Source organism: Rhodococcus ruber (assembly GCF_016804345.1).
Classification (GTDB): Bacteria; Actinomycetota; Actinomycetes; order Mycobacteriales; family Mycobacteriaceae; genus Rhodococcus; species Rhodococcus ruber.
This window is the reverse complement of record NZ_CP044211.1, coordinates 2118012-2175682: the sequence shown is the minus strand read 5'-3', so window position 1 is coordinate 2175682 and position 57671 is coordinate 2118012. Positions and strand designations below refer to the sequence as shown.

Below are 57671 nucleotides of genomic sequence, written 5' to 3'. Positions count from 1 at the left end.
CCGGCACCCCCGCCGACGCGAACACTCCCACCGAGGCCGAGACGGATCCCCGCCGGCACGGACCGCACGACTACTCCGGGCTCTTCTCGGCTCCGAACTGACCGGCATATCCCCGCTGCGGGGGGAACATGATCGAATCCGGCGCAGGACCCCGGCGCAGACGTCACACTGAAATCCGGAGAAATCCCCCGAACTCTGGAGACGCCATGCGCCGGCTGTCGATCCTTGCGATGACCACCTTCGTTCTGGCGGCCGCCGCCTGCGGCTCCGACAGCGGCACCGAGGACTCCGCGACGACGACCACCCGCGCGCCCGACTCGGCCCAGGCCGAGCAGTTCCAGGCCGCGCTCGACGACGTGCGCGACGACTTCAAGTTCCCCGGCGTCGTCGCGCGGGTGATCACGGCCGACTACGAGTGGACCGGCAGCTCCGGGACCGCCGGCCGGGACTCGACCGAGCCCCCGACCGCCTCCGACCACACGCGCATCGGCAGCATCACCAAGACGTTCACCGTCACCGCGATCCTCCAGCTGATGCAGGACGGCAAGCTCTCCCTCGACGATCCCATCGGCAAGTACGTGCCGGGTCTGCCCAACGGCGACACCGCCACCCTGCGCCAGCTCGCCGACATGACCAGCGGCATCCCCAGCTACACCTTCGACGAGAACTTCCAGAACCAGCTGTTCGGCGACCCCACCAAGCCCTGGACTCCCGAGCAGCTGCTCGACATCGTGCGTGGTGACCCGCCGAACTTCGCGCCCGGGGAGAAGTGGGAGTACTCGAACTCGAACCTCATCGCCCTCGGCCTGGTCGTCGAGCAGGTCAGCGGGCAGAGCCTGGGCGACTACATCACTGAGCGGATCACCGAGCCCATCGGCATGAGCGAGACGTCGTTCCCCGACGGCACCGACATCCCCTCCCCCCATCTCGACGGCGTCACCGAACAGGGACAGCCGGAGGGGCAGACCACCGACGCCACCAACTGGGATCCGTCGTGGGCGTGGGCGGCCGGGGCGATGATCTCCACCCTCGACGACCTGCAGATCTGGGCGAAGGCCATCGGCACCGGCGAGGGACTCTACGACCAGCAGACCCAGGACGTGCGGATGTCGTCGTTCCTGTACGGGCTGCCGCCGAACACCGCGACCGCGGCGTACGGGCTCGGGCTCGGCGACGCCGACGGCTGGCTCAGCCACACCGGCGAACTGCCCGGCTTCAACACCTACTTCGGCTACAACCAGGACACCCGCGACATCATCCTCGTCGCGGTCAACAGCGACATCCCGAACGCCCAGAACCAGAACCCGGCACCCACCGTGGTGCAGAAACTGCAGGCCGCGCTCGCCGGATCCTGACCGCACGACGGCCGTGGCGGCCCTCACGTCGGCCGGATCCGGCGTGATCGGTCGTTATGGTGGATCAGGTGACTGCCGCACTCCTCGCTGCCATACCGGCCGACGCCGGCGCCCCCACCGAAGGCCTCGCCGGCTGGGCGCTGTCCCTCATGGACCGGCTCGGCGGCGTCGGAGCGGGGATCGCGATCGCGCTGGAGAACTTCTTCCCGCCGCTGCCCAGCGAGGTCATCCTGCCGCTCGCCGGGTTCGCCGCAAGCCTCGGCAGCTTCACTCTCTTCGGCGCCCTGTTCTGGACCACCCTCGGCTCGCTCGTCGGCGCCCTCGGTCTCTACGCGGCCGGACGCGGCATCGGTCCAGACCGGATCCGGCGGATCGTCGACCGGCTTCCCCTCGTCGACGTCGCAGACCTCGACCGCACCACCGCCTGGTTCGAACGACACGGCGGCAAGGCCGTGTTCTTCGGCCGCATGGTCCCGCTCTTCCGCAGCCTGATCTCCATCCCCGCGGGCGTCACCCGCATGCCCGCGTGGCGATTCGTCCTCTTCACGACCGCGGGCAGCCTCATCTGGAACAGCATCTTCGTCTTCGCCGGCTACGGCCTGGGCGCGAACTGGTCCCGCGTCGAGCCGTACGCGTCGATGTTCCAGAACGTCGTGATCGGTGGCGTCGTGCTCTTCGCCGGGTACGCCGTGGTCAAGCGGGTGCGCAAGCGCCGCGCGCAGACCGACGCGAACTAGCCGACCTTGCACCCGTTCCTGTCGGCTTGCATCCGTTCCGGCGCGACGAAACGGGTGCAAGCACGCAGAAACGGGCGCAGGCTCGGATTCAGAACATGACGCCCGCGAACGGCGCCGAGGCCGTCGCGAACAACTGCTCGACCACCGGCAGCGCGTCCGCGTCGTGCACCTGCACGAGCCCGGCGACCTCGAGCTGATGCCAGCGGGTCCCGCCGAGCAGCGTCGCGGCGAGCGTGGACGCGTCCACCTCCAGCTGTGCCGGCTCGTCCACGCGTTCCGCGCCCGACGCCGAGATCCGGTAGGTGCCGGAGTTCTCCGGCAGCCGGTCGTCGACCACCGCCAACCGCACCTCACCGGGGCCGGCGAACGTCCGCTCCCGCAACGCGGCGGGCACGTCCACGATCCGCAGCCACGTCTCGTCGCCGGCGCGGCGCAGCTGCACCGCGCGCGAGTCCGTCAACAACCACGGCAACGGGTCGTCCTGCGGCATCGCGGCGAAGACGAACGTGTCGACGAGATCGAGGTTCAGCAGGAACCGCAGCAGGCCCAGGTAGGCGGTGCGGGTCGGCGCGAAGAAGTCCTCGACGACGACCGTGCGCTCCCGGCTGCCGAACCAGGTGTCGGTGCCGATCGGGCGGTAGCGGGCGAAGCCCGTCTCCGCTCCCGGCTCGCCGTGCACCGCGACGTACCGGGGTTCGCGGTCCCCGACGATCCGGTGCTCCTGCGACCGCCACCAAGGCGGGATGCGGTCGATGCTCCCGGGCCGCGACGACGGATTGTCGTCGGCGATGCGCGAGAGCAGGTCCCACGCGTCGTGCGGGTCGACGAGCCGCACCGGCCCGCCCTCCCCCACCGACGGACGCAGGACAGCCCGCCGCACGTCCAGTTCGACGGTGTGCGTCGTGGTCGCGATGCCGTACCCGAAACGGCCGTAGATCGTCGCCTCGGAGGCTCGCAGCGACGTGACCACCTCACCCCGGTCGCGGGCGTCGCCGAGCTGGTGCCGCATCAACGCCGACAGCACGCCCCGACGCGTGTGCGTGGGCAGCACCCCGACGTGCGTGACGGCGGCGTGCGGGACGCGGCGCCCGCCCGGCAGGATCATCCCGCTCGACGCCGACTCCACGGTGCCCACCAACTGCCCGTCGACGAACGCGCCGAGCGTGCGGCCCTGCTCGCGCTGGGTCAGGATCTGGCCCGGCTGGAGCGGATTCGGGGCGGGCATCCCGATCATCGCGGTACGGAACAGTTTCGCCGCCGACAGCAGCTCTGATTCGGTCTCGAGGACCCGGATCTCCGGCATTACCGCAGCATACGGGGATCGCGGCGACGGGACCGCCCGGACGTGCCCTCCGCCCTGGGCTGCCGTTCATCGAAGTGCCGCCGCCGCCCCACCGAACAACAGAACACCGACCAGCAGCGACGGGACCGCGACGCTGGAGATGGCCAACCCCATGCCGAATCGACGGACCGGCCCGCGGAACGCCGTCAGCAATCCCCCACCGACGAGGGGACCGAGGTACGGCCACGCGGCGTCGCCGCCGGCAATGCCGAGTGGGACCGACGCCACGCACACCAGGCCGCACAGCGCCCCGGCGAAGCTTTCCGGGCCGAACCAATCGATGCGATCGGTCCACCACGACTCACGGCTCGTCACGACAACGACCACACGACACAGAGAACTACCGCGGCCCCACCGACTCCGAGCGCAATGCCGCGGCGACGTTCGACGCGTGAGCGCGCCAGCACAGCAGCGATGGCAGCCATGACCGCGGCGACGACAGCGAGGATCCACCCTTCCGGCGGGTTCGCCCGATAATCGATCGTGCCGATCGCGGCAACGATCCCGACGAACAACGACGCTCCGCCGCCTGCGGCGAGCGGCAGGGACCACGTGGCGGCCTCCCAGAAGCCGATCCGATCGAGCCGTTGCGAGATTCCCGACGGAAGGACCGGCCGAATCATCGGACGACCACCACGCGAGGTGGATCCTCCGTACCACCGAGCCTCGTGGGCTGGTGCGGATCCGCATCCGGACGTGTCCCAGCCCCGTAAGGCGGCAACTGAGCATATGCAGACCTGAAACGCTCGAACGCTTCCGTTCCGACCCCGATCGAATGATGGAACGGAAGGTTGATGAACGGTCCGTATTCGCTGCCGCTGTCGGCAGGGTCGATCGTGACAGTTTCCGTACCGCCCATGGGCGTGTCCCGATAGACCTCGAGCGCCGGGTAATCCGTGATCACACCGTCGACAGCAATTCCGTCCGCCCGCGGCGATACGACGATGTCACCGTTGACGGTATGCGTTGGCGTCGACACATCCGGAGCGAGAGGGTTTCTCGCGTGGTACTGGATCCGAACGGCACCGTCGGCCGCCTGCTGGACGTCTACGGTCGGCACACCGGCCCGTACGTCACCGTCGACCGACACCGAAGGATTCTGACGGGCGACCACCATGCCGTTCTCGTAGTCGACGTAGATCGCGACTCGTGTGTCCTCGACGTCGAACCGGGGATCCTCGGACCGATGGTCACCCAGATCCTGCGGCAGGTTCACCACCGTTTCGGACGGGATGTAGAGCCCGATCCGCACTACGCCCTGACCCGGCACGGGTTCGATCCGACCCGCGACGACCTCTGGCCCGACCCCCGCGTACTTCTCGGCGAAGCTGCTCGCAACAAGGATGTGGGCCGTCGTCCAGTCAACCGGGTCGAGCGGAAGCCGACCTGTGAGTCGTTCGAATGCATCGGCGGCATCCGCCCGCCGCTCGTCGCCGGAGTCTGCCCCCGGGGCAGGTGCGGGTCCTGCGAGCACCACGTCCGCCGGAAACCGAACCTCGTCCGATTGCATCGCGGAGAGCGACTCGAGCGCTCTCCGCATCGCCGCTGCAACCCGCGCGTCTTCGTCGCCCAGTACGGTCAACGCGCGGACAATCTCCGTCTCGTGTCGGCTCGCGACTTCTTTCGAGGCTCCGGCCACATCGACCGCCGAGACACGCCCATCGTTCGCAACCCGAAACCCCTCACATTCCGCCGACGCGACGGCATGCAATACGTACGATCGCGCGGCCTCGATGCTCGAGGCTCCGCGGTGAGCAACATCGACACAACGTTCGAGACCTCCTGCCGCGCGATTCGCCGCATCCACGAATCGCTGCATCCTGGTGCGTTCGTGATCGCCGGCTGCTCCTAGCCAGAACCGGTGCGAGTCGTCGAAGTCGCGCTCCACGTCGCGCTTACGCCGGTCGATCTCGTCACAGAGTTCTTCCCACGCAGCTGCGATCACGACCAGCGAAGCGGTGTCCCAGCGTTGGGCCTGCTCTCTCGTCGCCGGACTCACACTCTGCCCCGCAGGTCGCGCAATGCGTCGGCCGACGCACGATCCACCTCCGAATACGAATTCGCAGCAGCATCAGCCCTCATCGCCACGTCGCGCAGACGAGCGGCCAACTGGGACGTCGATGCGACCACGGCTGCCCACACCTCTTCACATGCCACCGCGGTGCACGATCCGGAAAGCAGATCCCCGACCTCCGACCTGTCGGTGCATTTCTCCAGTGCGGCACCGGCATCGGCAGCCCTTGCTGCAAGCAACCGGAGTTCTTCCGGCACGACGAAAACGCTCTCCCCCATGTAGATGCCCCCTGTGTCCCCAACCTGCCCGATGCACCTTACACAGAAGGACCGCCCCTACTTGCGACTGTCGGATGACCCGACGCCGAAAATTTGACGGCTTCCGCGGCAACGCTCACCGAGTCGGCAGACACCCGGTCGTCCCGCTCATCAGTCGCCAGTGCCTCGCGTTCGAGCGGCGGCGTTCCCATGCCGTCGGCGCGCTACAGTACCCGGGCCGATGGACATCACGGGGGGGATTTCATGGCCGAAGGACTTCGTCTGGATCCGCAGGCGATCGACGAGATCGTCGCACTCTGCGACACCATGCTCGAGACTTTGCGAGAAGCGGCGCTGAACGCAAGACGCCTCACCGATGCGCCGAGCTTTGGGGGCTTCAGATCGGCAGAGGATCTACGCGCCGGTTTCGTGCGCAAGGCTCACGGCACGCCCGAGTCGCTCGATGAACGGCTCGAACAGTTCCACGCGGTGCTCAGCGGTATGCGCGAGACGTTCGCCGCCGGCGGGGACGGCTTCCTGACCGCCGAGTACGACTGGACCGAGCGCCTGCACCGTGCAAGCCAGGACGAGCTGTGACCGGACGCCGCACCGCGATCGCAGCCGGTGCGCTTCTGGCACTCGTCGTGCTCACCGGTTGCGCCGCGCCCACGCCTACCGAGGTCACCGTAGGCGCATCCCCGCACGCGCCGACCACCACGACCCGAGTGCCACGCCTGGTCGACGAATCCGATCGGCCTCTCGTCGCCTTCGACCCGTGCCTGGACATCCCCGCCCACGTGCTCACCACCGCCGGCTACGACCCGGAAACCGAAGACGAAGCGGACTTCGCCGCCACGCATTACACCATGCTGGGCTGCTCCTACAAGGGCACCCTCCGCATACCCGGAGTCCTGGCCCGCTACGGACTGACGGTGATGTCGGCCAACTTCACCTTCGAGGAAGAGTGGCAGAAGGCCACCGGCAACGGTGACGACATCGTACCCACCGAAATCGTCGGTCGACGTGCGCTGCTGAAGTCCAATTCGTCTCTGCCCTACAGCTGCGGGATGAGCGTCGAAAGTTCCTACGGGGTGCTCATTTTCGCCCGCATCCACTTCCGCGACAGCAGCGCTCCCCTACCGGAATCCCAGTGGTGCGTCGGCCTGGAGGACACCGTCGGTCGGATCGTCGCGGTTCTCGACGACTTCGAATCGGCATCGCGCTGAACGACATCCGCAGGATTCAGGCAGAGAGCACCGCTCTTGTGTCGGTGCCGCGCGCTACGGTTGATCGCACTGGAGGAAACCACAGAGGAGGCGGCCAGTGAACGACAGCACGGACGTCCCGGAGATCAACACCTGGGACGGAATGATCGACTGGCTCGTCGACTCGTTCACCGACAAGCCGACGGGTCTCGTCATCGACCTGGGACCGAGCGGCTACGTCGCTCCGCTCGACCAGGACGAGGACGAGGACGAGGACGAGGACGAGGATCTGGTGGTGTGCGCGCAGGTACACGTGCTGGCAGACGGTGTGCTGATGGTCCGCCGCTCCCGGACCGTACTCGGCCGGCTGCGGCTGGACACTCACGCTGTGGACGGGCTCGAGCTCGACCGATGGTTCTTCGACGGCCACTTCGACGACTGCACCGACGGCTACCTCTTCACCCGCGACGTCACCTTGGCTGCCGACGCATGTGTTTCGTGGTTCCGCGACAACCCGGACGCGCCCCCGCTCGACGAACTGGGATGCGAGTACGAGTTCCCCGACACGCTTCCGATCGGCACGTAGCCCCCAGCGTGACCCCTGCGGCTCGTTTCGGTCAGTGCCGCTGTCCGAGCAGACGTTCGAGGCCCGTCTGCCCGATGATCGAGATCCTCTGCCCGAGCCGCAGGCGTTCCCGCACCGCGTACAGCTTGCGTCCCTCGGACTCGTTCAGTCCGTTGCGGACGTCCCCTCGCACGAGCAGCGTGGTCGAGTCGCCGACGGCATCCTGCACGTGTCCGCCGGCGCGCCGGACGAGCTCCGCGGCCTCGCTCCGAGTCCATCTCTGGAGCTTGCCGGATCGAAGACACCGTCGCGCGTATCGTCGCCGCACTAGGCGAGTTCGAGTCACGCAGCCGCTGAGTGACATTCACAGCCGCTCCACCGTCAGTCATCCGCCCCCACAATTGAACGTGCGGATGACTGCGCGACGCGCGGATACCGTTCTGCGCCTCAGCCTTCCGCCGCGGGCAGCAGGTGCCCCATCCGCCGCCGCTTCGTCTCCAGGTACCGCACGTTCGCCGGGGCACTGCCCACGTGCAGCGGCACCCGCCCCGACACGACGATGCCGTTGGCCTCGAGCCCGGAGATCTTGGCCGGGTTATTGGTGAGCAGCCGCACCGACTGCACACCGAGGTCGTGCAGGATCGCGGCGGCGCCGCCGTATTCGCGGCCGTCGGCGGGTTCGTCGAGTTCGAGGTTGGCCTGCACGGTGTCCAGGCCGCCGTCCTGCAGCCGGTAGGCGGCGAGCTTCTTGAGCAGACCGATGCCACGGCCCTCGTGCCCGCGCAGGTACACCAGCACCCCGCCCTCGTAGGCGAGACGCTCGAGCGCGGCGTCGAGCTGGGGGCCGCACTCGCAGCGCTGGGAGGCGAACGACTCCCCGGTCAGGCATTCGGAGTGCACCCGCACCAGCGCGCCGTCGCCCGGCTCGCCGGCGAGCAGCGCCAGATGCTCGGCGCCTGTGAGCCGATCCTGGTAGCCGACGGCGCGGAAGGTGCCGAACCGGGTCGGCATCACCGTCTCGGCGGCGCGGAGCACCCGTCCCGTCGGCGCGACGGGTGCGGGCAGCGCGTGCGCGGCACGGTAGTTGATCAGCTCCGCGACGGTGAGGACGGGCAGGTCGTGCCGGGCGCCGAGGTCCTCGATGCCGGGCAGGCGCATCATGGATCCGTCGTCGGCGACGAGCTCGGCGATCACCCCGACCTGCGGCAGGCCGGCGAGCGCGCACAGGTCGACGGCGGCCTCGGTGTGGCCGGGACGTTCGAGCACACCACCGGGCCGGGCGCGCAGCGGCAAGATGTGCCCGGGCCGGATCAGGTCCCGGGCGGTGGCGGTGGGGTCGGCGAGTACCCGCAGCGTGGTGGCACGGTCGGCAGCGCTGATGCCGGTGCTCACCCCGCGCGCCGCGTCGACTGTGATCGTGTACGCGGTCTGCTTCGGGTCCTGGTTGTCGGTCACCATCGCCGGCAGGTCCAGGGCGTCGGCGCGGGCGCCGGTCATCGGCGCGCACAGCAGGCCCGAGGTGTGCCGCACGGTCCACGCGATCCACTCCGGACTCGCGTGGTGGGCGGCGAGGATCACGTCGCCCTCGTTCTCGCGGTCGGCGTCGTCGGCGACGAGGACGGGACGCCCCGCGCGCAGTGCGGCGAGCGCCGCCTCCATCCGGCTCACGACGCCACCAGCCTGCGGAAGGCGCTGCGGTGGAACACGATCGGCTCTGTGCCGGAGTCGTCGCAGTGCAGTTCGTGGACCCGCAACACTACGATGGCGTGGTCGCCAGCGGGGACCTGCTGCTCGATCGACACGTCCATCCGGACGCTACAGCCGGCGACGAACAGCGCTCCCCCGTCCCGGGTTTCGGTGTCGAGGCCGGCGAACCGGTCGCCGTCCTTGGCCGCGAGCCCCCGGGCGGCACCGTCGGAGTTCAGGACGCTGATGCCCAGTCGCGGCCGTGCCGCGAGCTTCGGCCACGTGGTGGAGGTGTTCTGCACGCAGAACGCCACCAGCGGCGGATCCAACGACACCGGCACGAACGTGCTCGCGGCCACGCCGAGGCGTTCGGTGCCGGTGTCGGCGCAGATCGCGACGACCCCGGACGGGACGTGGGCGAAGGCGCGGCGCAGCGCGGCGCCGTCGAGGGTCAGGGTGGTCATCGGGTCTCCGTCCGGAGAGTGGAACGCAGGACCGGCGCCCAGCGCTCGGCGTAGTCCGCGATCCGGGTGTCGGTGGTGTAGGTGGAGTCGAGCAGGTACAGCCCCGGCGCCGGGGTGGTGGCGCCGAGTTCGACGAGCACCGGCTTGAGCAGCAGGTCGGGGGCCATGGCGTGGGCCGGGCCGGCGCCGAGCATGAGCGGCACGGCGGTGACGTCGCGCAGGCCGTCGCCGGTGGCGAACTGGTCGAGGAACAGCTTGAGGATGCCGGTGTAGGTGGCCTTGAACGTGGGGCTGGCGAAGACCACGAGGTCCGAGGCGGCGACGGTGTCCACCGCCGCCTTGACGGCGTCGTCGCCCCAGCCGAGCAGGCCGGGTCCGAGGGTGATCACGTCGACGACGTGGTCGGGGGCGGAGCCGGTGAGTTCGGTGGCCAGGAGGGTGGCGGCGTCGAGGGTGCGGGAGCCGGGCTTGGGGTTGCCGGCGACGACGGTGGTCTTCATGACGGGTGTCCTTCGGTCGGGCGCTCAGCGCGCGGATCGGGAGGCGGTGCGGCGACGGACCGCACCGGAGAGGGCGACGGCGACGACGAGGGCGCCGCCGTAGAACAGTTGCTGGACGAAGCTGGCGACGCCGAGCATCTGCAGGCCGACGACCCCGGCGACGAGGAAGTACACCGCGACGAGGGTGCCGAAGGCGTTGAAGCGGCCGGGCACGATCGCGGTGGCGCCGAGGAACGCGGCGGCGAACGCCGGGAGCATGAACGACTGGCCGGACGACGGGTCGGCGCCGCCGAGCATGCCGGCGTAGACGATGCCGGCCAGGGCCGCGACGAGCGCGGAGGTGACGAGTGCGCCGCCGCGGATGCGGTCGACGTGCAGGCCGCTCAGCCGCGCGACCTGCGGTCCGCGCCCGACGAACAGCAGCCGCCGACCGATCGGGGTGTACTGGAAGATCACCGCGGTGAGCACGACGAGGGCGAGGGCGTAGTAGAACTGCAGCGACACCCCGAATAGGCGGGTGCCGATGGTCGCGTCGACGAGTCCGGCGTCGATGCCGGTGACCGAGGTGGAGTCGGAGATCCACTGCACCACGCCGAGGACGACGGTGCCGCTGCCGAGCGTCGCGATGAACGAGTCGATGTGCAGCCGCACGACGAGCACGGCGTTGACGACGCCGACGACCAGCGCGACGAGCACGGCGACGGCGATGGCCGGCAGCAGCGACCAGCCTTGCTGGACGTTGAGCACCGCGATGGTCATCGCGGCGAGGGACATGGTGGACACGGCCGAGAGGTCGAACTCGCCGGCGGTGAGCGGCACGATCAGCCCGAGGGCGAGGATGAGCAGCACGGCCTGGGAGCCGAGGATGTTCTGCACGTTGTTCGCGGTCGGGTAGATCTCGGGGCGCAGCGCGCTGAAGACGAGCACGACGGCGACGAGGGCCAGCACGAGCGCGTACTTCTCGACCAGCGGGCCGAGCACGACGCGCGGCCGGGTCGAATCTGCAGCAGGGGCAGGCATTTTCGTGGTGGTGGTCTTGTCGAGGGTGACGGACATCAGGCTTTCACTTCCTGTCGGGTCAGTCCGAGGACGCTGTCCGAGATGTGGTGCTTGGAAAGTCGGTCGCCGGTGAGTTCGGCGATGATGTGGCCGCGGGAGAAGACGAGGACGCGGTCGCACAGCACCGACAGCTGCTCGTAGTCGGAGCTGGCGACGACGATGCCCGCTCCCCCGCGCGCCGTCTCGCGGAGCATCTCGAAGATGCGGGCGCGGGCACCGATGTCCACGCCCTGGGTGGGTTCGGCGAGCAGCACCAGCGCCGGGTCGGTCTGGAGCCACTTGCCGAGCAGGGCCTTCTGCTGGTTGCCGCCGGAGAGGGAACCGTAGACGGCCTGCGGGTCGCGGGGCCGCACGTCGCAGCGGTCGGCGAGGGACGCGGCGACGGCCCTGAGCGCGCCCGGTTTGACCCAGCCCGCGCCGAGGATCGGCAGGGTGATGTTCTCGGCGACGGTCAGCTCCGGTGCGCTGCCCTCCAACTTGCGGTCCGGCGGCACGTACACGACCTTGCGGTCGAGCGCGTCGATCGGGGTGATCGTCTGCAGCGCCACGGTGTTGGGTCCGATCGTCAACCGTCCTCCGCGGGCCGGACGGGCCCCGTAGAGGGCGGGCAGCACGTCGTCGTAGCCGGAGCCGGCGATGCCGGTGAGTCCGACGATCTCGCCGGGGCACACGTCGAAGCCGATGCCGTCGACGGTCGCGGTCTCGAGTTCCTCGACCCGGGCGAGCGGGGGCGCGTCGTCGAAGTCGCGGACGGGCCCGGCGACGCGGGGGTCGGCGGAGTCGAGGCTGCGGCCGACGATGAGGTCGATCAGCGAGGCGGCGGTGAGATCGCGGGTGCGGTGGGTGCCCTGGGAGACGCCGTCGCGCAGGACGGTGACACGGTCGGTGTGGTCGAGCACCTCGTCGAGGTCGTGCGAGACGAACAGGACCGCGGCCTTCTTGTCGGCGACGATCTCGCGGACAACGGAGAACAGCAGGTCGGTCCCCTCACGGGGCAGGAACACGGTCGGCTCGTCGAGGACGAGGAGGGTGCGGCGGTCGCCGAGCTCCTCCACGGCCCGCAAGATCGCGACGAGCGCGCGGTCGGTCTCGCCGAGGCTCGACACCGGCGCGTCGGGGTCGACGTCGAGCCCGAAGCGGTCGAACAGCGCTCGTGCGGTCGACTTCTCGCGCCGCCAGGAGATCCACGGCCTCGAGCCGGCGACGACGGGCCCGACGCGCAGGTTCTCCACCACCGACAGGTCGGGCACGAGGGCGAGGTCCTGGTGGACGAAGCTGATGCCGAGTTCGCGGAACCCGCCGGCCGGGACGGGCAGGGGCACGTCGCGGCCGCGGACCTGCAGGGCGGCGCCGGGGTCGGGGGCGTGGAACCCGGCGAGGACCTTGATGAGGGTGGACTTGCCGGAGCCGTTCTCACCGAGCAGGCCGTGCACCTCGCCGGCGTGGATCGTCAGGCCGACGTCCTTCAGGACGGTGTGGCTGCCGAAGGTCTTGGACAGGCCGACGATGTTGACGATCGGGTCAGGGCTGCTCACTGGACCCCCACAGAGCCTCGTAGCCGGTGACGTAGGCGGTGCCGTAGCCCTTGTCGGGCTGCGGCGGGGTGCCGGTCTCGTCGATGTTGTCGGCGGTGATGAGCTTGAGCGGGGTCTGCTGGGCACCGTTCGGGACGGGGTCGTAGCCCAGGAGCAGGCGGCCGGCCTGGTCCATGGTGGCCCAGGCGAGCCACGGGATGGATTCGCCGACGTTCATGGTGACGATGCCGTCGTCCTGCTGGATCTTGAGCACGGCGGGGGTGCCGTTGACCGACGAGATCTCGACCTGTCCGGTCTTGCCGGCGGCCTTGATGCCGGACTGGGCGTAGAGCGACATCGAGTCGTAGATGGGCAGGACGAAGTCGATGGTGGGGTCGGCGGAGAGGGCGGACTGCACCTCGGACTGGATCTTGGTGGCCCACTCGGCGACGGGCACGTTGACGATCTTGTATTCGCACCGGGGGCAGTACTGCGCGATCTCGTCCTCCATCGCCGCGACCTCGGCCTTGGCGGGCGGGACCTCGTTGGACGTGATGATCAGGGCGTTGCCCTCGCCCTCGGTCCGGTCGATCATCCAGTCGACGGTGAGGCGGTTGGCCTCGGCGAGCGGGGCGTCGGTGGTGGCGTCGACGAGCCCCTCGAGGCCGGGGGGTAGCGACTCGCCGCGCAGGATGGTGTGGGTGAGCAGGACGGGAATATTTGCCGCCTCGGCCTTTTCGAGGGCCGGCTTGATGAGGGAGGCGTCGATGCCCTGGGAGAGGATGATCAGGTCGACCCTCTGGTTGACGGCCTGTTCGACGCCGGTGGCCCACTGGGCGGGCTGGCCCTGGTTCGTGTATTCGATCCAGGTGGCGCCGTAGCGCTCGGCGACCTTCTTCGATTCCTCGTCGACGGCGACGTTGTAGGGGTTCTCGCTGTTGGTGGGGATCGCGAAGATCGTCTTGCCGGCGATGTTCCGCATCGGGAAGGGCTCGGCCTCGAGCGTGAACTCCGGGTCGCCCTCGTACTTCGCAAGCTGGGCACGGGCGTACTCGATGCCGGCGGCGACGTCGGCGTCGGAGACGTCCCCGCCGCCGGAGTCGGAACTGCTGCATGCGGCGAGACCGAGGGCGGCCGTGAGGGTGAGCGCGGCGATCGCGGCGCGACCGGGAAAGGAGGGGCGCATGAATTCTCCTGGAGGGGGAAGGAGGTTCGACAAGAGGCGGGGCGCGACGTTGCGGAGCCGGCCGATGCGGTCGATGACTTCGAATGTATCGGGTGCCGTGTTGCGACCGGCAACACCGTTGGTTCGTTCGTGTTAACTGCCGTGCGGCTCCCCCACCCGTGCGCGTTTCTGGTAGCCCGAGCTACCGGAATCACGCACGGGCGAGGTAGGACTGGGCGCGGGTCAGGGGCCAGACCTCAGCCATCTTCTGCTGCATGTCGAACAGGTTCGAGTGGTGGATGGCCGGATCCCGGTCGCCCACGGCGTCTTCCACGACGATGGGGATGTAGCCGTGCTGCATCGCGTCCAGGGTCGTCGCGCGCACGCAGCCGCTCGTGGACAGGCCGGCGATAAGGACGGTGTCCACCCCGAGCGACGTCAGGTACGAGTTCAGCGACGTGCCGAAGAACGCGCTCGCGTATTTCTTGGTCACGAGCAGCTCGGCGCACGTCGGCTCGAGGCCGTCGATGAGTTCCCCGTACGGGCTGCCCTCGCAGAACGCGACGAGCGTGCCCGACTTCTTGAAGAACACCCCGGCGTCGGCGCCGTCGGCGCGCAGCCGCACCTCGGTGATCACGACGGGGATGCCGGCGGCGCGGGCGTCGGCGAGCAGCGTGCGCATCGCCGCGACGTTCTCCTCCACCCCGGCGTAGAGCGGGCAGTCCGGGTCGATGTAGGCGCGGGCCGGATCGACGACGATCAGGGCCGGGCGGGTGCCGGGCTGAAGTTCCTGCCCGAAGCCGGCGCGGGCGTAGTCGGCCGCCTGGGCGGTGCGGTCGGCGAGGGTCATGCAATGTCCTTCAGGGTCGTGACGGGTTCGAGGGGACGCACGGCGGCGGGCGCGGCGACGTTCCGGCGCGGGAAGGCCAGGCACACGGCGACACCCGCGGCGGCGACGACGGTGAGCGCGAGACCCACCGCGCGGACGTTGTCGACGAACCGCGCCAGTTCGGCGCTGCCGAGCGTGCCGAGGGTGCCGCCGTACGCGGCCTGCCGCGCGGTGGCGCTGAGCCCGACGGTCGCGACGGCCAGCGCCAGCGCGGTGCTGAGCAGGTAGCCGACGTTCTGCAGCGTCGAGCGCAGCCCGTTGGCGATCCCGCGACGTTCCGCGGGCGCGGTGAGCATCAGTGCGCTGGTGCTCGGGGTCATGAACAGGCCGGTGCCGCAGCCGAGGACGAACAGGAACGGCGCCGTCGCCCCCAGCGAGCCGCCGTCGGGCGAGAGCATCAGGGTGACGCCGAGCAGTCCGACGGCGTTGAGCGCCATGCCCGTTGCGGTCAGGGTGCGCGGGGTGAAGCGCAGCATGAGCGAGCCCGCGGCGGCGGCCGCGACGACGGTGCCCACCGCGACGGGCATCACCAGCAGCCCGGCCGCGACGGCCGAGATCCCGCCCACCGCCTGCCCGTACAGCGACACGAGCAGTGTCACCGCGTAGGTGGCGACGGCGTTGACGAGCACCGCGACGAGGACGAGCGCGATGCCGCGGTTGCGGAACAGCGTCAGGTCCACCAGCGGGTGGGTGCGACGGATCTGCACCGCCGCGAACACCGCGCCGAGCACCAGGCTCGCCGCGCCGCACACCCACGGCAACCCCGGCGACGACGTCACCCCCGGCGTCAGCGCCAGCACGACGGCGGTCAGCAACGCGGTCGACAGCACCGCGCCGGCCAGGTCGAACGGCTCACGCTCGACGCGACGGCGAGCCCCGCGCGGGATTACCAGCAGCGACGACGCGATCGCGAGCACCCCCACGGGCAGCACGACGACGAACAGCCCGCGCCAGCCGAACGCGGCCGTCGCGGCACCGCCGATCACCGGCCCGACGACCTGCGCGATGGCCGCGACGGTCGCGTTCCAGCCGAGGGCACGGCCCAGGCTGTGCGGCGGGAACGTGTCGGTGAGCAGCGCCGTGTTGTTGGTGACGACGGCCGCCGCCCCGACGCCCTGCAGCACCCGTGCCGCGATCAGCCACCCGGCCGTCGGGGCGAGCATGCACAGCCCGGTCGCGACCGTGAACACCGCCAGCCCCGCCAGATACAGCGGGCGCCGGCCGACGATGTCGGCGAGCCGGCCGAACACGAGGATCAGCGCGGTGGTGACGAGCATGTAGCCCAACAGGATCCACGTCGACTGCGCCGCCGACGCCCCCAGCTCGCGGGTGACGGTGGGCAGCGCGACGGTGAGGCCGCTGATGCTGAGAAATACCGCGACCACGCCGATGCTGGTGGCCGCGAACACCCGCCACGGATGCGGATGATGCCGTGCGGCAACGCTATCCATCGGCGCGACGCTCGTGGACGCCGGTGACGGTCTGCAGCACCTGCGCCAGGCGCAGGCACGTGTCGTCGGCCCACGGCCGGCCCACGATCTGCACGCCGACGGGCAGGCCGTCGACGAAACCGGCCGGCGCCATCACCGCGGGCAGGCCGAGGTAGTCGAACAGGCCGGTGTTACGGCCGACGATCGACTGCATGGGGTGGCGCACGCCGTCGATCTCGACGGTGACGTCCGACAGCCGCGCGGCCGTCGCCCCGATGCCCGGGGTGACGAGCGCGTCGATCCCGGCGGCGTCGAACGCCTGCACCGTCGCGCGCTGGGCGCCGGCGCGGCGGCGCAGCGAGCGCAGGTAGTCCACCGCCGACGGCACCAGCCCGCGCGCGATGCGCACCTGGGTGCCGATGTCGTACTGCGCGAACCGCCCCAGCGCGCCCTCCTGGTTGGCGGCGAGCTCGCAGGTGAGCACGATGGTGACGTCCTCGTGCAGGCGGTGGGCGTCGGGGACGTCGACGGGCACCACCTCGGCGCCCAGGCCCCGCAGCGCGGCGACGGCCGCATCCCACGCGGCCAGCACGCCCGCGTCGCACAGCTCGGTGAACCACGTGGTGGGGATGCCGAGCCGCACGCCCGCCAGCGACGGCGCGCCGGGCGTGCCCGGTTCGGCGAGGCCGGCCTGCACCTGCCGCGCCACCGCATCCGGGGCCGCGGCGGGGTCGAGGCCGTCGGGTCCGGCGAGGACGTCGAGGACGACGCGCAGGTCGGCGGCGGAGCGGGCCATCGGCCCGATGTGGTCGAGGGTCCACGACAGCGACGCGACGCCCGTGCGCGGGACGAGCCCGTAGGTGGGCTTGATGCCGGTGAGGTTGCACAGGGCGCTGGGCACGCGGATCGAGCCGCCGGTGTCGGTGCCGAGCGCGAGCGGGACGAGGCGCGCGGCGAGGGCGCCGGCCGAGCCGGTCGACGAGCCGCCGGTCCAGCGGCTGCGGTCCCACGGGTTGGTGACGGCCCCGTAGCGGGCGTTGTGCGGGGCACCGCAAGCGAATTCGGTGGTCGCGGTGATCAGGACAGGGATGGCGCCTGCGGCCCGCAGCCGGGCGACGGCCGTCGCGTCGGTGCCGGCGATGCGGTCGCCGGTGGTGTGCGAGCCCGCGGTGACGGGCGCGCCGGCGACGTCGACGATGTCCTTGACGCCGAAGAAGATCCCCTCGAGCGGGCGGGCGGTGCCGTCACGCCAGCGACGGTCGGACTCGGCGGCGGCCGCGTCGGCGCCGTCGACGACGGCGAGGATCGCCCCGCCCACGAGCGCCGGGTCGGCCCAGCGGGCGCGCAGCGCGGCGAGCACCGCGGTGGGCGTGGTGGTGCCGGCGGCGTAGGCGGCGAGCAGGTCGAGCACTCCGAGGTCGTGCAGCGCCGCGTCGGTGTGCGCGCGGTATGCCGGGGCAGGGAGGGGTGGGGGCGGGACGGGGCTCGCGGCAAGCAGGGCGACGGAGTGGGCGGGCTCGGTGGCCGGTGCGTCGGGTGCGGGCGGCAGCGGGGTGAGCCGGGAGGTCTCGAGCAGGGGCGTCATGTCGGCGCGGGCTTGCGGCAGCAGGTCGTCGACGGTGGTGGCCGCGGCGGCGGTGAGGTCGGGGTAGTCGGTGGTGGTCACCCGCTCACCTCCAGCGGCAGGGCGCTCGGCCGAGGCAGCGGCGCGGGCCGGACGGTGCCGGCGGTGAGGTCGGCAAGCAGGCGCAGCACGTCGGGGCGACGGTCGCGGGCCAGCGGGAACGCCGCGCGCACGAACGGGACGGCGTCGAGGTCGAGCGTGAAACGCAGCGTCTCCCCCGCCCGGTGCGCGGGTGCCTGTGCGACGATCTCGCCGTTCGGGGCGATGACGCACGAGAGGCCGAAGTAGTCGACGGTCACGCCGTTGAGGGTTTCCGGCCCGGCGCGGTTGGCGGCGACGATCCACATCTGCGATTCGAGGGCGCGGGTCTGCAGCTCGGCGAGGAACAGGTCTTCGCGGGTGCCGAGGGACGAGACGATCGCGAGCATCACCTCGGCGCCGAGCGCGCGGGCGACCGCCCAGTATTCGGGGAAGGTGCGGTCGTAGCAGATCACGCAGCCGAAGCGGGTGCCGAACAGGTCGGCCGTCGCCGGGGCCTGGCCGGGCGCGAAGTGGTACTTCTCGTCGATGTCGACGTCGCCGACCTTGCTCGCCGGCAGCGAGAGTTTGCGGTAGGCGGGCACCGCGCCGCCGTCGGGGGCGCGCCAGGTGACGACCTCGCCGGTCGGGTCGACGAGCACGACGGAGTTGTGGGTGACGTCGGAGGCGGTGCGCTCGTACAGCCCGAAGGCGATGGCGCAGCCAAGTTCGCGGGCGAGGTCGCCGAACAGCGTGGTGGCCGCGCCGGGAACGGTCTGCGCCCAGGGGGTGCGGTCCACGTCGTGGCTGGTGCAGAAGTAGGGGGTGGTGACGAGTTCGGGCAGCACCACCAGATCGGGGACGGCGCCGGTCGCGTCGGGTGCGGCAGCGGTGCGGACGAGGGCGGCGAGCCGGGCCAGGTTGCCGAGGAGGTCCTCGGTGAGTTCGCCGGCCTGGACGATCGCGACGTCGAGGGTGCGCGGATGCAAGAGGGAACCTCCGGGTGTGGGGTGGCGGGTGGGGGCGCGGCTCGGGGCACGCGCCCCCACCCGCCGCTCGGGGTCAGGCGGCTTCGGCCTGAACGGTGGTGCGGCTCTTCATCAACGGCTGGATGCGGGTACCGAAGTTCTCGATGCCCTCGACGAAGTCGTCGAAGGTGAGCATGATGCCCTTGATGCCCTCGATCTCGGCGACCTCGTCGAGCATCTTCGCGACGGTCTCGTACGAGCCGACGAGGGTGCCCATGTTGAAGTTCACCGCGCCCTCGGGCAGGGAGATGGTCTTGGCGGTCGAGACGTCGTCTGCGGTGGCGTCGGCGGCGGACTGGTCGGCCATGTAGCCGAGGGCGGCGAGGTCGGCGTTGTCGTGGTAGTCCTGCCACTTCGCCTGGGCCGCTTCGTCGGTCTCGTCGGCGATGATCATGAACAGCGTCAGGGCGCCGACGTCGCGGCCCGTCTTGTTCGCCGCCTCGACGAGGGTGGCGGTGGCGTCGGAGATCGCGGTGGGCGTGTTGATGCCCGTGCCCATGATGAAGTTGTAGTCGGCCATCTCGGAGGCGAACTTCATGCCGCTCTTGGACTGTCCGGCCGCGACGATCGGCACGCCGCCGCCGGTGGGGCTCGGCGAGAGGACGCACTCATCCATCGTGTAGTGCTCACCCTTGAAGTTGCTGACGCCGTCTGCCCATAGCTGCCGCATGACGGTCACGTATTCGGTGGCCTGCTGGTAGCGGTAGCCGAAGTACTCCTCGCCCGGCCACAGGCCCATCTGCGTGTATTCGTTGGGCGCCCAACCGGTCACGATGTTGACGCCGAAGCGGCCGGGGGCGATCGAGTCGATGGTCGACGCCATGCGGGCCACCATGGCCGGCGGCAGGGTGAGGATCGGGGTGGAGGCGAACAGCTTGATCTTCTCGGTGACGGCCGCGAGGCCGGCCATGAGAGTGAACGACTCGAGGTTGTGATCCCAGAACTCGGTCTCGCCGCCGAAGCCCTTGAGCTTGATCATCGACAGGGCGAAGTCGAGGCCGTGCTTCTCGGCCTTCTGCACGATCGTCTTGTTGAGCTCGAACGACGGCATGTACTGCGGCGCGCTCTTGGAGATGAGCCAACCGTTGTTGCCGATGGGGATGAAGACGCCGATTTCCATGTCGCTCCTGAAGCTGCGGGGATTCGAAGAAGCGGTGGGGCAACACTGCCCTGCTCGCTATGACTTCGAATGTATGCAGGGGTTATTGCCGGATCGGAGACCGAGGGTAACGGACTTGTTGCCCCGGTTAACGATCTTTGACGGACTGCGCACGCCCCAGGTGACCGACGCGGGCCGCACTCCCCCGCTGCACCCATTCCACCCCGAAGTTCCGGTGCACCGGCGCGCCCGCCGCGCCGTCGATCCGCGCGAGCAGCAGTTCGGCGGCCGCCGAGGCCATGTCCTCGAGCGGCTGGCGCACCGTCGTCAGGTCGAACATCGACCAACCCGACGCATCGAGGTCGTTGTAGCCGACGATCGACACGTCGTCGGGCACGAGCAGGCCCAGGCGCTTGGTGGCGTCGAGGGTGCCGTAGGCCATGTAGTCCGTCGCACAGAACACCGCCGTCGGCCGGTCCGGCCGGCTCAGCAGCTCCATGCCGCCCTCGAAACCGGTCTTGGCGTCCACCGCGCCGCGGTGGACAAGCGTCTCGTCCAGAGAGACGCCGTGCCTGTCGAGCCCCTCCCGGAAGCCGGTCTCGCGCAGCTTCACGCTCGGGTTCTCCAGCGGGCCCGAGATCAGCCCGATGCGCCGATGCCCCATCTCGATCAGATGGTCCGCGACGAGCCGGCCCCCACCGACGTTGTCCGACGTCACCCGGTCCACCCGGCCGGCCTGGCTGCCGTCGACGTCGCGGTTGAGGATCACCAGCGGGATCTTCCAGTCGATCATCTCCGACACGATCGGCGAGTCCAGCCGCGCCGAAATGAAAACCACCCCGTCCACCAGCCCGCCACGCAGAGCAAGTATGTCGTTCTCCAGTGATCCCTCGGTCCGGTCACTCATCAGCAGCACCCGGTAGTCGTGCTGCGCGAACCGGTCCTGCAGCGTGTTCACCAACGTCGGATACGACGGATTCCGCAGGTCACCGCTGACCACCGCGATCGACGACGACCGCCGCGTGATCAAGCTCCGAGCCGTGATGTGCGGAACGTACCCCATCTCCTTCGCCAGGGCCTGGATGCGCTCGCGGGTCTCCTCGATAACGCGCGGGTCGCCCCGGAGGGCGCGGGACACCGTCGACTGCGACACGCCCGCGGCGCGTGCGACGTCGTAGCTGGTGACCGACTTGTTGCCCACGCACGGATTCTAGGTGCGCACCGTCTCTCCCGGCGCTCAGGCTTGCGCCCGTCGACGACTGCTTGGACCTGTTCCAGCAGGTTGAAACCGATGCAAGATGTCCGCTCCGGGTGTCAGGTTGCTGACGACAACGACCGTGCAGGCCCGAGAGAGTCCGGCGCGATTCGCAGTCTCGCTCGCACATCGGCACGCCGAACTGCCGCGCGAGCGCCGCCGGTTGTTCGGCGTCGTCGAGTGCCGAGGACGTTGCCGGGCACCATCAGGAACGACGCCGAGATCCGAATCATCATCTCGGCCGTCAGGTCGATGTTCAGTCCGTCCGGGGTGTTGCGGGCGCGCTGTTCACTGCGGAGCTGACGGGCAACGAACTGCCGGAGGTCGTGAGCATCCGTCTGTCCTCGCCGGCGAGCGAGCCGGCCAGCAGGGTCAGTTCGTCTGGAGGAGTCCTGCCGATCAGCGGGTTGGTCCGATGGCCCGGAGCGAACTCGCGAGCCCCCAGAACGACGCGGTCGGCGACGGTGGGCGCCGCCTTGATCTCGAGGAGGAATCGATTGAAGTATCGGCGGAACTCGCGCATCACGACCTGGTCGACGAGCGCGTCCTTGGTGGCGAATCGCCGGTAGAGCGTGATGCGGGACAGACCCCGCCCGCGCGCGACCTCCTTCATCGACGAGCGCTGGATGCCCAACCGGCAGAACTGCTCGTAGGCCGCATCGAGTAGACGAGCACGTCCTCCGAAGAACCGGACCAACCTCAGACGCAACCCCGCGGCACTTCTGAAGTCCTACACGAACCGACACCCGGCGCATCTCGAGTTGTGTAGCGTCCCACACCGGGAACTCTTGGGCTAGTTTGAATGCAAAAGCCCATGGGAGTGAGTGTATTGACGATTGCGTGGCTCGATACCACATCTGAGGAGCAGCGTGTTGCGCGTGAGCTCATCGCCTTGTTCACGCAGGTCGAGAGCCGCGACGAACTGGGCGTGGGTCAGGTGCGAGACGCATTCAGCGAGATGCTCTTCCCTGGTACCTCGGTCGTCCAGACTCGCGCCAGATATTTCCTATTTGTGCCCTGGTGCTATCGGGATGGACGAGCCCGCGGCACGAGCGGCGAGCGATGCAGAGTCCGAGGGGATGCGCAAGAACGTCGCCTGATCAAAGCCTTGAAGGAGGCGAGCCTTGATGACGCTGCGGGACTGATCGGGGTCCGAGCCGGGACGGCGGTAAAGACCCTGCCGTCGGCCATCTACTGGTCGGCGCTCCGTCGCTACCAGATCCTTACCCACGACACGGACACCAGCCATCTCGGACTCCGTGAGGCGGGTGATGTCGACCCTGCCAGCGAACTGGCTGATCGGCACGTCGGCGACTGGCACGGGGGTCTGCCCGACCCGCCAGACGGGTTCCCCGAACAGGCAAATTCGGGTTTCGAGCTCTCGCCCGAAGAGGCAACTTGGCTCGCGGAGCGGGTCGTCGTCAGCGTACCCGGCACCGCTCTGAGCCATCTCATCGAGCGACGCGAGCGCATTCCAGATGAGCTCGCCTTTCCCTGGGAAATGGTCCCCGAGTCACGCTTCGAGGCACTCGGCCACGCACGCCGCTTCAGCACGGTGATACACGGGGCTGCACTGCTCTACAACTTGCTGGTCGCGGAGCGCTACGAGAGGCACCCTGACCTTACCCGCCTCGACGGCCTGACGGAGTATTACCGCGATGCTCTGGAGGACTGGCATAAGTCCGCGATCGTTCCCATCACCAACGATCTGGCTGCCTGGGACGTCGACTGCATGTGGAAGCTGGTCGCGCAGATGAACCCTCGTGTGCCGCCGTCGACACGCCTCTTCGTAGATGCCTGGGTGCGTGCGACGAAGCAGGGCCAGGCAGCAAGCGCCGCCGAAAACAGGACTCTCCGACAACTTGTGTATCAGCGGGAAGCACGCAAGGGCAAGCAGTCTCGGCTGGCCAACGACAAGATGCTTGCCACCTGGTCTGGGGCCTCGGGCGCAGGCCAGCTCGACTTCCGCTGGCCCACTGTGCGAAGGCTCGTGAACGACATCGTGAGGGGGCTGGTGCGGGATGCTGCCTCCTGACTCCCGCGCCGTCCTCATCCAGGAGCTGCGTCCTCCGGTCGGTTACACGCTGGACGGCGCCATCGCAACGACCTTCACCCTAGATCTGACCGCGGCGGTGATTCCCCCGCTCGCGTTCTCGTCCTTCGCCATCTCTTCACGACTACCTGATCCCGTTACCGCACTGGAAGCGGTCCGAGCTGCCGCGGCGAAGGTGGACATCTTCTGCCAAGGCGGCAACATCTCCATCCCCAACAGGGCCCCTGATCTGCTCGCATTTGTCGAGCCGATGGTGCACGCCGTCCAACGCCCTGCCGGTCATCTGTTCCATCCGAAGGTGTGGTTCGTCAGGTACGTCGACGACGCCGGCAACGAGTCCTACCGATTGCTCGTGCTAACCCGAAACCTCACCAACGACCACGCTTGGGACATCGTCGTCCGTCTCGACTCTGCCCACCTGTCGCCCCGACGCCTTCCGGAGAACGGAGATCTCCACCGGTTTCTGGAGAGCCTTCCCAACCGTGCCGTCACGCCGCTCCCGACAGCTCGGCTGCGACGAATCGAGGAGCTTGCCCGTGCTGCACAGTACGTCGTGTGGGAGCGACCCGAAGGAGTCGCAGGTCTTTCTCTGCACTACCTGGACGGAAAGAAGCGACTCGACTTCACCGGCCGTAGGCACCTGGTCGTGAGCCCCTTCCTCAACGATGCAGGTCTGGACACGATCGTGCCGAGAACGCAGAACCTGACGGTCGTATCTCGTGCAGAAGAACTCGAACGTCTGACACCAGAGCAGCTGGAACGTCTCGATACCTATGTCATCGACGCGATGGCGGGTATCGATTTGGGCGACGGCACCGAAGACAACTCGGGCGAGCCTCCATCCAGCGCTGCAGCACCGCTGAGTCTGATCAGCGGACTGCACGCCAAGATGTTCGTCGTCGAGCCCGAGGGACGAGCTCAGCGCGCTCGGCTGCTCATCGGATCCGCCAATGCGACCGACGCGGCAATGACCGGAAATGTGGAGTTCCTCGTGGAGTTCGAAGGGCCTAGACGCCACTTCGGCATCGACAGTTTCATCGGGGAGGCAGGCTCGTTTCGTGCCCTGGTGGAACCGTACGTAGCCACTGGCGGAGCAGAGCCCAGCTCCGACGAAGACGAACGCCGCGAGTTGGAGAACCGGCTCCGGATCGTCGCTGAGGTTCAGCACACCCTCACTGTGCAGCCGTCCTCAGCACCCGCTGAGAATCCCAATGGGCGCTTCGACCTCCTGCTCACGACTAATCGGCCATATCCCCTCCACGACGGCTGGGCTGCCGGTGTGGAGTTGTTGACCCAGCCTGGCGTGGCCCGGCATCCGCGCAAGGACGAGCCACTCAAGGACCTTTTCCACAAGGTTGAGACCGCGGACATCTCGCCATTCCTCTGCATTCGGATGACTTCCCCGTCAGGCATACAAGCAGGCACCGTCGTCCTGGCAATCCTCGTAGGTGAGCCGACGGACCGCTTGGACCTCGTCCTGGCCCGACAGATCGACACTCCGGAGAAGTTCCTCCGCTTCCTCTACCTGATCCTCAGTCTCGGCAATCCGCACTTCTTGTCCTACCTGAGCGACGGTAACGGTGAGGGAGGCAGCCTCGGCGTGCGTCCCGGCGGGCCTGGTGTCCTGGAGCTTGTACTCCGCGCTCTGGCCGACAAGCCCGATGCACTCGACGATCTGGGCCGACTGGTCACTCGCCTCTCCACCACCGAAGAGGGACGGAAGTTGCTGCCCGCAGGCTTCGAAGAACTGTGGGCGGAGGCCGAGCGGGCACGCCGTGCACTTGCCCGGAGACGCTCATGACCCGTTACTCCGCAGACGCCGTCATCGAGGAGCTGACCGACTTCCAGCGGCGGAGCGTCGAGCACGTCGTATCCCAGCTCTACAAGGAGGGAGCCGGCAGGTTCCTCGTGGCTGATGAGACCGGGCTCGGCAAGAGCATGGTCGCTCGGGGCGTCATTGCCCGTGCGATCGAGCACCTGCAAGACGAGCCAACGGTGCGTCGCATCGACATCGTCTACGTCTGCGCGAACACCGACCTCGCCCAGCAGAACCTTCGCCGCCTCAACGTCACCGAGGACGAGACGATCTCCTTCTCCAGCAGGCTCACCCTTCTCGGCAAGCACTCCTCGCAGTTGAAGAAGCGCGGGACCGCCGGCAAGCCAGTGAACCTCGTCTCGTTCACTCCAGGAACCTCCTTCGATATGGGCCACAGCACGGGCATGTCCGAGGAGCGGGCGATGCTCCTCCTGGCGCTCCAGGAGTGCACGGACCTCACCGGATATCGGCGCACCGCCGCCGAGAAGCTGTTGCAGGGCAACGTCAGGAAGCTCGAGCGTTTCCGTTGGACCATCGACGAACTGGCTCGCCACCTCGGTGAGCGCGGTATCGACCGAGCGATTCTGAGCCAGTTCAGAAAGAACGTTCGGCGAGGCGGCACGAAGGGCCTGCTGCGCCGGTTCGAGACCCTCGTCGACCAGATGGGACGCAAGCGCACGATTCCTGAGGAGCTCAAGCCAGAGCAGTGGCGCCTCATCCGAAAGCTCCGCGAAACTCTTGCTCAGGCGAGCATGGAAACGCTGGAGCCTGACCTGGTGATCCTGGACGAGTTCCAGCGATTTCGGCACCTGCTGGACATCGATCATCCGGCCGGTGAGCTGGCAAACCACCTCTTCAACTATCCAGCCGCGAAGGTACTGCTCCTCTCAGCCACCCCCTACAAACCCTTCACCTACGTCGAGGAACGCGAAGACGAACATGCGACGGACTTCCATCGCACACTGCGCTTCCTCGCTGAGGGGAACCCTTCGGTGGAGCCGGCTCAGATCCGATCGGACCTGGATGAGTACCGACGACAGGTCATTTCGGGTAAAGACCCAAGAGTCGTCGCCGACGGGATACGCCGGAAGCTCCTCCGTGTGATGAGTCGTCAGGAGAGGCCGATTCTCCCCGAGGGGACCATGTCGGTCGAACGCGTCCGCACCGCGAGCCGCGTAAGTGCCGAAGACTTGATCGGGTACGCCGATCTGCAGAACGTGGCGCGGTTGGTGGGACACGAGAACGACCGTGGACTCGTCACCGCCGAGTATTGGAAGTCCGCGCCGTACTTCGTCAACTTCTGCGATGGTTACCAGCTTGGCGCACGCGTCAAGGCCGACCACATCACCTCGGACGCGGTTGCTGCGTTGGGCAGAACGCAGCACATCCGAGCAGGGGATTGTGAGAGCTTCCTGCAGTTGGACGCGGGCAACGCGAGGATGCGCGATCTGGTGGATTCCACCATCGGACGGGACCTCTGGAATTTGTTGTGGATACCGCCCTCGCTGCCCTACCTCGAGCCGGGTGGCCCCTACGCCGACGCCGCCGACGTGACCAAGATGTTGGTCTTCTCCTCTTGGGCGGCGACTCCGCCCGCCGTTGCGAGTCTGCTCAGCTACGAGGCCGAGCGGAGGGCCGCGGCCGGGACCAATTACACCGCGTACACCCCGGAGGTTCGGAGACGCCTGACGAAGCCACTGACCTACAGCATGAGCCGTGGCCGCCCCGGCCGCATGACGACACTGATGGTCTTCTGGCCCATGCCCGGTCTCGCTCGCGGCGCTGATCCTCTGGCTTTCGTGGCGGAAACCGGTGGCATGGCGCTCAGCCGCAGTAAGGCGAAACAGCTTGCCCTCGGAGCAATATCGAGACTGCTGGACAGTGGTCAGACCGATCTTCAAGCGGCAGACGATAACCTCTCCAGCGACGTTGAGGAGAGCAGCTGGAAGGCTGCCTTCTCCATGTCCGCGTCCTGGCCCAGGGACGAGTTCTCGGATGACGAGGTTGCAATGAGTGTTCGTGCCTTGTCGGGCGAGCGCGAAGAGAGGGATGAGGAGAACGACGCCCCGCTGGACCTCGACGGTATCCAGGCGCATGTGGAGGCAGCGCGGGCGGCGCGCGCCGAAGGAGCGCCGCCACCATCGGCGGAAACCCTCGGCCTGCTCGCGCAGGTCGCTCTGCACTCGCCAGCCAACATCGCGTTCCGAGCGCTCGGACGCATCCTCGAGCCGAGAGACAACGTCACATCCTTCGAGCACTTCGTAGCCGCCGCCGCGCTGGCGAACGGTCTCCGGTCCCTGTTCAACCGACCTGATGTGACCAAACTACTCGAGCAGGTGACCGACTCGGACCTGCCGTATTGGCATAAGGTGCTGCAGTACTGCGCCTTCGGCAACCTGCAATCGGTTCTCGACGAGTACCTGCATCACCTGCGACACGACCAGTTCAAAGCCGACCTCGACAGTCAGTCACTCTTCGGCCTCACTCGCATGGCTGCCTCCGCTATGAGCCTGCGCAGCACCACCTATCAGGCGATTGACGTCGACAATCTGGAAGGCCACCTCCGCTTCATTCCTCGCTTCGCGCTTCGATACGGCGGCCGACGGCAGAACGCGGAAGACGCCCGCCAACCGGAAGTCAGGAACTCATTCAACAGCCCCTTCTGGCCATTCGTCCTGACATCGACCTCGGTCGGGCAAGAGGGCATCGACTTCCACTGGTGGTGCCATTCTGTATTCCACTGGAACACCCCCGCCAACCCCGTCGACTTCGAGCAGCGCGAAGGACGGGTCGACCGGTACCGCGGGCATGCCGTACGCCGCAACATCGCTGCACGACACAGTCAGCGAATCTTGGCCGCACCCGGAAACGACCCGTGGGCGAGGGCATTCGAGATTGCCGACGACTACTGCAGCGAGTACGGCGACTTCACCCCCTCATGGGTCTACCCGGGACCAGCCAAGGTCCAGCGGCACGTTGCCCCGTTCGCACTCAGCTCGGATGAAGAGAAGTACCAGCGCATCAAGCAGGACGTCGCGCTCTACCGACTCGCATTCGGTCAACCCCGCCAGGAAGACATGATGGACCTCCTTCGGCAGCGCGGACTAGATGCTGACCCCAACCATCTCCTCAACATGAGGATCGACCTTGCACCTTAACTCGAGCGGAGTCCACCGTCTTCTCCACCGCGCTGATCAGATTGCGCCACAGATGCCATCGGTCGGCGACCTGCACCGCGTCCGGTGCGCCGATCCGGACAGCGTCGGCGTAGGCACCGGCTCGGTCGCGACACACGATCTCGGCACCGGGATGTGCCTGCAGCCAGGTGGAGACAGTGCCACTGGTTCGGTCGGGCAACAGACCGATCGGGCGACCGGTGACCAGATCTACTATGACAGTTCCGTAGATGTGGCCACGATGGAGCGCGAAATCGTCGATCCCCAGGATCATTGTGGTGTCGATCGGTCGATCCGGAATCGTCCGCACGACACTGGGCAGTGTGTCCCTACTGACGTGAACTCCGAGTCGGGCAGCGAGGTGGGCACCGGTACGACCGGCCACGGCCAGTCCGATCGCCTCGATCATCGTGGTGAGCACCGCGGTTCGCCGAGCCCACCGCTGTGTCAGTCCGGGTACTTGCTCGGCGAATGTTGTGGCGGTGCAGGTGTCGTTGCCGCAGAGGAATCTGCGGCCCACCAGATCAAGGACGACGGGATTGGTGCCGATTGTCGCGTCGGCGGGTTGGCGCCGATACCGTGAGTGCACCTGACTCGAGGCGGTACCGCACGTCGGGCACCGCCCCTGGTTGCTTCGTGGGTGGGCTGCGATTCGGATCGTGGCATCGACCAAGTAAACGGCATCGATGACGACACCGTTCAAGTGCGGCGGTAGGGCAGTCGGGGGAGCGAGGTCGCACCGAAACGATCTTGGTCTATCGCTGATGATTGATGGTCAGCGGCACGTTGTCGCATTCACGGAAAGCGCGCCAGATCCACCTCCGCTGAGCCTCATCACTCGGTCCGGCGGCCCGATCGGAGGAGGGCAACGGATGATGTCGGCGACGTTCATCTTCGCTGTTCAGCCGGGATCATGGCCGACCGTAGCGGGCACGATCGCGCCGGGTGAATGAGGCGGGCGACGATCAGCTGAAAGAGCGACTCGTTGTCGACCACGTCGAACCCGAGACGCCACCATGCGGTGTCGATGACCGGTCGGCAGTTCCCATTAGGTCGACCGCTGACAAACCCTTCGCCACCATTCAGTCACGGGCGACGTCGGCGGCCCCACGCCCGTCGACATCCCCCTTCACTTCGCTTCTCGGATGTACGTCACGCCGAAGGCCCTGACCTGACGGAACTCCTGGCGGGTACTACCGAAATCGAACCAACCGCCTTCTTGTTTTTGAAAGATGTCGAGGCCGCGACCGAGGTTGATTCGCCATCCATTGTCCGTGCGGATCCAGCGATCGTGACCACCAGGATCTTTGGCCACCTCAACCTTGATGCCCTGTTGGTCAGCACCCTGAACGATCTGGTTGAGCATCTGCAACTGCTTCTTCTGGTACTCCAAATCGGATTCGAGGAGGGTGAACAGTTTGAACGTCACTTCGTCGGCGGGGTCTTTGGCCGAGGCGATCAGGGCCAGTAACTCGACAAGGTTCCGCCCTTGGTGGCTCATCCGGATGTACGGGTCGTGCAACTCGATTTCGGTCGCCCCACGTAGGTATGGCATGAGGAGGGTTTCGTAGGAAATGCCGCGTTGATTCTCGACGAAGTCCCGCTGCCCCTGGAACAACTCCTCTTTAACCGGAGCCGGAACAAGGGCGGCTTCCGAGCCGGCTGCAACCGGCGTGGGATCAAACGAAACGTCGAGCTCGTCGTCCCCCGCAGCACCGGGGCGGCCTCGGTGATAATGCCGAGGGTATTCGTCCTCTTCTAGAGTCGTGACGGCCGTCCACTCACCCGCGAGTGACTTGTAACCGAACTTCACCGCAGCCATGGTGTCGTCCATGCGCAGGATCTGGTCTTTGACGCGCTTGCGGCCCTCGATCGCGAAACGCAGAACCTCCTCAATTTCCTCGGCGGTGGCCTGCTCGTGCGGGTAGAGCAGCTTCATCAGGCCGGAGAAGGTCTTGTGGATTCCGTCGCGGTCGCGGGTGGAAATGTCCGAGCCCAGTGTGAAGTACCGCTGGTAGCGGTCGGAGTAGTCGAGATTTCTCATCGATTTGAGAACTTCGGCGATGTAGTCGACGACGAACCCGTAACCGCTGGAAAACATCTCGCCACGGATCGTGTCGACCTCCCAGCCAGGGATGTAGAAGTGCAACCGGTCGAGGTAAGCCGAGTCGTGGTAACTCTCGGGGAGTTCGTCGAAGAGATCGGAGTGCTTGAGCATGTACGGCACGGTGTGTGAGGTGTTGCCGACAAACACCATCGATGCCTCCGCGCCAAGCGTCTCGACACCGCGAGAGAACGACTTGTTCGCCATGTAGTTTTTCATGATGTCGACCAGCGCCTTGTCGGTGCGCTTCTTCTTACCGGCAAACTCATCGAACGCGACGACGTCCCAATAGCCGACGAGACCGATCTTCCCATTGGCGTTGTTCACGAAGAGTTTCGGCACGGTGATCTCGCCGCCCGAGATCAACATGCCGTGGGGCGAGAACTCAGAGTAGATGTGCGATTTTCCGGTGCCCTTCGGGCCCAGTTCGACGAGATTGTAGTTGCGTTCCACAAACGGGATCAGCCGGATTAACTGAAGCAACTTCGCGCGTCGCCCGAACAGCTCGGGGTTGAAGCCGATCGACTGGATCAGCAGGTCGATCCACTCGTCGGTGGTGAACTCGGCCCGAGCGTTGAGGTAACCGGCGTAGTCGAAGCTCGACATCTGGATCGGCTGCAGTCGACTCAGAATCCACGGCACCACACGAGCGTCGTCGCTGTGGTAGTACTCGATGTCGCACAGGCACCATACCCCGCCCACCAGCAGTTTCTGGTTCGCGTTTACCGTGCTCGGTTCCACGAGCACTCCGTTGATGCCGAGATTCGCGAACGATGCCTGATAGACATCGTCCTTCTCGTTCAGCGTCACGCTGACCCGGTCGATGATCCGAAAGCGACCCTTTTCCCGGATCTTCGACTTCACCAGCTCCGACTCATTGCGGTGCACGTAGTGCTCGGCGAGAATCCGGCGCACTTTCTCGATGCCCTCCTGGATCGTCGCCTCGTCGTCGGTCGCAGCGAACTGGCCGAGCAGGTACTCCAGGACGTAGGAAGGCACTATCGCGTTACCTTTGACGGTCTTGACGAGATCCTTGCGCACCACCGCTCCCGGGAAGTGCGCGTTGATCTTGCGATCCAACACCGTCGGTTCGGCCACGGCATCCGCGAGGCTCTCATCGGGCGCCTGTTCGATGAGGGCCGCTTCAGTCAGGTCGATGTGGTCGCTCATCAGAAATCCCATCCGTCGTCACTGGCGAAAGCACGTTTGATCGTGTACGGCGCGCTCTTGTACTTCTTCCACTGGTCGGTGCCCTCGATCGGCTCGGAGAGCCGGAATTCGACGCCGTGGTTATTAGCCGCGTCCGCATCCTTACTGAGAAGCAGTGTCACGCTTTGGAATCGGTCGCGCCCCGCATCGCTGCTCGAGTCGAAGATCATCTCCTGCTCGTCGGAGATCAGCGTGTTTTCGAAGTAGAGACCGGCACGCAGTCGCCGTGCGGGCTTGTGCGGCTCCACCCTGGCCGACTGATACAGCTTGACGACGATCTGCCCTGTCGTGATCCGATCCGACTCGGGGTGGATGTCGACGTTCACCGGTTCGACCGTGTCGCTGCGGCTCTTGTTGATCTGGATCACCGGCACCACGATCTCCTGCAGCGAGGCGCCGCCGTGTACGAACTGGTATCCGGCTCCGGGCTGCACGATCCGCTGGATCGAGTTCGGGATCTGCACTTCCAGGTCGCTCGACAGTCCCACCTGCCCAGGCTGGAACGTCGTGAACGCTGCGTCCCTCTTCAAGCCTCGCCCCAGTACGTAGCGGCGCGTCGACTTCACGATCTGCTCACCTTGCGGTTTCACCGTGAGGTTGAACTGCTCGGCGAGTTTGGAACGCTGGTAGAGGAACCCGTGATCGGCGGTGACGATGATGTTCGTCGCGTTCGCGCTCGCGAGTTTCTTGACGATGTCGATCAGTTCGCGGACCGCGTCCGCTGCTGCCGTGAAGGTTCGGCGCTCGGACACAGCTTTGTCGCCGGTCGCGTCGATCGTGTCGTGGTAGACATACAGCACTTGATTAGACGAGTACAGGTTGCGGCGTTCGGCCGGCTTCATCTCGATGAAGTCGGCCGCCTGGATCGCTGTGCCGCCGACTGCGCCGAGAATCTTGCTGCGTTTCGCAGTGTCGTCGGACTTCTGCCCGTCCACCAGCACCGGATCGCCTTCGGACGAATGCGCCAGGGTGGTATGTGGGAGCAACGCTGCCATCCCTAATTGCGTGTACGAGGGCAGCACCCCAAGCATGGCGTCGATGGAAGCGGAGAATTTGTTCTCGCCGCGGATCGTGGTCGTCAGCTCGTCGGCGATCTCGTAGCGAAGTGCATCTGAGACAATCACCACGGCTTTCTTGCGGCCTGTGAGTGTCGGGGCAACGTAATGGTCGTAGAACGACGTTTGCGAAGTCATGCCGATGGTGCTCCACTGCGCGACCGTATCGACTTGCTGTTGCCACGCCGCTCCGAGCGGAGCGAGAAAATCAGTGACATAGGCGTTCTCGACGAGGTCGGCCAGTGCCTCGATCGGCTGCTTGAACTCAGCCGTCAGATACGCCTGGGTGAACTGTCGATAGCGCTGGTCGATGCGGAACCATTCGTCGCGATACCGCATCAGCCCCTCTTCGAAGCCACTGATGTGAAACACGGCGTTCCGGATCGCCGGAATCAGCTCGGCTGCGGCGCTCAACCCCTCGTACAGGGTCGCGTAGTCGTCAAACCAGAAGCTGTCGCGGCGTCTGGCGCTAATCGTATCGGCGATGTCGCGGTACGGCATCGTCTGCGCGCTGATCCCTTCCACCAGCCGCCGGATCACCTCACGCTCACTCGCCTCGAAGACATCTACACCTCTCAATGTCTCCCAATCAAGTTCACCGACGTGATCGGCGTAGTCGAGGTTACCTTCGACAGTGCGGGCCAGCGACTTCATCGCTGCGCTGCTGCGCTTGGAGTCGCGGAAACCGCGGAAGTCGAGCGCCAGATTCCGTACCTTGTTCGATTCGGTGACGTCGAATCTGTCGAGGGCGCGCTGGAACATCCACAGCACAAACCCTGCGACCGTCGGCGCCTGCGACGTGAACCCGTAGATGTTGGCAGCTCCGGCCCAGTAGAAATCTGCGAGGCCGTGGGAGGTGAGCGCATCGAATCCGGTGGTTTCGCCACCTGCGTACTGCATCAGCAACGTGCGGGTGAGTTCGGAGAAGCTGTGCTCCCTCTGGTTCAGAAGCACAGCGCACATCTGCGCCTGCACCACCGTCAAGTCGTCGCCGATCAGCGGTAGCGCTTTGAGCCTTGTCACTAGCTTCGCATCGTCGAAGAACGACGGATAACGGGCGATCAATTCATCGGAGCCCGGCGCGCTCAGCCCGAGGTCGGCCCGCATCAGTTCGCTACGGTCGGCGGTGAACACCGGGCCGTAGGCCAACTCGATATCGAGAAGCCAGTTTTCGACGCCCTCGGGCACATTACCGGATCGGTAGATCAAGAACTTGGACGTCGGTTGTTCGCGCAATACCCGATGCTTAATCGCGAACTCGTCGTCGGCGACCCGCAGCACTGTCACGTCGGCCGGTAATTGCGTTTCGAGCTCGGCCACGTAACTGCCGTCGGGGTCGTGCCACACGACGATGCGCTTGGAGTCGAAGCGATCCGCGAGGTGGCCGGCGATTGTGGGGGGCTTACTCATTCATCGTCCTTGTTGTTACGGGCCGGACCGAGTGTGCGGCGTGCGACTCGTTCTCTCGCAGCACGATAGATTTGCGTGATCCGCTGTTGCGGCTCTTCCCTCGGTGGCAGCGACGTCCAATGCTCGCCCACGACAATGCCATCTTTGTGTATCTCCAGCGGTTCGGTCTGCTTCCGACTTCGAAGGCCCATTCGTTATCGACCTCGAGGAGAAACGTTTCCATTTCGCGAATGAACTCGCCACCGAGGTCACACTCCGTATGGGCGTCCTTGAGACCGAAGAAGTCCAAAGAGTACGGACCGCTGAACGTGTCCGGCGGCACCGTGGATCCACCGGGGGTCGGTGCGTTCGGGATGACGCGACGCTCGAAACCCTGCCACCGGATCAGCTCACGCTGTGTGCGGAGGCTGAGCCGAGCATCGAGCGTCTGCTGGATGCCGAAGGCTCGTGTGGCCTTTTGCTCCACCGCGATGAGTGCCATGAAATGGCTCCAGCTCAATTGTCGTGACAGCGTCACGACAATCTCTTGGGCATACTCGGCTCGCCGCTCTGCGAGGACCTCGGTGTCGATGAAATTCTCGATCTTCCAGTTCATCAGAGTAAGCGCCGCATTCTCCTTCGTGGCAACGGCTGGGCGGGTCTGCTCGATCAGCCTCGAGACCCGACCAAACAGGTCACCTACGTCGTCCGTTCGACCCATTTCAGCCATGCGACTACCACACCGTGCCGTCGGAGGTGCGCGGCTGGATCTGCACGCCGTTGCAGGACTGGTAGGCGATGGTCTCACCGTCACCCATCGCTGGCCTCCAGACCAGCGATCTTCTTCACCGCCGGGTAGAACTTCGGGTAGTTCACCTTGACACCATCGTCGAGGTCGATCTTGACCTGTTGGGTGGCAAGCGGATAGAGCACGTCGTGCTCGTAGTCACGCAGTTCGGCGAGCACCTTGCGCAGCCGGTCGGCTTCCTTCTGATCCTTCGCCGATGTGCCGCCTGCTGCTGCCACTTCGGCCCGTTCGAGTGCTTTCTGCAGCTTGTTCTCGTACTCGCGCAGGTACTCGTTGAGTACGGTCGAGACTGTCGACGGCGTATAGCGATGCAGGTAGATCAACGCGTTGAAAGAGCCCTTAGGACTGGAGAACATCCAGTAGATGGGGCGCTTCTTGTAACGCTGAACATGATCGTCGTAGAACTTCGACCTACCCGACTTCGTGATGAAATAATCGCGCAGCGTCTTGACGCCCAGCGATTCTTCTATGAACCTCAGGTTCGCCTCGAAGTGCTCCGTGCCGAATGCAACCTTCAGAAACTTCCGAAACTGCTCGACGACATCGTCTTCGAACCAGCCGTCATCGACGAACGGGATTACGTTGTCGGCGTCCGGTATGAACGTAACGTCGCTGGTTGCGCCCGTTCCATCGCTCGTTGAGTCGGTCGAACGCACCTTTGCGAGGTAGTCCTGGAGCGTCGCACCCTGATCGGCAAGGATCAGACCCGGCTCATCGAGACTGTAACGACCGAACATGCAGCCGACGGCGTATGAGACGAACTCTCCGACCGCATCCCTACTACTCAACGCCTGGTACTCATCAGCACTCTTCCCAGGTCCATACTCCAGCACGACGTTGGCAAAAATAATCGCTCGTCGACCTTCGGCTCCTCGTTGCACCTCCGGTACGTCCGCTGCAGACCACAAAAGACGGTCGATTGCCCTCTCGGTCTCGCTTAGCATTCGGGTTGTGTTGAGGTTCGAAACGAACAGCTTGTTGGTCGATTCATCCAGTCTACTCATCCCAGCGGAAATCAATGGGTTGGTCTGGAACCCCAGAGAGCATTCATGGGAGTCCCAGTCTCGGGCCGCAAGATCAACGGCCGTCTGACCGAGTTTTTCAATGCGATCTGCATGATCTGCATCAAGCTCAAGTACAGGAATCTGTTTGACTTCTCGAAGTTGAAGATTAAGGGTCGGGTTGAGCGTGTCTAGAACCAACCGCGTGAAATCGCTATTCGCGATTGCTAACGCCCGATAAATGGACACCTTGCTTGGGTAAAATGCCGGACCCCCCATATCAAAGGCGGCACCCGGAGGGAGGACCCGAAATGTGTTGGTCCCAGAAGTAAGCATCGAGTACGTGACTCCGACTGGCGAATCTGGACTGCGTTTCATCAAGCTAGAACTCGAGTTTTCTTTGTAAAATCGACGCGCATTTGGTGACCAGTCGACCACGTCGTACATCAGTCCGTACCAACGGCGCCCTCCCCCACCCTTCGCGTATGGAACCCACCGAGAGTTGGTGCCAACGTCTCCTAACGATACCTCCCACCAACGGCGAACATAAGTGTTGTTGTCTCCCGTCTTGTGAGGGGAAGTTGGAAATGAGACCACGTCTCCAAGACGCTTCGACCCCACCATTGCTGTAAGGACCTGCGGCGGCAACCAGTACGCGATCGGAGTGCCGGGAAGCTTGGCAAATTCCGACGCCGCTATTCTGTACAAATATCGCTCCATGCCTCCGCTTTTCCCGTCGGTACGCTGTAAGCGATCAGCCTGGATAATTTCGAAAGCCTTCGGCCCCTGAACAGCAGGTCCCACAAAGTCCGAGAGGCGGACGAAGGCCCCGATCTGATCCGACCGCCCGCGTCGCAGAACGTAGGCGCAGACCGGAACCGTCGCGCCGTCGAATCCCGAATACTCAAGCTGAATTAGGCTCAAGATCGTCTCGTCGCGAATAACGCGTTTCCGAAGACCTTCGTAACTTGCGATAAACATCCAGACGAATGGTGTCATCAGCCCGGAATAGCCACCCACTGGCAGGAAATCCAAGCATCGCTCGATGAACATCGCGAAGAGGTCGGACTTGCTATTCGAAAAATTTTCCTTGGCGAACGCTGCGAAGCACGCGTCCATGTTCTTGCCGCCCATGTACGGGGGGTTCGCCGTGACCACCGAGTACTGTCGACTCAACACGTCCGCCTGCGCGACAGCCTGGCGTGCACGGTTCAAGGTGTCATAATAGAAGCTCTCCTCCAGGTCTGTTAACTCCTCCAATGCCGCGGCCGCTCGCTTGGTTGCGTCTGGGTCCGGCTGGATCAGCGAACCTAGGGTGTCTGCATCACGGAACTGATTCCAGAACGCTTCTTCTGCATCGCGGTCCCCGTCCTTCGTGATGAGCAAGTCCAGTTCATCAGAGGTAAACAAGAGCGGTTCGATCACCCAGATCTGTGGCTGGCTCCGATGCTCAACCCCCGAGCGAGTGAAGAAGCGGCGGTCCATTGCACGGGCCTTCATAGTGAGCGCGAACGAGGCGAGCGCCCCGGCACGGGGGTCTATCTCGGCGCCGTGGAGGTTATGGGTAAGGATCAGGCTCGGAATCTCCGACGGCGCGTACCCCTCCTCCTCATAGATCGCGTAGAGAAGGTCGAAGGCGTAGGTGAGCATGTGGCCCGATCCGCAGGCCGGGTCGATCACCGTCAACTCTTCCGGCCCAGAAACCTTCAGAAAATCGGTCTCCTCGCCGATCGGTGCGATGTAATAGTCCATCCGGTCGACCAGTCGCGAGGCCGGCCGATTGAGCATCCAGAGTCGTCCGAGTGAGTTCTCCAGGAGGTAGCGGACGATCCAGTGCGGCGTGAAGAGCTGCGTGGCGGCGGGGATCTCGTCGACCCCAGCCTTCTTGCCCTTCTTGAACCCGGCGAAAACTTCGGCTTTCCGCTCGGAAATGTAGAACTGGTAGAGCCAGCCGATCACCTCGACGTCATTACAGACATCCTCGGTGAGCACGTCGCGAGCACGGGACAGCAGCGCTCCATCGGCGAGCAAACCTGCGGGTACAAGCAACTCGGTGTAAGCGCCCTCGGCCTCGAACATGAACGGCATCGTCTTGTACCAATGTCGGCAGTACTCGGTGAGTAGGAGCGCATAGGCCTCACCCTCGGCGTCGGTGCTGCGGCGGGTGCCGTCCAGCAGACCGATGATCGCCTTGCGAGCGCCGGCATTGGTGACGACCTCGGTGTCGACGTCGCCGCGCTTCGCGTCGGCCAAGATCTCAGGCTGGCCGTGAGCCTGGCCCGATGCTGGCGAGACGACCCCGGCGTCGGTGTAGCCGCGGGCGTCCATGAAGCGCAACGCGATGAGACGGTTGAACCAGGTATAGGCGACCCTGTCGATCACGTGCTCGCGACCGTGGTCGGAGATCTCCGCCTCCAGAAGGCGCACAGTCTCGCCGCGCTCACTGCGCGCGACGGACCCGGTGGCGAGCACCGCAGACATCCGTGCCTCGACGGCAACAATCAGTTCGCGTCGAGCAGCTTTCGCGAAGCTCTCCAGTGGCTTGGTGTCCATGCTGCGTCCTTAAACCTGTCTTTGAAGAGGCCCGGGCCTGCTAGAGAGTGATGCGCTTGTTGTCGTTGATCGTCGCGAGCAATGCCGCGCGAAGCTGATCCAGATAGGCGTCGACCTGTGCCTCGGTTTCGAGCACGCCGCCAGCTCCCGGCAGCGAAAGCTTCTTGATCGAAATGCTTTGCTTCACCGGAGCCGCCGGTTTGGCCGGAACCTGCGTTTCACCGTCGTCTGAGTCCTCCGACTCCGTAACCGGCGTGGGTTTCGCTGCTTCGAGCTCGTCGAGGATCGCGGGATAGACCGTGTCGTCGAATTGCGCGGCAAGGTGACGAATCGTGGGGATCTGCGTCTCCTGCCGGACGCGCGCCAGCATCTGCTCCGCCTGGCGGGTGACCGACTGACGAGCCGCCTCCGACGCGGCCGCATACGCCGCGCTGACCGGAACCTGCTTCCAGTAGTCGTCGATCTTGGCCGACGCTGCGGTCCGCTCAGCAGCAATCACGCTATCGAGTTGCTCCCGCACAGCCGTGACCGCACTGCCGAGCTTCATGGTCTTGTTGCCTCGGAAGATCTGGGCATCTTCGAGTGCGGTCTCGATCCCGTCGGCGACTCCGGCGGGTAGGTAGGCGATATTGGTGCTGTTCGTCTGCATGAACGAACGGGCCTCGTCGTAGATGCTGCGCTGATTGCCATTGAGGAAAGCTTTGATCGGATCGATCACATTGTCCTTGGCATCAAGCAGCTCGTCGGCACCGGAAAAATGCTCGACGAACCAGGCCGCCGGATGGCTGCTCAGCTCCGTGAGTAGCCCGATTGGTTCGTCGAGCTGGTCGATGAACGGATAGGCGGCAGCGCCCGAGCGCAGTGCCTTCAGCTCGGCGAGTTTGGCTTCGAGATGTTCCTTGCCGACGCGGCCGAGTTGGGCGGCATCCTTCGTGACGCCGCCATCGTCGGTGAAGTCGACGACGAACTTGCGGAACAGGTTCACGATCTTCTGGTCATAGACGCGTTGCGGGGCGACGACCAATTTTGGATAGCGCTGAGTGTTGCGGAGCGCACCGGTGATTTCCGTCCGGGCGAGAGTTTTGCCGTCGACCTGGATCTCGATCTTCGTCTGTCCTGCGAGATAGGCAACCACGGCGGCAATGGACCACTGGTCCCAGCCGTACGGCTTGGTGGTGTAACGCTCGATGAGTTGCTTCATCGTGACCATCTCGTGCCGCTTACCGCGCATCTCCAGATGCCCGAGCAGGTCTCCTGCGGGGACATCCAGAGTATTGCCGACCTCTTCGAAGATGCCATCGGCCGGGTTCACCAGCCCGCTCAGGCTCTGCTCGCTGAACGTTTTGCCGCCGAGCATCCTGAGGTTGGTGTAGGTCGCGGCGATGACCCTGTCGAAGCCATCGTTGATCCGAGTCTGCGCATCCGTAGCGGTCACGTCGAGGACTCCGGCGTTGTGGATCAGGGTCGACGCCCCGACGGCCGTCCGGAGACGTTCGACGATCTCCTTCTCCCGCTCGGCATTCTGGGAACCCTTCTCGCCGAGGATCCGGGTCTCGACCGCCGTGCGGCTGGACCCCTGAGCACGCTTGACGTACTTCTCCGTCTTCAGGAGCAAGCGCAGATCGGCGAGGATCCGGTTCGCTTCCGCCGGGAGCACCACGCGGAGTTCGTCGTACCCGGAGCTCTGCATCTTGATCTGCTCAAGATTGAAATCCGTCTCGGGGCTGATGAAGTGCAGCGACAACTCGTGCTGCTTGCCGTAGGGGACACCGTCGAGTTTGTAGCCGAACGGGAAGTTCTGGCCGTTCTTTCCGATAGCCTTCGTTGTCTTCACAACCGACTCGGCGAGCAGCTTGTTCAGTTTCGAGGACACCTCGGAGCTGTCGATGTCGACGTCTTTGATCTCCTGCTCGATCTTCTGTTCTTCGTTGGTCAGGTAGTCATACAGATCGCCATTGCGCTGAATGTAGGTCTGCGCCTCAAGTGTGTTCAGCGCCTCGATGACGTCCTTCCCCAGCTGGGTCAGATCGGTGCCGAAGCGGTCGTAGACCAGCACAGTGAGGTTGCGGGGCGTGGCTTTGAAGCTGTCGACGTACTTCACGAGGAACAGCGCTTTGAGCAGCCGGACCGCGAGCGGGCTGAGCTTGCCGCTGTCGCGGGCGTTCTCGGCGTTGATGATCGCGCGCTGATTCGCGGACTTCAGCGATGCCCGGATGCCCTCGAACATCTGGTCAAAGGACGCGAGGGTGCCGAGCGGTTGGTCGGCGAGACCGGTGGCGACTTCCTGGACGACGCCGAGCATCGAGCGCTCGCCGACTGAGCTGTTGCGGCCCTCGAAGAGGTTGTGGTCGCTGATCGACTCGATCGCGGCCTGGAACAACGGAAACTGGTAGCTCACGAACGGGTACGTGCCGACGAAGTGCTTCTCGTCGCGGTAATTCGGATAATGGCGGCCTTCGACGAAATCGAACAGGGTCTTAAAGTTCGCGTGCTGCGCGTTGTAGATCGCCTCGACCTGGGTGCTTGCGCCATTGGTCTTGGCCAGGAGGCGCTTGCGGATGACCTCTTCGACGTCCTGGCTAGTGAGTTTGAGCCGGTTCTTGAAGCGCGCCTGGATCTTGGAGAAGTCGTTGGCTTGCTGCTTGGTGCGGTCGCCCCCGACCTTCTCCATGTCCTCCTGGGAGGTCACGAAGATCCATGCCCGCCCCTGGCACTTGGTGGCAAGTGATTCCGCGATGGTCTGGAGGTTCAGCATGAGGTGGGTGTTGGTGCCGATGAATTGGCCGACCTCATCGACTAGGAAGTTCAATCGGTAACCGTCAGGTTGTCGGCCGAGCCAAGCAGCGACCTCGTCGGCGAAGTCTTCGATCGAGACCGAGTAGTTCGCGCTGTACTGACGAATGATGCCGGGGCTCTCGGAGCCGTTGACCTCGGCGAAGGCCTTGTCGATGTTGCCTGCTTCGAGCGCCGCCTGTTCGCGTCCTTGGGTCCACGGGATTCCCGCAATCCTCTCGAAGGATTCCCGGAAGGCGACGTACTGGCCACGGGAGTCCAGGTCGCGCTCGAAGCGAGCGATGTGGCCTTGGTTGCCGTAGTAGCCACGGGACTCGTCGAAGATCTTCACGAACACCTTCAGCAGGGCGTCGTTCTGGTCCTTCGAGATCAGGGTGGCCTTCTGATCGATGTTGAACAGCAGGCTCTTCGCTTCGATTCGCTCGGCCTTGTCGATCAACGCCGGCAGGAACGCGTCGTCGGTCTTCGCCCGGAACTGAGCGCAGACCTCGGCGCGCGGGTAGTCGTGGCCGTCGATGTCGCCGAGCAGGTGGGCCAGCATCTTCAGCAGGTGCGACTTACCGGAGCCGAAGAAGCCCGAGATCCATACGCCGTTGGCGTTCGTGTAGTTCGTGTACGCCTCCAGTACCTGCTCGACACCCTTGGCGGCCTCGTTGGTGAGGACGTACTCCTCCACCTCGGTCGCTAGTTGGGAAGTGTCGTCGGCCTTGATGACACCCTCGATCGAGCGGTCGATCGGTTTCGCGAAGATCTCATGGATCGCGGTCATGCTCATGCCTCCTGCTCAAGAATGTCCTTGGCCCGGTAATAGCTGTCACTCGCGCCAAGGTTCAATGCGCGAAGCTGGTGTCCGGCCGACTGAGTGAACTCGTACGTCCCCGGGAACCACACCAACATCGGGCGACCCACCACCACACTCTGCAAGTTTTCCAGCACTGTGTGCGTGCGGATAAATGGAAACACCTCACCGATGCCGGTGAGGAAGACCACAGTTGTGCTGGGCTCGTTTCCTGGCCCGGCGTCGAGCCGGGCGCGGATCGCCGGCGCGAGATGGTCATGCGGGTCGAGCATGCCCTGAAGCATCTCGCGAAAGTCCGTCTTGTCCATCGTCGGCTCCGCTCGGAGAACGCGGTCCCAGACGCCCCGGTCGGTGAGGAGCTCGACGGCGAGATCGTAGAGGTTAATCTCGACCACGTTGATGCCGTCGTCGCTCTGGAGCTTCGTGGTGACCCGGTCGCGCATGTCATCGACGTCGAGGGCCCAAGCAGGCGGGAAATGATAGATGAAGAAGGGGACTTCCTTGGAGAGACCCTCCATCCTCAAGAACCGGTCGCTACGCAATACGTCATACACGTGCTTCTCTTCGTGAGTGAGGTTTCGCTGGGCTGTTCTCATCGCTGCACCTGGTCGCCTGAAAGTGTGAAGGGTGTGGTTGTCGGGAAGAATCGGAGGTCGCTAGGTGTGCGGCGATCCAGCATCTCGGCGACGCGCTCGGAAATCACGGCGGGGATGATGTTGCCCGCGTCGGTACGCAGACCTGCCTCACGGAGCATCTGGAACAGCGCCTGCCGGAGCCTCTGTCGCGTCGACGGCTTCAAACCGTCGAGCTCGGGATGCCACAGGCTCTTACCCGTGACGAACCGGTCGAAGTCGTCGGCGTCGAGCATGGGCGTCATCAGAAGGAATCGTTCACGCAGCACCTCTTCGGCAAAGTCCCCGATCAGCGCGTAGCGGCGGCAGACCGCGGCCCACATCAGGTGATGCTGCTCCGTAGGGCTGCCCTCGACAAGCAGTTCGATCTCGTCATCGTCGAGCGCCGCGAGTCGCTGAATTGTCTCGCGGGAGACCCTGATGAGTGATGAAGTGGTGCGGGCCTGCAGAACGTTGTCGCCAACAACTCGGTCACGGGTTACCTGCCAGTCACGAGTGGCGAGGTAGATCGCTGCGACGGATTCACCCTCGCGGGCCAGGAGGCCGCCACTGGTGAACGACAATGCATAGTGCGATCGCGCTTCGTCAGTCACGTGGCACAAGGCCTCCCTTCATGGGTCTTGACAGTACTGAGGCTATCGGGAATTTATGACAATTCTGGCAGCCGATCCGTCGGCTGAGATTTGCAGCCCCGCTGAGGGTCCAGTCGTCGACTTCGTTGCCGCGACACTCTCAGCACTTACCCAACAGAGTGCGCATCACGTGTTATTGGCGAGCTGGTACAGCCGTGCTTCGGTCGCCTCGGCCGACGCGCTGGAGATGCGGGCCAGGCGTGCAGAATGTCGTTGCTAGCACGGCTTGTTTGTTCTCGCCGCACCTCCCCCCTTGGCACATCCCCGCGCCCACTGTCACCGCCTTTCGCCTCCGGCGAGGACCGGAGCAGGGATGCACGACTCGATCCGCATGTGCGACGGCACGATGCCCTTCCCCACCGCGGCGCTGACGTCCGTCTTGGTCAGAACAGGGAGCTCGCGCGCGGTGATGCGTGGCATGCGCCGGTCGCTGTCGCCACCTTCGAGCATCAGCACGTCCGTGACGGCGGCGGTGAGGTTGAGCGAGGGGCGTGCGCCGAGCTGGACGAGACGGGAACGCATGAGCACGGCGTCGAGGTGGGTGCCGCCGAGGAGCAACACCCGCCGACCCTGCCACAACTTCGGCTTCTGACCCGTGAGCATCCGCTCCGGCAGGCTCGGAACAACGGACTCAGCAGTCGTCACCTGCGGCGGAGGTTCGATCACCGGCTCGGCAGGGGGCGCGGCCACCTCGACCACCGGACGCGTCTTCGGTTCGCCGGGCAACACCCGGGTAAGCATCTCCTCGAGCTGCTGCTCGGTGATGACGGGGATGCCCTCGGCCATCGCCTTGCGGATCTTGCCCGTCTGCACCCCGGGTTCGTTGCACACGACCACGCTCGTCTGGCGGCTGACGGAGTTCATCACGTCGAGGCCGGCGTCGGTCATCCGGCCGGCGAGCGGGACCCGCGGCGTCGTGGTGTGGCCGGTGATCACCACCTTCATTCCCTGCACCAGACCGACGTCCAGCGACAGCCGTCCGGGATTCTTCCACTCGCACGGCACGCGCGGCACGGAGTCCGGGTAGGCGGACCTGCGGCTGAGGCAATCGACGACCGGCAGCGGGAGCTGCAGGCTCTCGGCGAGCGAGGCGCTGCGCACGAAGACCTCGCTGAGGACGCGGGCGTCGTCGTAGGCGTCGTGCTCGAGCAACTGCTGGACCTGCCAGTGCGCGGCCAGGGTGGAGAGCTTGTGATCGGCCACGTCCAGCTCGAGCCGCCTCGACAGGGCGAGAGTGCACAGCCGGTGTTTGACCGGGATCTCGGCTCCAGCGCGCCGAAACTCGGCGTCGAGGAATCCGTAGTCGAAGGCCGCGTTGTGGGCGACGATCGTCCCGCCGGACAGCACCTCGGCGAGCTCACCGGCGATCTGCTCGAAGCGCGGGGCACCGGCGAGCCGTTCGCGCGTCAACCGGTGCACGTGAACCGGGCCGGGGTCGCAACCCGGATCGACGAGGGTCGAGTACTCCTGTTCGACGCGGCCGTCCTCCCGCAACACCAGCGCGGCGACGCTGAGCACCCGATGTGCATAGGCGCGCAGGCCGGAGGTCTCGACGTCGACGACCACCCAGCGATGACCCTTCGGCAGCGTCCGCGAACCCGACGCGTGCGACTGCGTGTCGATCACCTGCACCTGCTCTACCTCCGAGTGTTCTGCTGCCGGCCCCACCGGCACTCGAACATAGTGACTGATGCTCACGACACCGCCGACCGCGCCACGCCGAGCGCGCCTGCCTCCGACCCGTGCCGGGCAGTAACGTGCCAGCCATGGCACAGCCACTCGAAGGCAAGATCGCCCTGGTCGCCGGGGCCACCCGCGGAGCCGGCCGCGGCACTGCCATCGCTCTCGGCGAGGCCGGCGCGACGGTCTACTGCACCGGCCGCAGCACCCGCGAGCGGCGCTCGGAGTACGACCGGCCGGAGACCATCGAGGAGACCGCCGAGCTGGTGACGGCCGCGGGCGGGGTCGGCATTCCTGTCGCCGTCGACCACCTCGATCCCGAGCAGGTGCGACGGCTCGTGCAGCGCATCGACGACGAGCAGGGCCGCCTCGACGTCCTCGTCAACGACATCTGGGGCGGTGAGAAGCTCATCGAGTGGGAGACGCCGTTGTGGGAGCACGATCTCGCGGGCGGACTGCGGATGGTGCATCTCTCGGTCGATACGCACCTGATCACCAGCCACTTCGCGCTGCCACTGCTGATCCGGAACCCGGGTGGGATCGTCGTCGAGATGACCGACGGCACAGCCGAGTACAACGCGAAGAACTTCCGGCTCTCGGTGTTCTACGACCTGGTCAAGTCCGCGATGCTCCGGCTTGCGTTCTCCCAGGCGAAGGAGCTGGCGCCGCACGGGTGCACCGCCGTCGCGCTGACGCCCGGGTGGATGCGGTCGGAGATGATGCTCGAGCACTTCGGGGTCACGGAGGAGAACTGGCGCGAGGCCACCGTGGCACATTTCGTCGCGATATCGGAGTCGCCACGGTTCGTCGGGCGGGCGGTCGCGGCGCTGGCCGCGGATCCGGACGTGCACCGCCGCAACGGCGACTCGTTCTCGTCGGGCGGGCTGGCGCGCGAGTACGGCTTCACCGACGTCGACGGGGCGCAGCCGGACTGCTGGCGGTACATGGTGGAGGTTCAAGATCCGGGTCTGCCCGCGGATGCGACCGGGTATCGGTGACTGCGACACGCCGACAGAGCGACTACTGCTCGCCCACAACGTATTCCATACAATCAAAACGAATCGATTGACGCGTCGGCGGCACGGTGCCACCATGTGTCATCGCCTCACACCCGCGAGCGCCACAATTGAAGAAGGCCCGCCAGGAGCGGCAACTCCCGACGGGCCGGATGTCCGACTGGTTAGGAGTCGAACGTGGGTAACAATACCCTCGTCGGAGGCGTGCGCCGTGCGCCGCGCCCGACGAGCAACTACACCGTCGTCCGCAACGAGACGATCGGCAACAAGGACCTCTCCTTTCGCGCCCGCGCGGTCTTGATCTGGCTGCTGTCGAAGCCGGCCGACTGGCGCATCCGCTCCGACGCGATCGCCGCGGAATCACCGTCCGAAGGTCGTGACGCCATCCGGTCCGCGATGCGGGAACTGGCTGCGCACGGTCACCTCGTCACCGAGCGTCGCCAGAACGAGCACGGCCAGTGGATCACCGTCCAGACCGTCTACGAAGTACCGGTCCGGCCCGAGCCGGGGCCTGGAAATCCGAACCCCGGCGAGCCGGACACCGGAGAACCCGGCGCTGAACAAAGGACTGAAGACCAAGACACTGAAACAAACCCCTCCCCGGCCGCCGAGCCGACGGCACCACCCGCGCGGCCACAAGGGGTGAGCAGCATTCCGCAGAAGAAGCAGATCGCCGAGCTCGCGACCGCATGCCGCGCCGCCGGCCTGACGGCGACGTTCGACTATCTGCCCGCCGCCGCGCGCTCCCAGATCGCCGCGCTGATCGACTCCCACGGAATACCCCGCCTGGTCACGGCTGCACGATCGGTCCATCGACCGAACAATCCGACGCGCTTCGCGCACGCATGGATCCCGCTGTGGCAATCGCTCCCCCAGCCGCGGCCCACGCTGCCGCCCCGATGCGGCCGGTGCGACGAGTACGGCTGGCTGCCCGACGACGATCGGGGCCGCGCCGTGCGCTGTCCGTGCCGTCGCTTCGACGCGCCCGACCGCCCGGTCGCTGCGTGAGCACCCGTCGGTGGCGAACCGGTAGCATCGGCGAGAACTGTGCCATGCCCACCGAATCGAGGTCGGACGTCCATGTCCCGTAAGCGCTCCGGGTCGAGTCGCGGATCATCACCTCGTAAGCCACTTCCCGACAATGTCGTGTCGTTGGCCGCGCGCCGGCGCCGGGCGGACACACCGATCGAGCAGTACCGCTCACTGGCACCGGAGTTCGCCGCATGGCTGATGGAGAACGCTGGGTGCTCGGCGAATCAGGCGGAGGACTTCGTTGTCAGCGTCGCGCACGCGATCGACGCGCTCTCGGGTGCGGATTCCGGGTTTGCGACCACAGCATGGCGGAGCCGCGACGTGGACCACCTTCTCGAGCGGGTGCTGACGAGTGAACTGGTCGAGGACGACGACGAGACGCGGGCGCACATCGCCGGAGACGCCGCCGTGTTCTTGCAGTTCCTCTCGGCGACAAACCGGTGGACCGGCCAGGACGAAGACCTCGGGTACGCCCTGTCCACGCTCACGTCGTACATCGAATCGAGGCTCGCGTCTCTTCCACCCACCGAGGTCGACGAACCACCGGTCGAGCCCGAGGTCGAACGTGCCGCCTTGACGGTCGTACCGGTCGTCGCACGGCTCGACGCCCTGCTCGGCTGGATCGGTGAGCGCCGGCCCGTGACCGCGACCGGAGCGCTGAAGCGTGCCCTGGTCATGGAGGCCTTCGACGCTGTCGGCGGCAAGCGCGAGGATCTGGCACCGCGCAAGGTCCAGTCGATGTGGGACCTTCCCGTGCTGGAACAGACCTGGGTCGTTGCAGCCATGGTGGACTTGATCTCGATCGGAAAGACCGTCGCCAAGCCCGGTCCTGCCGCGCCGGTGTGGCGGGAGCCGGACCGGAATCCGGACGAGTACCTCGCCCTGTGCCGGGACGCGGTGACGCATTCCCTCATCGTCGCCCTCGGCCGGCGCGGCGAGGGGCGCCTCGAGGCGTTCCATTCCGCCCTCGACGAGGCGACCGCCGTCGTCCTGTCCGCCGGCCTCGGTGAGCACCCGCTGCCGTCCGACCCCGAGGAACGCCTGCACGCGCTGCCCGTGCTGTTCCCCGGCATGCCGGTCGGACCGAGCTTTCTCGGCAGCATGCTCGTCGACCGCCTCGAGGAATTCGTCGCCGACGGCATCCTCGACGACGCGGACGGCTACCGCGTGCCGACACCGCTCCGTCCTGCCGTGCGGGCCGCCGTGCGTATTCTGCTCGGCGACACGGCACCCGTCGCCCTCCATCCGCCCGCGCGGTGCACCCTGCGAATCTCGTTGCGCGACAGCGAGCCCCCGGTATGGCGACGGGTGGTGGTCGACAACTCCCTAAGCCTGCTGCATCTGCACTTCGTCATCCAGAGCTGCTTCGCCTGGGAGGACTACCACCTGCACCAGTTCACCAAGGGCGAGCCGTTCACCCGTGGTCGCGTGTACGTGCCCGACGATCAGGTCGACGACGAGCTCGCGAACGGATTCAGCGACGTCGTCGACGAGGGCACGGTGACCATCGGGACGGCGCTGCCCGAAGCTGGAGCGACCCTGACCTACCTGTACGACTACGGCGACGGGTGGACGCACGACATCGTCGTCGAGTCCGTCGCCGACTTCGACGCCGAGGCGCCGCGCGCTGCCTGCGTCGACGGGCACGGCCTGGCGCCGGCCGAGGACTCCGGCGGGACGTGGGGCTGGACGGACATGCTCGCCGCAGCCGACGACCCGGCCCACGAGCGACACGACGAGGTGCGGCAGTGGCTGGGACTGCGGCCGGGCGAGCGTGTCGACTCGGAGTGGTTCGACGCGGACGAGGTCAACGGTCAGTTGCGCTCATTGTTCGGATAGCTACAGGGCGCGGCTATCGCGACTGTGGAACCTGATCAACGGGATTGCATCCGGACTCGCATCCGACCCGTGCGAATCTGCCGCCAGTGACGGCGTCGAGTTGCGCAGAAGGCTGACCTCTCTGCGCCGGGTACCGGCAGTGATTGCAGTGCATCCCGCATCTCGCCTCGGCGTTCGATGCGACGCTCGGGCAGTGCAGCAACGAGGCAGGGCCGTCGAGCCCGCCGTTATCCGCCGATCCGGCGCTGGGCGGAGCTCACCCGCCCGGCCGTCACGACCGAGATCCGTCACCCTCGGTGCCGGTGCGGTTCACCGTCGGATTCCGTGGAACACGTCGAGGGACGAGTGCGCTGCGACAGCGACGGCGGACGCCACGCCGAGACCGGAAACCCGGTGCGGGTCAGGCATCGTCGAAGTTCCAGCTCGCGGCAGGGCGTGGGTCGTCGTCCGTCTGTCGGGGTGCGGCGGTGGTGGCGCTGCGGGTGCCCGGTACGGTGCGGGCCAGAGCGATCGCGATGCGCCGTTCGGATTCGTCGGCGAACAAGCCCCGGATGGTGACGCGGCCGCCCGACACCTCGGCACGCCAGCGTCGGGCGCCGGTGTAGTCGTCGAGGCGGCGCTGGACGCTGACTCCGATGGCCTCGTCGGGCTTGAGCAACAGCCGCAGCAGGTCCCCGCGGGAAACGATGCCCACCACGTGTCCGTCGTCCTCGACGACCGGGATGCTGCGCAGTCCCCGACTCAGCAGCAACCGGCTGGCGTCGGCCAGGTCCTGGTACGCCGCGACCGCCACGGCGGGGGCAGTCATCACTTCGGCCACCGTCCGCGTGTCCTCGGACATCGTGCCGCGCAGCACATCACCGCTTGTGAGGATCCCGACGAGGCGCTCCCGGTCGTCGAGGACCGGCAGGGCGGCGTACCCCTGCTCGGCCAACGGGACGGCAGCCTCGGTCACGGGCACTCCCTGGTGGACTGTGGCGACCGGTCGGTGCATCACGTCGCGTACTCGCATGGGACACCTCGTTCCCGGGTGCAGGACCCGAATCGACGAAACTATATAGGAAAAGTAAAGCACGAAATATAAATCATGTATAGAGTCTCGTCCGCAGTTTGCAGCGCAGCCTTGCCCACGAAGTCCGGAGGCGCGGTCAGCGCAGCGCCGCCAGAAGTTCTCCGACGGTGTGGTGGGATTCGAGCGGATGGCGCAGTCGGCCTTGCGGATTCACGGCATAGGTGTTGCGCCGGCCGACGCGGGTCTTGGTTACGTAGCCCTCCTCGACCAGATCGGCGAGGATCATCTGCACCGCCCGTTCGGTGATGTCGACCCGGCGGGCGAGTTCGCGCACGGTCGACTCCGTGCCCTCGGTCAGGCACAGCAGCACGTGGGTGTGATTGGTCAGAAAGGTCCAGTGCCGACGCGGTGGGCCGTCGGATGCGCTCGAAGTCATGCCCTCACCATAGGTCCGATGCAATTCACGTATTGACGTTCAGGATAGAAGGTTCGGAGTGGTGAGGCGACGCTGTCGTCGTCTTCACTTCGATCACCACGCACGTCGGTTCGGGCAGTCGGTCGCCAGTGCCGCGTCGAGTTCATCAGCCCGGTGCCTCGGCCACGGCTTGCGAGCGTGCCACCTCGTCTGGCAGCCGGTGGGGTACAGTGCCCGGGCCAACTGATACCGGGGGGATTCATGGCCGAGGGACTTCGTTTGGATCCGCAGACGATCGAGGAGATCATCGCCATCTGCGACACCATGCTCGAGACGCTGAGAGAGGCCGCGCAACAAGCAAAGAAGCTTACCGCCGCACCAAGTTTCGGGGGCTTCAGATCAGCTGAAGACCTTCGTGCCGGCTTCATTCGCAAAGCGCACGGTACGCCCGACTCACTATACGAACGGCTCGAACAGTTTGCGGCGGTACTCGAGGGCATGCGCGACACATTCTCTGCTGGGGGCGAGGGATTCCTCCATGCTGAGAACCGCCGGACCGCCGAACTGCGCGCTCTGGGCCAGGACGAGCTGTGACCTCACGCCGCCCGATAGGTGCGACGGCGGGTGTTCTGGTGCTCACTGCGGCACTCGTGGGCTGCACCGCCCCCACTCACACCGCAGTCTCCATCGGCGAAACCCCGTCGCACTCGACCACCACAACTCGAGTGCCGCGTCTGACGGACGAGTCCGACCGACCGCTCGTCGACTTCGATCCGTGCCTCGATATCCCCGACCACGTGCTTGCTGCCGCCGGATATGACCCGAGCTCCGAGACCAACGCCGACTTCGCTGCTACCCACTACACGATGCTCGGATGTTCCTACGACGGAGCTCTCCGAATTCCCGGACTCGACACCTATAAGTTGACGGTAATGTCGGCCAACTTCGACTGGGCGGTGGAACTGCAGAAATCCGCCGACAACGGGGACGACGTCACTCCCATTGACATTGCCGGTCGGCGTGCGCTCCTGAAGACCAATCAGTCGTTTCCAGAGAGTTGCGACATAAGCATCGAAACGACGTACGGTGTCCTCCTCTTCCTCCTCGTGGTCTTCGGTTCCGAAGTCGAGTACCTGTCCAAATCGCAATGGTGTACCGGACTCGAAGACACCGCCGAGCGCATTGTTGCCGTCCTCGAAGACTTCGAGTCGCACACCCGCTGACCTAGCATCCCGTCTGCATTCGCCCCCGGAAGCCGAACTCGAACCCGCCCGAGTTCGCCGACCCACGCCCGCGACGCTGTCGGCGCCATGTGTCAGCATGGTCGAACCCGATCCCGGAGGGAGCGTCGTGTCCACCGCCGACCTGCACCGCCTGGCGCGTCTGCGTCAGGAGCACCCGGCGTGGGCGCTGCTGCGGTCGGACAATGCGGCTGCGGTGCTGGCGCTGCTGGGCCGGCACTTCGACCGCGGGACGCGACGGCTGCCGGCCCCGGAGCTGTTCGCCCGCCTCGATGTGGACCTGCAGGAACTGCGCGACGAGGGCTTCGAGCTGCCGCGCACCGGTCAGGCCTACTGTGCGGACTGGGTGCGCGCGGGTTACCTGCTGCGCCGCGCGAGCGCCGACGCCCGGGAGGAGACCCTCGAGCCGACGGAGGCGACGTTCGCCGCGCTCACGTTCGTCGCGGGCCTGACGACCGCTACCAGCTCGGTCACCGAGTCGCGGCTGACCACCCTGTCGAGCCAGCTCCAGGCGCTGGCGCGGAACTCGGATCCACGCAGCGAGAGTCGCCTGGCGGCGTTGCGGGCCGAGCGCGACGAGCTGGACCGGCAGATCGCCGCCGTCGAATCCGGGGACTTTCCCGTGCTGGACGGGAACCGGGCGGTGGAACGGTCCGCGGAGATCCTGGCGCTGGCCGGGGAGATCCCGGGCGACTTCGCGCGGGTGCGCGCCGAGTTGGAGGCGCTCAACCGGGAGCTGCGGGCCCGGATCCTCGACGACGAGGGCGACCGTGGCGACACCCTCGGCGAGGTGTTCCGTGGGGTCGATCTGATCGGCAGTTCCGACGCCGGCCGCAGCTTCGCCGGCTTCTACGACATGATCATCGATCCGGAGCGGTCGTCGCAGCTCGACGACTGGATCGAGGCGGTGCTGCAACGCCCCTTCGCGCAGCAGCTCACCACCGAGCAACGCAACCGGTTCCGCACTCTGCTCACCGAGATGGAAGACGCGGGCGGCGAGGTCCACGCGACGATGACGTCACTGTCGCGTTCGCTGCGCCACTTCGTGCAGTCCCGCCACTACGAGGAGCACCGGCGTCTGCAGCGGCTGTTGCGCTCGGCCCAGCAGCAGGCCCTGCAGGTGGCGCAACGCCGCAAACCATACGACCTGCTGGACCTCGAGCTGGTGCGGGTCGGCATGGGCATCGATTCGGTGGCGGCGCTGCGGCTGCACAACCCGGCCGACGACCTGGTGGCCGAGCCGGTGGTGACGCAGCCGGTCGGCGAGGTGGATCTCGCGGAGCTGCGCCGCATCGTCCGCGAATCGGAGATCGACATGGACGAGCTGGCCGGCAACGTCGCCGCCACGCTCCGTTCCCGCGGCAGCGCCACGATCGGCGACGTGTTGCGCGATCATCCCGCCACGCAGGGACTGGCCAGCGCAGTCGGCCTGCTGGTGCTCGCCGCGGAGCACGGTCACCGCGTCGACGGCACCGAGGAAATCGCGTGGACGTCCCCGTCGGGCGCGACCCGCGTCGCGACGGTGCGCCGGCACCTGTTCGACCCGACCGACACCGAGTTCACCGCCCGCATCACCGAGGACGCGTCATGACCGAATCGACCACCCGCACGTATCCGGGCGACACCGGCGAACTCGACCTCGACACCCGCCGCGCGCTGGTCCAGTTGCTCAAGGGACCGCTCGTCACCGCCGACAAGCACCCCGAAGTGTGGCGGACGGTGATCCGCGACGAGCGGGTGCTGCGGTCCCGGCTCGCGGACGTGTTCCTCGATCTCGTCGTCGACGAGGACGATCAGCTCGCGTTCACCCGCCCCGCCGACACGGGCGACCACAAGGCCCCGACGGTGCTGCGCACCGAGCGCCTCACGTTCATGGACACCGTGATGCTGCTGGCGTTGCGGCACCGGCTGCTGCGCGCCCAGCCGGGCGAGCGGGTGATCGTCGACTTCGACGAGGTGGCCGGGCAGCTGGAGATGTACCGCGCGGCGACGAGCACCGATCCGGCCGGCTTCCGCAAACGGGTCAACGCGTCGTGGGAGAAGTTGAAGAAGTACACGCTGCTGGCGTCGACGTCCACGGAGGGCCGGATGGAGGTCTCTCCGGTCTTGCGACAGTTGTTCGACGCCGATCAGGTCGCCGCCGTCGAGGCCGAGTTCCGGCGCATCGTCGAGGAGGACGCGCCGTGAGCGCCGCACCCGTCCACCCCGGCCAGTTCCGGCTCGCGCGGGTGCAGGTGGTCAACTGGGGCACTTTGCACGGGCATCACGACATTCCCGTGGCCCGCAAGGGTTTTCTCATCACCGGGGCGTCCGGCTCGGGCAAGTCGACGCTCATCGACGCGATCTCGACGGTGCTCATGCCGGGCGGCAGCGTGCGGTTCAACGCGGCCGCGCAGGAGTCGGCGGCCGGGTCGGGCCGCAACTTCGTCAGTTACATCCGCGGCGCGTGGCGGCGCGAGGCCGACGCCGACACCGACGCGCTCACCGCCTCGTATCTGCGCACCGGCGCGACGTGGAGCGCGGTCGCACTGACGTACGACGCCGCCGACGGCACGGCCCCGGTGACCCTGGTGAAGCTCATGCACCTGCGCCGGGGCGCCAACGCCAACAACGAGATCTCGCACCTGCACCTGATCCTCGACACCGACGTGGAGCTGACCGACCTCGAACCGTTCGTGGCGCGGGGCATCGACACCCGGGGCATCCGCAAGCGCTGGCCGGGTGCGGTCGTGAACCCCAGCTACGCGCCGTTCGCGCGCGCGTTCCGGTCCAAGCTCGGCATCTCGTCGGAGGCCGCGCAGCGGCTGCTGCACCGCACGCTGTCCGCGAAGAGCCTGAACAGCCTCGACCAGCTGCTGCGCGACTACATGCTCGACGAGCCGCCCACGTTCGCGATGGCCGAACGGGCCACCACCCAGTTCCGCGAGCTGCGCGAGGCGCATCGCGTCGTCGTCGACGCCCGACGTCAGGTCGAGACGCTCGAGCCGCTCGTCGCGCTGGCCGACGCCCGCCGCACCGGGCTGCAGGCCCAGCACGACCTGCAGGACGAGACCGATCACCTCGACGCGGTGCACGCCCGGATGACGGTGGACCTGCTCAGCGACAGGCTCGACGAGACGCGCGCGCAGACCGGTCTGCTGCAGGCCGCCGCGGACAAGACCGCCGACGAGGCCGACCGCGCCGGCGAACGCACCCTCGACCTGCGGGTGCGCGCCGAGAGCGCCGGCGACGGCCGGCTCGCGACCCTCCGCGTGCACAAGGAGACCGCCGAGACCGCCCTCGAACGAATCACCCAGCAACGCAGACGGTTCGACGTCGCCCTCGCCCACTGGGAGGCGGAGACACCGGCCACCGCGGACGACTTCGCGCATCTGCAGGCCCAGCTCGAGCGGGAACTGCGCGAGCTCGACACGACCGCCGATGCGCGCAGGGCCGAACTGTACGAGGTGGCCGGTGCGCTCGCCGAACGCCGGAAGACGATCCGCGCGCTGATCGCCGACCGGGAGATCCTGGCCCGGCGCCGCTCCAACCTCGATCCCGACCTGCTGCGCGCCCGGGAACTGGTGTGCTCGGCGGCCGGACTCGGGGAGGACGCCCTGCACTTCGCGGGCGAGCTGATCGCGGTGCGCGCCGAGCACGCCGAGTGGACGGGTCCGATCGAGCGGGTCCTGGGCGGATTCGGGCGCACCCTGCTGGTGCCCGACGAGCTGTATCCGCGGGTGGCCGCCGCCGTCGACGCACACCATCTCGGCGCCCGCCTCGTGTACCGGCGGGTCCGCACGGGCGTCGGCGCGCCGGACGCACCCACCACCGCCGACGGCTCGCTCGTCCGCAAGCTCGAGGTGCGCCCCGGCCCGCTCGCCGCGTGGCTGCAGCACCAGCTGGCGGACCGCTTCGACTACGCGTGCGTCGACACCGCCGACGACCTGCGCCGCGTCCCTCGGGGCGTGACCCGGGCCGGGCAGGTCAAGCACGGCGGTGACCGGCACGAGAAGGACGACCGGCGGCGCATCGACGACCGCAGCCGCTGGGTCCTCGGCTTCGACAACGAGGCCAAGCTCGCCGACCTGCGCCGGCGCATCGGCGACGCCGAGACCGACGTCGACGCGCTGCAACGGCGACAGGAGGCTCTCGAGCGTGCCGAGTCCGGGATCCAGCTGCGCCGGCAGGCCGCCGCGGTGATCCGCGAGTCCGCGTGGGCCGACGTCGACGTCGCGGCGGCGGGGAACGCGGTGGACGCGATCGAGGAGCGGCTGCGCGAGTGGATGCAGGGCAATACCGAATACGCCACGCTCACCGCGGATCTGGCTCGCGCCGAGAGCGAGGAACGCGCCGCCCGGCAGGCGCACACCGCGGCGCTGGCCAAGCTCGAACAGCACCGGGACGAGCTGACCCGGGTGCAGGCGCGGCTCGACGAGGCGCAGGCCCACGCCGGCACCGCGGTGCCCGACCCGATCTTCGCGCGCATCCGGACCCGGTTCGCCGCGGCGGTGCGCCGCGTCACCGTCGACAACATCGACCGGGCCCTGAGCACGGTGGGTCGCGCGATCAACGAGGAGATGCGGTCCGCGCAACGCGACACCGCGGACGCCGAGCGCCGCATCACCGCCATCCTCACCGGCTACCTCGCCGAGTGGGAGGCGCGGCGCGCCGAGATGCGCTCCGAGGCCGAGTACATCGACGACGCCCTCGCGGTGCTCGCCCGGCTGCGCAGCGACGGCCTGCCCGCCTACGAGGACGAGTTCTTCCGGCTGCTGCGCGAGCAGTCGCACCGCAACATCGGGGAGCTGGCGCGCGCGATCCGTAAGGCTCCGGGTGAGATCCGCTCACGTATCGAGCCGGTGAACGAATCGCTGCGCCGCTCGCCGTTCGACACCGACCGGATCCTGCGCATCGACGTCAAGGACCGGCGCTCCCCCGCCGCGTCGGAGTTCCTGGCGGAGCTGTTGCAGATCACGAGCGGCGCGTGGAAGGAGGAGGACCGGGCCGCGGCGGAGCGACGGTTCGAACAGATGGCGGCGGTGCTCGAACGGCTCGACTCCGGCGAGCCCGCCGACCTGCGGTGGAAGCGCCTCGTGCTCGACACCCGCCTGCACGTCGGATTCATCGGGGTGGAGGTCGACCCGGAGGGCCACGACGCCAACTATCACGACTCGAGCTCCGGCCTGTCGGGTGGGCAGGCGCAGAAGCTGGTGTTCTTCTGCCTCGCGGCCGCGCTGCGCTATCAGCTGGCCGCCGCCGGCGAGGAATTGCCGCGCTACGGCACGGTGATCCTCGACGAGGCGTTCGACCGAGCCGACCCCGCGTACACGCGGCGGGCGCTGGACGTGTTCACCCAGTTCGGGTTCCACATGGTGCTCGCCACTCCGCTCAAGCTGCTGCAGACTCTCGACGACTACATCGACGGCGTGGCGGCGGTGAGCATCCGCGACAAGCGCTACTCGCAGATCGCCCTGTTGCCGATCCGCGGGGACGGCACGTGAGCGCACTGTGCGTGCCGCCGTCCGAGGTCGCCGGTAAGGCCCAGGCCGCGTACCGCAGCCGTCGCACCCGATGGGTCACCGATCCCGCTGCGGCCGAATCGGATTCGCTGTCGATCGGGCTGCATCCGCCGTCCGAGCGGCGGGTCGCGCAGGATCCCGACGCCGTCGTGGCGTGGGTGCGCGCCTGGCACGGTTATCCGGGTGCCGGGCAGGTCGAGTGGGAGACGCGGCGCTGGCCGAGCTTCGGCACGCAGGAAGTGCCGATGCGCCTAATACTTTCGGGCGCGACCGAGATCGCCGCCGCGGCCGCACGAGCGCCCGAGTGGCGCACCCTCACCGAACGGCAGGCGCGACTGCTCGACGGACTCGGCCCCGGCACCGCGACGCTCGCGACCGCGATCGCCGCGACGCATGCCCGCTGGCTCGAGCTGGACGAGCCGGACTTCTCCCGGCTCGTCGCGGCTGTGCGCTGGCTGGCCGAGCATCCGTCGTCGGGGCTGTTCATCCGTCAGCTGCCGGTGCCCGGCGTCGACACCAAATGGGTGTCGCGGCACCGCGGTCTGGTCGAGACGCTGCTCGAGGGAGTGCGCGACGACCGCGACCTGGGAGTGCGGTCGCTGCCGCGGATGTGCGAGGTGGCCGTGTGCGACCGGACGCTGCTGCCCGCGGCGCCGCGGATCTTCGCGACGTCGCTCGACGAGCTGGCGGCACTGCCGGTGACACCGGC

Annotated in this window: 48 protein-coding genes (2 of these 48 cut by a window edge); 18 read left to right on the top strand and 30 right to left on the bottom strand. The window is 66.6% G+C overall.

Annotated elements, in window-relative coordinates; translation table 11 throughout:
- The 3 genes from F1734_RS10190 to F1734_RS10180 form a co-directional block, all read left to right on the top strand.
- Positions 1–101, top strand: the 3' portion of a protein-coding gene (locus tag F1734_RS10190; protein ID WP_203011606.1) for a hypothetical protein. Its footprint begins 85 nt before the window's first position; 101 of the gene's 186 nt are visible here — the last part of the coding sequence; its start codon lies off the left edge, out of view; the stop codon is at positions 99–101.
- 105 nt (positions 102–206) lie between these two features.
- Positions 207–1355, top strand: coding sequence for a serine hydrolase domain-containing protein (locus F1734_RS10185; RefSeq protein ID WP_017680408.1), 1149 nt, complete (start codon positions 207–209; stop codon positions 1353–1355).
- A 56-nt stretch (positions 1356–1411) separates the two neighbouring features.
- The gene (locus F1734_RS10180) at positions 1412–2092 is read left to right on the top strand and encodes a DedA family protein (RefSeq protein WP_203011605.1); all 681 of its coding nucleotides are present in this window, start codon (positions 1412–1414) and stop codon (positions 2090–2092) included.
- Positions 2093–2180: 88 nt separating this feature from the next.
- On the opposite strand, the gene F1734_RS10175 is transcribed toward F1734_RS10180, so the two are convergent.
- The 5 genes from F1734_RS10175 to F1734_RS26530 form a co-directional block, all read right to left on the bottom strand.
- On the bottom strand, positions 2181–3395 hold the full coding sequence (locus F1734_RS10175; RefSeq protein ID WP_203011604.1) for a GNAT family N-acetyltransferase: 1215 nt from the start codon (positions 3393–3395) through the stop codon (positions 2181–2183).
- Positions 3396–3461: 66 nt separating this feature from the next.
- Positions 3462–3749 (bottom strand): hypothetical protein, encoded by a 288-nt coding sequence (locus F1734_RS10170; RefSeq protein ID WP_203011603.1) that lies wholly within the window; start codon positions 3747–3749, stop codon positions 3462–3464.
- A complete protein-coding gene (locus F1734_RS10165) occupies positions 3746–4057 on the bottom strand; it encodes a hypothetical protein (protein WP_203011602.1) in 312 nt (103 codons plus the stop codon). Before F1734_RS10165 ends, F1734_RS10170 begins: the two co-directional genes overlap by 4 nt.
- Positions 4054–5433 (bottom strand): hypothetical protein, encoded by a 1380-nt coding sequence (locus F1734_RS10160; protein ID WP_238424145.1) that lies wholly within the window; start codon positions 5431–5433, stop codon positions 4054–4056. Before F1734_RS10160 ends, F1734_RS10165 begins: the two co-directional genes overlap by 4 nt.
- The gene (locus tag F1734_RS26530; protein WP_082335508.1) at positions 5430–5726 is read right to left on the bottom strand and encodes a type VII secretion target; all 297 of its coding nucleotides are present in this window, start codon (positions 5724–5726) and stop codon (positions 5430–5432) included. Before F1734_RS26530 ends, F1734_RS10160 begins: the two co-directional genes overlap by 4 nt.
- 243 nt (positions 5727–5969) lie before the next feature.
- Here F1734_RS26530 and F1734_RS10150 point away from each other — a divergent pair, with 243 nt between their 5' ends.
- The 3 genes from F1734_RS10150 to F1734_RS10140 all read left to right on the top strand — a co-directional run bounded on the left by F1734_RS10150 (position 5970) and on the right by F1734_RS10140 (position 7496).
- A complete protein-coding gene (locus F1734_RS10150; protein ID WP_140188486.1) occupies positions 5970–6302 on the top strand; it encodes a hypothetical protein in 333 nt (110 codons plus the stop codon).
- A complete protein-coding gene (locus F1734_RS10145) occupies positions 6299–6931 on the top strand; it encodes a DUF3558 domain-containing protein (protein ID WP_048772953.1) in 633 nt (210 codons plus the stop codon). Before F1734_RS10150 ends, F1734_RS10145 begins: the two co-directional genes overlap by 4 nt.
- A gap of 97 nt (positions 6932–7028) precedes the next feature.
- Positions 7029–7496 carry a hypothetical protein gene (locus tag F1734_RS10140; RefSeq protein ID WP_203011601.1) on the top strand — a complete coding sequence of 156 codons (468 nt, stop codon included), beginning with the start codon at positions 7029–7031 and terminating at the stop codon, positions 7494–7496.
- A gap of 31 nt (positions 7497–7527) precedes the next feature.
- On the opposite strand, the gene F1734_RS10135 is transcribed toward F1734_RS10140, so the two are convergent.
- The 14 genes from F1734_RS10135 to F1734_RS10070 all read right to left on the bottom strand — a co-directional run bounded on the left by F1734_RS10135 (position 7528) and on the right by F1734_RS10070 (position 21915).
- The gene (locus F1734_RS10135; RefSeq protein WP_237658191.1) at positions 7528–7704 is read right to left on the bottom strand and encodes a hypothetical protein; all 177 of its coding nucleotides are present in this window, start codon (positions 7702–7704) and stop codon (positions 7528–7530) included.
- Positions 7705–7922: 218 nt separating this feature from the next.
- Positions 7923–9134, bottom strand: coding sequence for a 3,4-dihydroxy-2-butanone-4-phosphate synthase (gene ribB, locus F1734_RS10130; protein WP_203011855.1), 1212 nt, complete (start codon positions 9132–9134; stop codon positions 7923–7925).
- Positions 9135–9139: 5 nt separating this feature from the next.
- Entirely contained in the window at positions 9140–9625 is a 486-nt protein-coding gene (locus F1734_RS10125) for a flavin reductase family protein (protein ID WP_203011600.1), read from the bottom strand.
- Complete coding sequence (locus F1734_RS10120; protein WP_017680420.1) at positions 9622–10125, bottom strand: NADPH-dependent FMN reductase; 504 nt, start codon at positions 10123–10125, stop codon at positions 9622–9624. The genes F1734_RS10125 and F1734_RS10120 overlap by 4 nt, the downstream gene beginning before the upstream one ends.
- Positions 10126–10149: 24 nt before the next feature.
- Entirely contained in the window at positions 10150–11181 is a 1032-nt protein-coding gene (locus F1734_RS10115; protein WP_203011599.1) for an ABC transporter permease, read from the bottom strand.
- Positions 11181–12719: a sugar ABC transporter ATP-binding protein gene (locus F1734_RS10110; RefSeq protein ID WP_203011598.1), complete on the bottom strand. Its 1539-nt coding sequence runs from the start codon at positions 12717–12719 to the stop codon at positions 11181–11183. The genes F1734_RS10115 and F1734_RS10110 overlap by 1 nt, the downstream gene beginning before the upstream one ends.
- The gene (locus F1734_RS10105) at positions 12706–13884 is read right to left on the bottom strand and encodes a sugar ABC transporter substrate-binding protein (protein ID WP_203011597.1); all 1179 of its coding nucleotides are present in this window, start codon (positions 13882–13884) and stop codon (positions 12706–12708) included. Before F1734_RS10105 ends, F1734_RS10110 begins: the two co-directional genes overlap by 14 nt.
- 190 nt (positions 13885–14074) lie before the next feature.
- Complete coding sequence (locus tag F1734_RS10100; RefSeq protein WP_029542763.1) at positions 14075–14713, bottom strand: isochorismatase family protein; 639 nt, start codon at positions 14711–14713, stop codon at positions 14075–14077.
- Positions 14710–16203: an MFS transporter gene (locus tag F1734_RS10095; RefSeq protein ID WP_203011596.1), complete on the bottom strand. Its 1494-nt coding sequence runs from the start codon at positions 16201–16203 to the stop codon at positions 14710–14712. Before F1734_RS10095 ends, F1734_RS10100 begins: the two co-directional genes overlap by 4 nt.
- Positions 16196–17848, bottom strand: a complete 1653-nt coding sequence (locus tag F1734_RS10090; RefSeq protein WP_048772983.1) for an amidase — start codon at positions 17846–17848, stop codon at positions 16196–16198. Before F1734_RS10090 ends, F1734_RS10095 begins: the two co-directional genes overlap by 8 nt.
- Positions 17845–18813 carry a carbon-nitrogen hydrolase family protein gene (locus F1734_RS10085; protein ID WP_048772986.1) on the bottom strand — a complete coding sequence of 323 codons (969 nt, stop codon included), beginning with the start codon at positions 18811–18813 and terminating at the stop codon, positions 17845–17847. Before F1734_RS10085 ends, F1734_RS10090 begins: the two co-directional genes overlap by 4 nt.
- Positions 18814–18886: 73 nt before the next feature.
- On the bottom strand, positions 18887–19972 hold the full coding sequence (gene rutA / locus F1734_RS10080; protein WP_203011595.1) for a pyrimidine utilization protein A: 1086 nt from the start codon (positions 19970–19972) through the stop codon (positions 18887–18889).
- Positions 19973–20099: 127 nt separating this feature from the next.
- Positions 20100–21152 carry a LacI family DNA-binding transcriptional regulator gene (locus F1734_RS10075; RefSeq protein WP_203011594.1) on the bottom strand — a complete coding sequence of 351 codons (1053 nt, stop codon included), beginning with the start codon at positions 21150–21152 and terminating at the stop codon, positions 20100–20102.
- Between the two features lie 310 nt (positions 21153–21462).
- A complete protein-coding gene (locus F1734_RS10070) occupies positions 21463–21915 on the bottom strand; it encodes a TetR/AcrR family transcriptional regulator (RefSeq protein WP_203011593.1) in 453 nt (150 codons plus the stop codon).
- Between the two features lie 120 nt (positions 21916–22035).
- On the opposite strand from F1734_RS10070, the gene F1734_RS10065 reads away from it, so the two are divergent.
- From F1734_RS10065 to F1734_RS10055, 3 genes are read left to right on the top strand one after another with little or no spacing between them, the layout of a single operon-like run.
- Positions 22036–23241, top strand: a complete 1206-nt coding sequence (locus F1734_RS10065; RefSeq protein ID WP_203011592.1) for a DUF6361 family protein — start codon at positions 22036–22038, stop codon at positions 23239–23241.
- Positions 23228–25060, top strand: coding sequence for a phospholipase D family protein (locus tag F1734_RS10060; protein ID WP_203011591.1), 1833 nt, complete (start codon positions 23228–23230; stop codon positions 25058–25060). Before F1734_RS10065 ends, F1734_RS10060 begins: the two co-directional genes overlap by 14 nt.
- Positions 25057–28233 (top strand): DEAD/DEAH box helicase, encoded by a 3177-nt coding sequence (locus F1734_RS10055; protein ID WP_203011590.1) that lies wholly within the window; start codon positions 25057–25059, stop codon positions 28231–28233. Before F1734_RS10060 ends, F1734_RS10055 begins: the two co-directional genes overlap by 4 nt.
- On the opposite strand, the gene F1734_RS10050 is transcribed toward F1734_RS10055, so the two are convergent.
- From F1734_RS10050 to F1734_RS10010, 9 genes are all read right to left on the bottom strand, one after another.
- Positions 28205–28924, bottom strand: coding sequence for an ISL3 family transposase (locus tag F1734_RS10050; RefSeq protein ID WP_238424165.1), 720 nt, complete (start codon positions 28922–28924; stop codon positions 28205–28207). The genes F1734_RS10055 and F1734_RS10050 overlap by 29 nt on opposite strands.
- A gap of 456 nt (positions 28925–29380) precedes the next feature.
- Positions 29381–31525, bottom strand: a complete 2145-nt coding sequence (brxL, locus tag F1734_RS10045) for a BREX system Lon protease-like protein BrxL (protein ID WP_203011589.1) — start codon at positions 31523–31525, stop codon at positions 29381–29383.
- The gene (pglZ, locus tag F1734_RS10040) at positions 31525–34029 is read right to left on the bottom strand and encodes a BREX-1 system phosphatase PglZ type A (RefSeq protein WP_203011588.1); all 2505 of its coding nucleotides are present in this window, start codon (positions 34027–34029) and stop codon (positions 31525–31527) included. Before pglZ ends, brxL begins: the two co-directional genes overlap by 1 nt.
- A complete protein-coding gene (locus F1734_RS10035) occupies positions 34022–34738 on the bottom strand; it encodes a hypothetical protein (RefSeq protein WP_203011587.1) in 717 nt (238 codons plus the stop codon). Before F1734_RS10035 ends, pglZ begins: the two co-directional genes overlap by 8 nt.
- 80 nt (positions 34739–34818) lie before the next feature.
- Positions 34819–38370: a BREX-1 system adenine-specific DNA-methyltransferase PglX gene (gene pglX / locus F1734_RS10030; protein WP_203011586.1), complete on the bottom strand. Its 3552-nt coding sequence runs from the start codon at positions 38368–38370 to the stop codon at positions 34819–34821.
- A gap of 40 nt (positions 38371–38410) precedes the next feature.
- Positions 38411–41938 carry a BREX system P-loop protein BrxC gene (gene brxC / locus F1734_RS10025; protein ID WP_238424144.1) on the bottom strand — a complete coding sequence of 1176 codons (3528 nt, stop codon included), beginning with the start codon at positions 41936–41938 and terminating at the stop codon, positions 38411–38413.
- Entirely contained in the window at positions 41935–42558 is a 624-nt protein-coding gene (locus tag F1734_RS10020; protein WP_203011585.1) for a DUF1788 domain-containing protein, read from the bottom strand. Before F1734_RS10020 ends, brxC begins: the two co-directional genes overlap by 4 nt.
- The gene (locus F1734_RS10015; RefSeq protein WP_203011584.1) at positions 42555–43187 is read right to left on the bottom strand and encodes a DUF1819 family protein; all 633 of its coding nucleotides are present in this window, start codon (positions 43185–43187) and stop codon (positions 42555–42557) included. Before F1734_RS10015 ends, F1734_RS10020 begins: the two co-directional genes overlap by 4 nt.
- Before the next feature lie 315 nt (positions 43188–43502).
- Positions 43503–44858: an exonuclease domain-containing protein gene (locus tag F1734_RS10010; RefSeq protein WP_420803906.1), complete on the bottom strand. Its 1356-nt coding sequence runs from the start codon at positions 44856–44858 to the stop codon at positions 43503–43505.
- Positions 44859–44992: 134 nt separating this feature from the next.
- Between F1734_RS10010 and F1734_RS10005 the strand changes: the two genes are divergently transcribed.
- The 3 genes from F1734_RS10005 (at position 44993) to F1734_RS09995 (ending at position 48793) form a co-directional block, all read left to right on the top strand.
- Positions 44993–45904 (top strand): SDR family oxidoreductase, encoded by a 912-nt coding sequence (locus F1734_RS10005; protein WP_203011583.1) that lies wholly within the window; start codon positions 44993–44995, stop codon positions 45902–45904.
- A 222-nt stretch (positions 45905–46126) separates the two neighbouring features.
- Entirely contained in the window at positions 46127–46930 is an 804-nt protein-coding gene (locus tag F1734_RS10000; RefSeq protein WP_203011582.1) for a replication protein, read from the top strand.
- 138 nt (positions 46931–47068) lie between these two features.
- The gene (locus F1734_RS09995; RefSeq protein WP_238424138.1) at positions 47069–48793 is read left to right on the top strand and encodes a plasmid pRiA4b ORF-3 family protein; all 1725 of its coding nucleotides are present in this window, start codon (positions 47069–47071) and stop codon (positions 48791–48793) included.
- Between the two features lie 400 nt (positions 48794–49193).
- On the opposite strand, the gene F1734_RS09990 is transcribed toward F1734_RS09995, so the two are convergent.
- Both F1734_RS09990 and F1734_RS09985 read right to left on the bottom strand, forming a co-directional pair.
- Positions 49194–49805 carry a CBS domain-containing protein gene (locus F1734_RS09990; protein ID WP_203011581.1) on the bottom strand — a complete coding sequence of 204 codons (612 nt, stop codon included), beginning with the start codon at positions 49803–49805 and terminating at the stop codon, positions 49194–49196.
- A 136-nt stretch (positions 49806–49941) separates the two neighbouring features.
- Positions 49942–50241: a helix-turn-helix transcriptional regulator gene (locus F1734_RS09985; protein WP_203011580.1), complete on the bottom strand. Its 300-nt coding sequence runs from the start codon at positions 50239–50241 to the stop codon at positions 49942–49944.
- Positions 50242–50481: 240 nt separating this feature from the next.
- Here F1734_RS09985 and F1734_RS09980 point away from each other — a divergent pair, with 240 nt between their 5' ends.
- From F1734_RS09980 to F1734_RS09955, 6 genes are all read left to right on the top strand, one after another.
- Entirely contained in the window at positions 50482–50814 is a 333-nt protein-coding gene (locus F1734_RS09980) for a hypothetical protein (RefSeq protein WP_203011579.1), read from the top strand.
- A complete protein-coding gene (locus tag F1734_RS09975; protein WP_203011578.1) occupies positions 50811–51443 on the top strand; it encodes a DUF3558 domain-containing protein in 633 nt (210 codons plus the stop codon). Before F1734_RS09980 ends, F1734_RS09975 begins: the two co-directional genes overlap by 4 nt.
- Positions 51444–51540: 97 nt before the next feature.
- A complete protein-coding gene (locus F1734_RS09970; RefSeq protein WP_203011577.1) occupies positions 51541–53052 on the top strand; it encodes a DUF3375 domain-containing protein in 1512 nt (503 codons plus the stop codon).
- On the top strand, positions 53049–53648 hold the full coding sequence (locus F1734_RS09965) for a DUF4194 domain-containing protein (RefSeq protein ID WP_010592286.1): 600 nt from the start codon (positions 53049–53051) through the stop codon (positions 53646–53648). The genes F1734_RS09970 and F1734_RS09965 overlap by 4 nt, the downstream gene beginning before the upstream one ends.
- Positions 53645–56944: an ATP-binding protein gene (locus F1734_RS09960; RefSeq protein ID WP_203011576.1), complete on the top strand. Its 3300-nt coding sequence runs from the start codon at positions 53645–53647 to the stop codon at positions 56942–56944. Before F1734_RS09965 ends, F1734_RS09960 begins: the two co-directional genes overlap by 4 nt.
- Positions 56941–57671: the 5' portion of a DUF3322 domain-containing protein gene (locus F1734_RS09955; RefSeq protein ID WP_203011575.1), read on the top strand. It continues 406 nt past the right edge of the window; 731 of the gene's 1137 nt are visible here — the first part of the coding sequence; its start codon is at positions 56941–56943; its stop codon lies off the right edge, out of view. The genes F1734_RS09960 and F1734_RS09955 overlap by 4 nt, the downstream gene beginning before the upstream one ends.

What these genes read in the sequence shown, in the direction of transcription:
- F1734_RS10185 (WP_017680408.1), top strand. Translation starts at nt 207, where the DNA reads ATGCGCCGGCTGTCGATCCTTGCGATGACCACCTTCGTTCTGGCGGCC.
- F1734_RS10180 (WP_203011605.1), top strand. Translation starts at nt 1,412, where the DNA reads ATGGTGGATCAGGTGACTGCCGCACTCCTCGCTGCCATACCGGCCGAC.
- F1734_RS10175 (WP_203011604.1), bottom strand. Translation starts at nt 3,395, where the DNA reads ATGCCGGAGATCCGGGTCCTCGAGACCGAATCAGAGCTGCTGTCGGCG.
- F1734_RS10165 (WP_203011602.1), bottom strand. Translation starts at nt 4,057, where the DNA reads ATGATTCGGCCGGTCCTTCCGTCGGGAATCTCGCAACGGCTCGATCGG.
- F1734_RS26530 (WP_082335508.1), bottom strand. Translation starts at nt 5,726, where the DNA reads ATGGGGGAGAGCGTTTTCGTCGTGCCGGAAGAACTCCGGTTGCTTGCA.
- F1734_RS10150 (WP_140188486.1), top strand. Translation starts at nt 5,970, where the DNA reads ATGGCCGAAGGACTTCGTCTGGATCCGCAGGCGATCGACGAGATCGTC.
- ribB (WP_203011855.1), bottom strand. Translation starts at nt 9,134, where the DNA reads ATGGAGGCGGCGCTCGCCGCACTGCGCGCGGGGCGTCCCGTCCTCGTC.
- F1734_RS10125 (WP_203011600.1), bottom strand. Translation starts at nt 9,625, where the DNA reads ATGACCACCCTGACCCTCGACGGCGCCGCGCTGCGCCGCGCCTTCGCC.
- F1734_RS10120 (WP_017680420.1), bottom strand. Translation starts at nt 10,125, where the DNA reads ATGAAGACCACCGTCGTCGCCGGCAACCCCAAGCCCGGCTCCCGCACC.
- F1734_RS10115 (WP_203011599.1), bottom strand. Translation starts at nt 11,181, where the DNA reads ATGTCCGTCACCCTCGACAAGACCACCACCACGAAAATGCCTGCCCCT.
- F1734_RS10105 (WP_203011597.1), bottom strand. Translation starts at nt 13,884, where the DNA reads ATGCGCCCCTCCTTTCCCGGTCGCGCCGCGATCGCCGCGCTCACCCTC.
- F1734_RS10100 (WP_029542763.1), bottom strand. Translation starts at nt 14,713, where the DNA reads ATGACCCTCGCCGACCGCACCGCCCAGGCGGCCGACTACGCCCGCGCC.
- F1734_RS10095 (WP_203011596.1), bottom strand. Translation starts at nt 16,203, where the DNA reads ATGGATAGCGTTGCCGCACGGCATCATCCGCATCCGTGGCGGGTGTTC.
- rutA (WP_203011595.1), bottom strand. Translation starts at nt 19,972, where the DNA reads ATGGAAATCGGCGTCTTCATCCCCATCGGCAACAACGGTTGGCTCATC.
- F1734_RS10060 (WP_203011591.1), top strand. Translation starts at nt 23,228, where the DNA reads ATGCTGCCTCCTGACTCCCGCGCCGTCCTCATCCAGGAGCTGCGTCCT.
- F1734_RS10055 (WP_203011590.1), top strand. Translation starts at nt 25,057, where the DNA reads ATGACCCGTTACTCCGCAGACGCCGTCATCGAGGAGCTGACCGACTTC.
- brxL (WP_203011589.1), bottom strand. Translation starts at nt 31,525, where the DNA reads ATGAGCGACCACATCGACCTGACTGAAGCGGCCCTCATCGAACAGGCG.
- pglZ (WP_203011588.1), bottom strand. Translation starts at nt 34,029, where the DNA reads ATGAGTAAGCCCCCCACAATCGCCGGCCACCTCGCGGATCGCTTCGAC.
- F1734_RS10035 (WP_203011587.1), bottom strand. Translation starts at nt 34,738, where the DNA reads ATGGCTGAAATGGGTCGAACGGACGACGTAGGTGACCTGTTTGGTCGG.
- pglX (WP_203011586.1), bottom strand. Translation starts at nt 38,370, where the DNA reads ATGGACACCAAGCCACTGGAGAGCTTCGCGAAAGCTGCTCGACGCGAA.
- brxC (WP_238424144.1), bottom strand. Translation starts at nt 41,938, where the DNA reads ATGAGCATGACCGCGATCCATGAGATCTTCGCGAAACCGATCGACCGC.
- F1734_RS10020 (WP_203011585.1), bottom strand. Translation starts at nt 42,558, where the DNA reads ATGAGAACAGCCCAGCGAAACCTCACTCACGAAGAGAAGCACGTGTAT.
- F1734_RS10005 (WP_203011583.1), top strand. Translation starts at nt 44,993, where the DNA reads ATGGCACAGCCACTCGAAGGCAAGATCGCCCTGGTCGCCGGGGCCACC.
- F1734_RS09990 (WP_203011581.1), bottom strand. Translation starts at nt 49,805, where the DNA reads ATGCGAGTACGCGACGTGATGCACCGACCGGTCGCCACAGTCCACCAG.
- F1734_RS09985 (WP_203011580.1), bottom strand. Translation starts at nt 50,241, where the DNA reads ATGACTTCGAGCGCATCCGACGGCCCACCGCGTCGGCACTGGACCTTT.
- F1734_RS09980 (WP_203011579.1), top strand. Translation starts at nt 50,482, where the DNA reads ATGGCCGAGGGACTTCGTTTGGATCCGCAGACGATCGAGGAGATCATC.
- F1734_RS09970 (WP_203011577.1), top strand. Translation starts at nt 51,541, where the DNA reads ATGGTCGAACCCGATCCCGGAGGGAGCGTCGTGTCCACCGCCGACCTG.
- F1734_RS09965 (WP_010592286.1), top strand. Translation starts at nt 53,049, where the DNA reads ATGACCGAATCGACCACCCGCACGTATCCGGGCGACACCGGCGAACTC.